This is a genomic window from Mediterraneibacter glycyrrhizinilyticus (assembly GCF_015560805.1).
Classification (GTDB): domain Bacteria; phylum Bacillota; class Clostridia; order Lachnospirales; family Lachnospiraceae; genus Schaedlerella; species Schaedlerella glycyrrhizinilytica_A.
Genome location: NZ_JADMSO010000005.1, coordinates 173,015 through 217,293, shown reverse-complemented (window position 1 = coordinate 217,293; position 44,279 = coordinate 173,015). Strand labels below are relative to the sequence as shown.

Here is a 44,279-nt window from a genome sequence, read left to right as displayed (position 1 = left end):
CCGGTAAAGTGCTTCGTTCGACTTGCATGTGTTAAGCACGCCGCCAGCGTTCATCCTGAGCCAGGATCAAACTCTCGTTAAAAGTGTTTGTCTTGGTCAAGAATCGCTGCTAGCAATTCTTTTCCTTTTTTACTGTTTGGTTTGTTTCAAACCGTTCTTAAAAATCTTCTCTTAAGAAATTTTCAAGGATCTGTTGTCTATTGTTCAGTTATCAAGGTTCTTTCTTGCTTGTCCTCTCATGTGACAGCTTAGCTATATTAGCACGTTTCACCTTCACTTGTCAAGGACTTTTTTTATTTTTTTGAAATCTTTTTGATTTCAACTTTTGTTCCATCTTTTTGCAAGACAGGACAAACGGAGAAGGAGGGATTTGAACCCTCGCGCCGCTACTAACGACCTACTCCCTTTCCAGGGGAGCCCCTTCGGCCAGCTTGGGTACTTCTCCAAAACGGTCGATATTTAATATACACGATTCTGCGAATAATGTCCAGTATTTTTTTACATTTTCTTAATTTTCTTCTTTTTTACTTTTTACGTTATTTTTTCTGACTTTTCTAACAACTTATTTATTTTACATTTTTATCTCTTGTACAAAAGCAGCGTTGCTTTGTTCCCCCACCATACCGCTTGGATGGGAAAAGGAAAAAGCAGTCCCAACAAGGAACTGCTCTTTTGGCTTCAAGCGGAGAGGGTGGGATTCGAACCCACGCGCCCTTGCGGACAAACGGTTTTCAAGACCGCCTCGTTATGACCACTTCGATACCTCTCCATATGCACTTCTGCGTTTTCTGCTCAGATCTCACTCTGCGCGTTTCAACGCAAGTGCTATATTAACATAAAACATTTGTCGCGTCAACGGTCTTTTGTAAATATTTCTCCGATTTTTAAATCTTCCGGTGTTGTGATCTTAATATTTTCGTAGGAACCCTCCACGAACTTTACCGGAATCTGCATCATCCGCTCTACGACCATCGCATCGTCCGTCACATTTGTTTTTTCTGTTTCCATCAATTTAGAATATGCCTGTTTCACGATCTCAGTCTCAAATACCTGCGGAGTCTGTACCATCCAGACACGGCTGCGATCCGGCGTTTCTTTTACAAATCCATCCTCATCTGCAATTTTGATCGTATCTTTTACCGGCATTCCGACTACACAGGCATGAAAAGCACATACTTCTTCATAGACCCGCGTGATCATTGCTTCATCCACAAACGGACGCGCGCCGTCATGGATAAATACATAACCGTTTCCATCCAATGTCTGAAGCGCATTCCAGACAGAGAGGTAGCGTTCCGCCCCACCGGCTATGATCTGATTTACTTTTGTAAACCCATAACGTTCCACGATTTCCTGCCTGCAGTATTCTTCATCCCCCGCTCCGGTCACGATACAGATCTCATCGATCAGTTCTGACTTCTGAAATGTGTCCAGCGAATAATATAATACCGGTTTCCCTGCCAGAAGAAGATACTGTTTCTGTATCTTTGTCCCCATACGCCGTCCCTGACCTGCCGCAAGAATCACTGCGGTACAAGGCTTTTTTCTCAACTCTCCCATTTGTTATTCTCCTGTTTTTCTATGGTAGCACCGCTTCTGCCGCCAGATCCCATATTCCTTTACCGTTTCTTTACCTCTCGCCCAGTTTCAGATTCGGCACCGCGTTCAAATCCCATCCATGCCGCGTTCCCGCCAGATACTCATAGTAAGCTGCCGCACCGATCATCGCCGCGTTATCTGTACAGTAAATCGGAGACGGATGATAGAACTGAATCCCTCTCTCTTCACACGCTTTTTTCATTCCCTCGCGGAGCGCACTGTTGGACGCAACGCCCCCGGCGATCGCAAATTTATACATTCCATATTCTTCCACGGCTTTCATTGCATTTTCCACAAGAACATCCACCACCGCTTTCTGGAAAGATGCGGCAATATCTGCCGGATTAAAGGTCTCGCCTTTCATATGACATCCATTGATATAATTAAGCACCGCGGATTTTACCCCGCTGAAACTAAAGTCATACGGAGAGTCTTCCATCTTAGCCCTCGGAAATACGATCGCATCCGGATTCCCCTCTTTTGCGATCCGGTCGATCTTCGGTCCGCCCGGATACCCCAGTCCGATCGCACGCGCCACCTTATCATACGCTTCCCCCGCCGCATCATCGCGGGTACGTCCGAGAATTTCATATTTCCCATAGTCTTTTACACAGACAAGATGGGTATGTCCTCCGGACACAACAAGGCACAAAAACGGCGGTTCCAAGTCCGGATGTTCGATATAATTCGCAGAAATATGTCCCTCGATATGGTGCACGCCGACCAAAGGCAGATTCCGCGCATACGCGATCGCTTTCGCTTCGGCAACTCCGACAAGCAGCGCGCCGACCAGTCCCGGACCGTAAGTCACTCCGATCGCATCAATATCATCCAGTGTCACTTCCGCTTCATTTAGCGCTTCCTCGATCACCTGATTGATCTTCTCGATATGTTTTCTCGAGGCGATCTCCGGAACGACGCCGCCATAAAGCTTGTGCAGATCGATCTGGGAAGAAATGACATTGGAACGCACTTCCCGCCCGTTATGCACGACTGCTGCCGCAGTTTCATCGCAGGAACTCTCGATCGCCAATATATTAATGTCTCTGATTTCTTTCATGAACAGCCCTCTTTCGTTTTCTTCATTCTCTCTCTATTCTTTACTCTCTGTTCTCTTTATTCAAAATTCAACTCTGCGGACATTTTATCTTTCCCCGCTTTTGCCGCCGGAAAAATCTTCCGCACATCGTCCATATATTCTTCCGCTCTTGTAAGCGACGGGCTGTAATGCGTCAGCCACATTTCTTTTACCTGCGCGTCTTTCGCAAGCTGCGCCGCCTCGTAAAATGTCATATGTTTATATTCCCGCGCTTTCGCGATCTTCTCTTTTTCTCCATACATCCCCTCACAGATGAACAGATCCGAGCCTTTCGCATTTTCGCGGATAGAATCGGTCGGGCGGGTATCTGTCGTATAAGTCAATTTGATCCCTTTCCGCGGCGGACCAAGCACCAGATCCGGTGTCAATATACGCCCCTCGTATTCTACGGTCTCGCCTTTTTGCAGATGCTTCCAATACATCTGTGGGATCTGTTCTGCCTTTGCACGCTCGGGATCAAATTTGCCGGCGCGGTCGATTTCCAGTGCGTATCCATAACAAAGCACATTATGATTGACACGAAATGCTTTCAGACGATAACCGTTCATTTCAAACGTCTGCTCCGTCCCCTCGATCTCCACACAATGAATCGGAAACGGCAGTTCCGGCGCGATCACACGAAGCGCCGTCACAACCCGCTCCAGCCCTTTTGGTCCAATCAGGGTAAGCGGTTCCCGTCGGTCCGCATTTCCCATCGTAAGGAGCAGTCCCGGCAGCCCGCTGATATGGTCTCCATGATAATGGGTAAAACAGATCACATCGATCGGCTTAAAGCTCCACCCTTTTTCTTTGATCGCGATCTGCGTCCCCTCTCCGCAGTCGATCAACAGACTGCTGCCATTATATCTGGTCATCAGTGACGTCAGCCACCGATATGGAAGCGGCATCATTCCGCCGCACCCAAGCAAACAAACATCTAACATATCATCCCTCTATTTCCGCCGGTATGCAAAATTGTTCCAGAAGACTATCGTAACAGGATTCACAAAGGTCAAACTTATGTCGTTCCCCGTCTTTCCCCGAAAAATATCCCCATTTGTAATCCACATGAAAAACTCCCTCTGTTTCACAACCGTCTGCAACCGGAATTTCTTTTCCGCAACGATTACAGATCGTTTTCCGCAATCGTTCACTCTCTTTCATGATCTTTTCGTAATTCCGCATTTTTATTCTCCTGTAAGAATCTCAGCGCTCATCAAAATCGCATCCTCCGACGGATTTTCATAGAAGTCCGGACGAATGCCGTCCTCTTTAAAACCGTATTTTTCATAAAATGCACGCGCTGCCGCATTGCTTCTGCGCACATCCAAAAGCACTTTCCCGATCTGCCGCTCTTTTGAAATCTGTTTTAACATATCTAAAAGCAGTCTGCCGCATCCTTGCTTCCGCTCTTCTTTTAGAACGGAGATCCGTGCGATCTCCGCCTCGTCAGCCGCCGTATACGCCAGCAGATTTCCGATCACTTTTCCCGACTTTTCCGCCACCAGACAGATCGTCTGCGGATTATGAAGCGTCTCCAAGATACCGCTCTCGCTCCACACATCCGAGAAAATCTGATGCTCCATCTCCGCAACCGCCGCAGCATCTTCCATCGTCATCTCGCGGATGATCACCTTTGCTTTCTTTTCCCGCTCGGCACGCTCCCGTTCCGCCTGTGACATACGCAGATAATCCGGGCGATGCTCCGCCGCACTTTCGTATTTACCTGCTTTATAATATTTAATCCCGAGCGCGCCCACAACTGCCGCACGCTGCCGGTTCATATACGCAGGCGCAAACGAATACGGAACCTTTAACCCCTGCGCCAGTTTTTGTGCATAAACAGGCACGCCGTCTCCCAAAAACACAACGGCTCGTCCATAATTATTCAGTCTCTGGATCAATTCGTCCACCGCGATCGCCATCTGCATCCGGATCACCTGAAAGACCGGATCTACTTCATTGGTCTCCTCTTTTTCTCCGGCTTTCTTTGAAAATGTATAAATTCCGGTATATACCTGATTTCTTCTCGCGTCCATGATTGGGCAGATCAGATCCTCACAGCCATATACATTGTACGCAAGTCCGTCCACCGTCGGCACATGGATCAACGGTTTTCCAAGCGCAAGTCCCAGACCTTTCGCCGTCGCAGAACCGATCCGAAGTCCGGTAAACGAACCCGGTCCTCCCGCCACTGCGATGGCGTCGATCGTGTTCAGATCCGTCTCCGTCATTTTTACCATCTCATCGATCATAGGCAGCAATGTCTGCGAATGTGTTTTTTTATAATTTACCGTGTACTCCGCAATGGTCTCTGTCTCATCAACGATCGCAACCGTCGCGGTCAGTCCTGAACTGTCAATCGCCAGTACCCTCATCTTCTACTTCCCTTCTACTTCTTCTCTGTCACAGTGATCCTACGAAAATCGAATCCCTGCTCCAGATCTTTTTCAATCAGAATCTCCGTGCGTTCTTCCGGCAGGATCTCTTCGATCAAATTCGCCCATTCGATCAGGCACACACCCTCTCCGGCAACATATTCTTCAAATCCGATCTCGTCCATTTCCTCAATATCTCCGATCCGGTATACGTCAAAATGATAGAACGGCATACGCCCGTCCTCATATTCCTGCACGATCGTAAATGTCGGACTGTTGACGTGTTCTTCCACGCCCAATCCTTTCGCAAATCCCTGCGTAAATACAGTTTTCCCAACGCCAAGATCGCCGGCCAGGGTATATACCTGACCGGCTCTTGCGCGCTCCCCCATCCGGAAGCCTGTCTCAAAAGTCTCTTCCGAACTCCTTGTTTCTATTGTCATATCATTCACCAATTCCTGTTTTTGTGGCGGTTCATTTTAGTGATGGAACAGACGGATTCCGGTAAATGCCATCGCCATATTGTACTTATTGCACACTGCGATCACATTGTCATCCCGTACAGAACCTCCCGGCTGTGCCACATATTTTACTCCGCTCTTGTGTGCGCGTTCGATATTGTCCCCAAACGGGAAGAATGCGTCCGAACCGAGTGCCACGTCTGTCAGCTTATCAAGCCATGCGCGTTTTTCTTCTCTTGTAAATACTTCCGGTTTCACGCGGAATGTATTCTCCCACACACCGTCCGCAAGAACATCCATATATTCATCACCAATATACAGATCGATCGCATTGTCGCGGTCTGCTCTTCCGATGCCCTCTTTGAACTGAAGTCCCAGAACCTGCGGCGACTGACGAAGCCACCAGTTATCCGCTTTCTGACCTGCCAGACGGGTACAGTGGATTCGTGACTGCTGACCTGCCCCGATTCCGATCGCCTGTCCGCCTTTGACATAGCAGACCGAATTGGACTGTGTATATTTCAGCGTGATCATCGAAATTGCCAGATCGATCTTGGCGGATTCCGGGATCTCTTTGTTCTCAGTTACGACATTTGCAAAGAAATCTTCGTCAATCTTTAATTCATTTCTTCCCTGCTCAAATGTAATTCCAAACACCTCTTTATGCTCGAGCGGCGCCGGCACATAAGACGGGTCGATCTGGATCACATTATAATTTCCTTTTTTCTTCTGTTTTAAAAGTTCCAGCGCTTCCGGTTCAAATCCCGGCGCGATCACACCGTCAGACACTTCACGCTTGATCAGACGTGCGGTATCTACATCGCAGACATCGGAAAGCGCGATAAAATCTCCGAAAGAAGACATTCTGTCCGCGCCCCTTGCGCGCGCATATGCACAGGCAAGCGGAGACAGCTCCCCGAGGTCATCTACCCAGTAGATCTTTGCCAGCGTCTCGTCCAACGGAAGTCCGACTGCCGCACCTGCCGGAGATACATGTTTGAAAGAAGTCGCCGCCGGAAGTCCGGTCGCTTTCTTTAACTCCGATACAAGCAGCCAGCCGTTGAACGCATCCAGGAAATTGATATATCCAGGGCGTCCGCACAACACTTCGATCGGCAGATCACTTCCGTCCTGCATATAGATCCGGGACGGTTTCTGATTTGGGTTACATCCATATTTTAACTCTAATTCTTTCATATTTACAGCCTCTTTTCTTCGATTATGCATTTTTATTTGTGATCGTCGTCTCATGTGCTCCTGTCTCTATGTCAATGTAGCGCACAAACAGAGACACTTTATTTTCTTCATTCAGGCTGTTCCAAAGCAGCTTTGTAAACTCTTCAATATCATCCGGCACAGCGATCCGTTTCGGCTCGCCCTCAAAACTCGGCAGCGGATCTCCATCGTGCATATAGGTGTGGATAAAATGTCCCTCCCCCGCTTTCGGGTTCTCGTAGGCAAATGTATACCGATTGCATCCGGACGGATCTCCGTCGCTGCTTTTTAAGATCGACATCGCATAATTATATTTTCCATTTTCCACATGCATGATACCGGAAATACGCGGCGTATAATTCGGAGCATCCGGCTCAAATTCTCTTTGACGGAGGGACTGTTCAAATGTGAGCTGCCTGTCCATCCCCTCGTAAATCGTATCCGTCTGATCTCCGTTCGTCACGATCGTCTTATTGCCGAGTACGCGTACCGGCGCGTAAATGATCAGGCTCGGATCTGTCAGCTTGGACGGATCGTAGGCTTGCGTGCGGATTCCCTCACCCTCTTCTACAAACACCCGGTTTCTGCTGTTCTCACTGCGTCCCATAATAAAATATGCGGCAACTGCCTTTTTCCCATCCGGGCTCTTTCCAAGGATAATCCCTCTTCCCGGGTAAGCATTGCTCTTCAATTCCTGCTCGATTGACAACATATTCATAGCTGACTCTCCTTTTTCGATCTTCTGTTTCTATCAGACTGTTCCGTATTTTCAGGTCATCTCTTCTCTGCTATGTTACATCATCTTCTATATAGTTGGCAAGTTCCTAATCGAAGATTTTTCATTACAAAATCTTATAGGTTTTTATTTCTGTCCGTCCCAAACCTGTGCCAGCCGCGCATAAAACTGCTCGTAAAAATCCATTTCCATATCGTAGGGCTTCCGGTAAAACACATACAAAAGCCCCATTCCAAGTTGTTTCATACTGTCCGCATCCTGTTTCCGCCGCGCTTCCTCTCCTGCTTCTTCCAGAAAATCGTGCCAGTCCAATACAAACTTTTCATACTGTTTTAAATTCAGAATCCCAAGCCATTTACTGATCTTGACTTTTGTCTTTCCTCCTTTGCTGCACTCATGGATCTGATGAAAATAACGAAACGTCCCATTTTCATAGATACGTCCGAGCGGAAACAGCCGACAGAATCCCGGGCGGATCTCATGGATCCCGCACCGTCCCTCCCCGTTCAAAAAAGAACAGCTTTCCGTTTCTCCTGTCATCTGTAAATGCGGCAGGATCAGCCCGTCTGCCAGATCCAGTCCGATCACCGGGGACTTCGCTACTTCTGTGTCCCCGACCAGCAATGCATCAAAACTGCAGCCAAGTCCTTTCATCAGTCGATAGGCATCGTATGGATCCAATAGGATCGAGCTTCCCATCCCGCGACAACAGTCGGAACAGCCGCTGCAATCGTCGCAGCCGAGCCGCACCATGTCATTTGACGTATAACGTTTACCGTCGGATACTTGTTCTATATCAATATCCCGCTTCATGATATTCTCCCTCCCGCAGGAACACGCCTGCGTTTTTTGTCAGTCCGAACCTTTTCACAAACCAGTCGCATTTGCAGAGGAACAAATAATAGACGTTCAAGCCACAGCCATACATGCTCTCAAAATTTCCCTGACCTTTCGCTAAGATCACATCCGCCTCTTTCAATAACTTTCTCGCTTCTTCAGTGATCTTCTCAAGCACAGTACCGGCAATGCCTGTTCCGTTTCCAACTACCGGAACAAGTTTCATCAGACCAACCTGCTCTGCATCCTCGATCGTCGCATCATTGAGCGCCTCTCTTCCCCGCACAAGCACTGCGATCTGCAAGGCAGGATATTGTTTTTGCATCTCCTGGATGAGCAATTTATCCAATACGATCTCCCCGCAGTTATCCGTAACATAGACAAGCGTTTTCGCCTGTTCCAGATCCTGTCTGAAACTGTGATAATTCTCTGCATCCAATGTTTCCTGCGCCGCTTTTTGAATCAATTCCTTAAGAATCCCCTCATCCACAACATCCATTGCACCGTAATCGATATAATTTCCTGTGCGTGCATAAAGAATTGCCTGTGCCAGAGGATCTTCCGCCCGCTCAATATTACTTTGAATTTCCTGTTCCGCAAACATCATCTTTTCATTATGTTCGTATTTTATCTTTGTATATTCCTGTTCTTTTCCGAAGAAAGACTCGTATACTTTCGAGATTTCTTCCACCAGTTCGGGCGCGGATGTACCGTCTTTGCTCTCACCGATCACCCGGAGCACCGCTTTCATATATTTAGCTTTTATTTGCTCATCTAAATCTGTTCTCCTTTGTATCCGCTCTTCCTGACGGTCAGCCATACAGCGGATGCATGCCGCGCTTACCTGCATGTTCTGATACTCCTTTTTCTGTAAACACTACATAAACCGTTCCATTCCATCCAGAAATTCTTCCATCGCCTGCAGCCTCTTTACTCTGCGAAGCTTGATCCCGCATACATCGCAAATCTGTTCCAGACCGGCTTCCACTAAAATATTGGACACCCTGATTTCCTTTGGTATTCCGACATTCAAAATAAATCCAACCAATTCTTCCGCCAGCGCTGCGATCACGTCTTCCTCCGGATCCTGTATTTCGCATCGCAGCATCATTCCCGACTCCGCATCTGCGATCATGCAAAATGCCGGATTTGCCGGTTTTTTATATTTCTTGTCATTGACAGAAAAACCGGAGATCGCTGTTTCCATTTCCAATATCACATCATATCGATCGGAAGTTTCCAGTTCCGCAAGTAACTCCTCATCCGTAATGATCAGATTTCCAAATTGGAAGCATGTAAAAGGCAGCGGCGCAGCACCGGATTTCCATTTCTTCTTTCCTTTTTCAAACGCAAGCAAGAACATTTCTCCACTCGCAAAGTCGACCGGTTCTTTCATGTCTTCATAGCATTGCAACGCCAGCTCCAAATTCTGACAATGCTCTGTCATCCGGAGCACTTCATCCTGATCCAAATTATACGGTCTATATCCAGGCTCAAATGAGAGAAAATAAAGCCACTGGTTCTTTCCTCTGTATTTATATCCCAATTCTTTGATCACACTTCTCTGCTTTTCTGTCAGTTCCTCTCTGTTTCCCCAATAACAGGTCAGATTCTTTTGTGAATACATCGCATATCCCGTCGGCAGATTTAATTGATCCTGCATTGTCAGCATCATGAATGTGTTAAATGCCTCATATCCTTCGTAGACGGAAATTCCGTAACACGTTCCGCCATGACCGAGAATACTGTAAAATACGGTGTCTTCCTCTTCTCCATTCTGCACTGCAATGATATCCAGATCCCAGAATGTTTCCCACGGTTTCATCGATTTCAGTCTTGTCGCAGATTCATAAAGTTCTTTCCATTGTTCGATCGTGGCTTCTTTTCGCATAATCTTTCTCCTCGTATTTTTTAATATCTTTTCTCAAATACTAATACCATCCATTCACCAAAACATTGTATCATAATCTCATAACAAAATATACTCAAAAACCTCCCAGGATTCAATCGACGACTCAATTCATCGTCAACATCCTGAGAGGTTCTTTTTCCCTCATAGTATTTTGTTGTCAATCGGTACTTGCTTATTCCTGTCTCATCACCCTACCGCACACGGTCGTACTCCGGCGTCCAGTCCAGATCGCGGTACTCTGCCGCACATTCTTCTGTCTGGATATAATGGACAAGCCGATCCATCATTTCTACCGGCCAATCGTCAATGTCAATGTCTGCCGTTGTATATACTTTCTGGCGGATCATTTCAAATCCAAACATGTCTTTTACATGTGATTTACGAGCCTGTGTAATGACTGTTTTTACCATATGGCTCGGAATGAAGATCACACCGCCGCCATATCCGAATACAACGTCCCCCGGCAGGCATACTGCTCCGCCGATCATAACCGGCGTATTGAACCCGTTCATCACAAAATCACGGATCGGCGTCGGATCAACGCCGCGGTAATAAATCTGGATTCCCTCGATTCCTTGAATCTGTTCCAAATCGCGGATACCGCCCCAGACAACTGCTCCTCCGGTCTTTGTCTGATTACGGATTGCAGTGGAAAGGTTTCCTCCGACAAAGGTACCCTCATATACTTTATCATACATATCCGCAACAACAACGTCTCCCTCAACTAGAGTATCGATCACCCACTGATTGCACGTTCCTTTTCGTCCCTCTTCTGTTCCGATTTCTTTTACCGTCTCTTCCAGATCCGGTCTGGTCGGAATAAATGCCGATGTCACTGCACGTCCTACCAGCTTGCAGTCATCATGAAGCTTATACAGATGTTCTTCAAACTGATTTTTGTATCCCGCATTAAAAAGCGGCATCCATATTTCTTCCAATGTCATTTTCCGAAGCTGTTCCAAATCCTCATCCGGTACTCTCGGACGTCCGTCCGGAAAACGTTCTCCTGTCCATTTTGATGTCAATTGGATAATATCTTCTCTCACATTAAAATGCATCGTTTACTTCCCTCCTCAATCAACTCCAGCAACGATCATGGGAATAATCCTGATTCCATTCGTCCGTCGGCAACCAGATTCCCTGATAATCCGGATGCAGATGTTCTTTGATCACTTCATCGTCCAGTTCCTCGATTCCGAATCCCGGAAGATCCGGAACTGTAATGTAACCATTGTCAACGATCGGCGCTTTCACACCTTTCTTTACAAGATCATTCCACCACGGAATATCAACTGAATGGAACTCCTGTACATAGAAGTTTTCTGTTGCTGCAGATACATGTGCCGCAGCCATCGCGGAAATCGGAGTTTCCGCCATATGGATCGCCATCGCAACTCCGTAATCCTGTGCCAGATCGCCGACTTTCTTCAATTCCAGGACGCCTCCCACTGTCAGGATATCCGGATGGATCACGGATACGCCTCCGCTTTCAAGCAGCGGTTTGAAGTTCTCTTTCAGATAAATATCCTCACCTGTACAGATCGGTACCGCCGTCGATTTTGCAAGCCGTGCATACTGGCTTGTCAACTGCCACGGAATCATATCTTCCATCCATGCAATATTATATTTCTCAATCCGTTTCGCCAGTTTGATACAGGATTCTACACCAATATGTCCAAAATGATCGATCGCCAACGGAACTTCATATCCGATCACATCACGAACATCCTTTACATACTGCTCTAAAATATCGTATCCATGCTCTGTCACCTGAATTCCTGTAAACGGATGCGGAATATTTTGAATATCATACAAATGATTTCTTCTGATCCGATCTTCCATACTCACATTTCTTGAAATCGGATTGTAATTTTCGGAAGCTTCTTTCAATTCCCGAACAAATCCAAGCGGTGCACAGAGCGCTCCCGGTTCGTCATAAAGCAGATCGATCCCCAAATCCATTTTCAAAAATGTAAAGCCTTTTTCCATACGTTTTTTCAGTGCTTCACCCATCTGTTTTCCGGTATGTTTTCCCTCAACATCGGTATCTGCATAGCATCGAACCCGATCCCGGAATTTTCCACCCAGCATCTGGTACACCGGAATTCCGTAAGCTTTTCCTGCCAGATCCCAGAGAGCCAATTCGATTGCGCATACGCCGCCGCCCTGTCTTGCATGTCCTCCAAATTGTTTCAGCCTGCGGAAGATCTTATCAATATTACATGGATTCTCCCCGATGATCCGGCTCTTCAATGCCAGCGCAAAATTTCTGGACCCTCCGTCCCTGACTTCACCGTATCCGGTAATCCCCTGGTTGGTCATAATTTTCAAAATTGTACAATGCATCGGCGCATCTACAATATCTACCACCCGCATATCTGTAATCTTCAGTTCCGATGGACGGGAATATGTATTCACATGATCTAATACCTGTTCAAAATTCTTGTCCATAACATGTCCTCCTAATATGCAATTTTCACACAGCCTGTCTTTTATTTTTTAATCTACTTCACGCTTCCATCAGCCTTTCCTGATACAAGCATGCTCTGTGCGATAATATAAATGATCGTAACCGGCAGGGATGCCACCACGCACCCGGCCATAATTCTTCCCCAATTGATAATATCTCCGTATTTCCAGCTTGAAATTGCAACCGTCGCCGTCATTTCGGCCTGACTTGTCGTCATGATCATCGCGTAAAGATATTCATTCCATGACATTGTAAATGCAAATGTTGCCACCACCGCAATTCCCGGAAGTGCGATCGGAATAATGATATAACGAAGTGTCTGCAATCTGGTACATCCGTCCATCAGCGCCGATTCTTCCAATGCATACGGGATCGAAGTAAAGTAGCTCCGGAGCATATAACAGCAATATGGAACAACAAACGTCGGATAAATGATCAGCATCGCCCATTTACTTCCACCCAATCCAAGATTGCTCACAAAAATATACATTGGGATAAACAAAACCGCTGTCGGAAGAAGATAGGAAACAATGACGGATGCACTGAAAAACTTTCTTCCCGGATAACGAAGTCTTGTCATCGCATAGGATGCAAAAATACTGATCAAAAGACCGACGACCGTCGTAATTCCCGCGATGATCAAACTGTTCTTAATATTTGTTAAAAATCCTGCATTTTGGATCAGATCAATATAATGATCAAATGTCGCAGTAAACTGAAACAGTTTTGGTTTTGCCACATACATTTCACTCGCCACCGTAAAAGAAGATTTTACCATCCAATACAGCGGAAATACCGTCCAAAGCAGCCCTAATCCTAAAATGACATAGGTGACGGTACGCTTAATGATTTTGCTTCTCTTTCTTGAACGCATACACGATCCCTCCTATTCATCTTTCTTTGCAAATCTTGAAAATACCAACATCATAATGATCAATATCGGAATGACGGACGATGCAACCGAAAGCGCCCGACCGAATGAATTTTGAATGAACGCCATATCATAAGTGTATGTTGAAATCACACTGGACGCATACAATGGTCCGCCGCCTGTTACAAGCCATACATTTTCAAAATCATTAAATGTCCAGATTGTAGACAGAAGAGTCGTCACCTTGATCACCGGCATGATCGATGGCAATGTAATATACCAGAACTGTTTAAAAACACCTGCTCCATCCACGGTTGCCGCCTCATACACCTGCCGGTCCAGTGTCTGCAATTCTCCCAATATACTGAACATGAAGAACGGAACACCTCGCCAGATATTGACGATGATCGCCGAGAACAACACGATCTTTGGATTTGACAGCCATGCGATCGGAAGATCTATGATTCCCAGGTCCATCAGAAGACTGTTGATAATACCATAAGTGCTGTCATACATCCAGCGCCATGTCATAGCTGCCACCATTCCCGGAAGTGCCCACGGAATCAGAAGTGCCGTACGGAAAAATCCTTTTCCTTTAAAATTCTGGTTCAGCAATACCGCCCATAACAAACCGATCAGAAGTTTTGCTCCAATACAAAGCACGGTGTAAATCAGTGTATTCGTAAGTGATTTCCAATAAATCTTATCTGAGAATAACTCAATATAATTATCAAGTCCGATAAAATTTGCTTCCGCACCGATCACTTTATCTGTGAAACTCCAATAAATCGCCCGGATAAAAGGCAGTCCCATGATGACAAATACGACAATGACAACAGGAATCATCAGCAACAGTCCGAGACGCCTGTCTTTTACTGCCTGCGACTCTGTTTTCTTTCTCACTCTATTTCGCATAAGATTCCTCCTGTAAGATCCGGAGGCACTGCACCTCGCAGCGCCCCGGGAACGATTACTGCCCTACTCTACTTTGCCTCATAGACTTCCTTAAATGAGGTTTCCAGACTTTCCACTGCTTCTTCCGGTGTTGCCCCATTGATCAACATTTCCTGTACCGCTTTTACACAAAGCTGGTTGCTGAAACAGGTCATCGCCCGATCGTCAACCGGCGCCGGATAATAAGTTCTTGCTGCCAGTTTTGAATTTTCAAGCCACGGTTTGTTTGCTTCATCCTGCCAGAATTCACTGTCTTCCATTCCCTCGATCACCGGCTGCCACATAGAGCCCATAACCTCGATCATCTCTTCATATTTATCCTGATGTGAGAAATAGTAACGGATAAAATCTTTTGCCACGTCAACATTTTTACCTGATTCCATCACTCCAAATACGTTGCATCCTGTCAAAACATATGCTTCTCCGGACGGTCCTGCCGGATACGGGATAATCTGTGTATTCTCGTACAATTCCGGATCATCGTTCTTCATTGCTGCCATAACAGAACCGGAGTTACAGATCAGACCTGCCGTTCCTGCCAGATATGCCTGATTATTCCAACTGTCGTCTCCTGTAACCGCATCCGGAGAGATAAGCCCCTCGTCATAGAGCGATTTGATAAACTTAAACGCTTCTACCGTCTCAGGAGAATTTACAACGACTTCGCCTTTTTCATTAACTGTCCGTCCGCCCCAGTCAAGAATGATCGTTCTAACCCAACCTTCCGCATCTCCGCCGCCGGAAGCTCCCATTGCAAATCCCAATGCATAGAAACCGTTTTCCGGGTCATTGACTTTAGCCGCCTGTTCTTTCAATTCTTCCCATGTTGTCGGCATCTCCAGACCTTTTTCTTCCCATTTATCTTTCCGGACATGCATACCAGGTGCGGTAAATCCCTGTGGCACCATATAAGAAGATTCTCCGATCATACTCATCGACTGCGCAGCTTCAGTAAATTCAAATTCACTCATCACATCACTTACGTCTGCGAGCTGATCCAGTGACGCGAACTGCCCTACAAGTGTATCATCACCAACGATCAGATCCGGCGCATTTCCCGCTTCGATCGCAGCCATCAGCTTCTGCTTCATATCCGCTGCCGCGACATTTACATAATCAACTTCGACGCCCTCTTCTTCTGCAAACTGTTCAACCAAATCTTTCATCAATGTAGCGTATTCATCAACATACTCTGCTTTGTCCCAGAATACCAGTTTCTTTCCACTTTCACCGGATCCTTCTTCAGTCTTTGTATCACCGTCCTTCGGCTCTTCACTTCCGCCTCCGCCGCATCCGGCTACCAGACCCATTGTCATAACTGCTGCCATCAGACATGCTAACATTTTCTTTTTCATTTGATTTCCTCCTTTTGTTGTCCGGGGATTCCTGTTGTAAGTCCGATTGTCAACTCCAACGGAACCAGTTCCGACTCAAACTTTGCCAAAGGGTTATAAATATTTTTCAACAATTTCTTAAATGCCGTTTCTGCGATCAGACTAGCCTTTGATTCCACTCTTGTCTGTTCTTCCTTTCCCCAGTCATTTCTGGAATAATATTCGATATTCACATACGAAATGTCCTCAGGAATACTCAGGTTTAAATCATTTGCCGCCATCAGGAAGTACTGACGGATCGAAGATGAGATCACATAAGCCGTAGGTTTTTCCCGCTGTTCCATCGCTTTCCTGCATACATCATAGATCACCTGATCCGACGCTTTCGGCGGAAAGGATATTCGCTGTATCTCTATACCATCTTTCCTGTACTTCTCTCTGATCTCTGTTATCACACTCAGTCTTGCATCCTGAACAACACCACTGTCACACATTTCAAATACCGCAATTTTCTTATGACCGAGCTGTATCAGATATTCCAATGTATTACGTGCGGCTTCCTCATGATCTGATGCAACATAATGATAATCTTCATAGCCTGAAATTTTTCCGACGCACACATATGGAATTCCTGCCGTCTCGAATTCTTTAAAAAAGCGATCCTCAGAATCCAGATCAAAGACGATGAATCCGTCAACAACCGAAGATGCCATACTTTTTAAAAACAGCATTTCTTTCTCCGGATTATTCCGCTTTCTTGAATAAATCAAAATGTTGTAGTTATCTTTTTCCGCCAGGCGCTCAATCGCGTGAAATACTTTCGGATAATACTTGGAATCGAATAACCTCGTCAGGTTTTCCGGAATCACCAGACAAACCGTTCTGCTCTTTTCCTTATTCGGAAGACGTCTCGCACTCAAATTAGGTGTATATCCCAAATCCCGGATCGTATCACCGATGATTTTTTTTGTCTCTTCCGACATCCGTTCATATTTTCCGTTCAGATAATTGGAAACTGTTGATTTTGAAACCCCTGCTTTCTTGGATACTTCTGCAATTGTTACACTTGCTTTCATTGTCTTCCCTCCTTGGTAAACATTAGGTAAACCATTCTAGTAAACCGTTTTACCAATGAGGTAAAAAAAATAAAGTTTTTTCTTTTTCCTTCTTTTGGTGAATGACTGCATATTTTGTAAATCGATTTACTAAGAAATTTCTTACTTTTATTTTTAGCACTTTTGGTGATTCTTGTCAATAATTTGTATTATATTATTTTGTTTTTGTCTATTTTATACAGTTTTTTTGATATTGTTTTGTTTATTTTTCTGTTAATTCATTTTTGTCAAGAATATTATCCTCGCCTTTCTACGCCGCCATGCGCACCCACAGCAAACGCCCCTGCAACTTTTAAGTCGCAGAGGCGTTTCTATATCTGGTGGAATGATCCACCATTACTTTCTATATTTTTTCTTTCGCTCATACACGATCACACCGGCACATCCAACACCTGAAGCTACAAGTATCGCGATCCAGACCACCAGAGCGCTGTTATCTCCGGTTTTCGGCATTCCGGGCTTATCTGTACCCGGTACTTCCGGAGCGACAGGATTGGACGGATCGATCGGCTTCGACGGATCTGTCGGGTCGGACGGATCGATCGGCTTGGATGGATCTGTCGGGTCAGACGGATCCGTCGGTTTAGATGAGCCCGGAATATCATCATTTACGATCGTCCAGTTGTTCCCGTCTTGTGAAACGGTCGATTTGAATCCTTCCGGAACGTTGATCTCGGCAACGGTCCATTCATAATCGAGGGCATCAATTGCGATCCAACTTCATTCGGACGTGAGCGTGAAGATCTGAATCTTCGCTATGGAAAAAATAAGAAAAGTTCAGAAATTAAAGCTCATCATTATATCATCCACTTCGCTCCAAAAGACCGTGATGATAACGGATTGACTTCGAAACAGGTCCAGGCTTTGGGCATGGAATTTGCCCAAAAGAACTTCCCTGGGCATCAGACTCTTGTCTGTCCCCCCCGACGGGCACAACTCAGCAGGCAATATTCACGTACACATTGTAATCAACAGTGTTCGTACATTTGATGTAACCAGACAGGATTTTATGGAGCGACCAGTGTACCATTTGCCCGATTGATGGATTGCAAAGGCTCCCTTTCCAAGGACCATTGCAGCCACCCCATAATCTTGTGACACCACAATATCACCTTTATGGCAAATACTGATTAGTTTATAATCCACTGCATCAGCTCCAGCACCAACCACAATCACCTCGCTATAATCAGAAGATAACACATGGTTTGTATCACACAGTAGCGTTACTGAAACCTTGTATTCTTTTGCGATGTTTTCAATAATACCAACTACTGGACATGCATCTGCATCAACAAATATTTGCATATTATTTTCTCCCACCTACGATTTCCATTAGATAATCCTACCTGACAAATGATCAATTTCATGCTGACAGATTTGTGCTGTCCATCCAGATAATTTCTGACGCTGTTTTTTCCAGTTGAAATCATAATATTCTTCTTTACACCGATCATATTTGCTGCCATCCCAACACAGTGCTCACGATTTTCCTGCAAGGTATCCTGCAAATCTTTTCCCACCTGAATATCGGCTTTTGTAGCTGGTGTAGATGGCTGACCTAAGAAGAAAACTTCTCTTACAATCTGTTTTACCATAGCTGTTCTCCCTGTATTTTTATTTAACTATAACTCCATATTTCATATCCTTGACGTCTTGCTGAGTCATACACTGGCTGCATATTCTTCTGCAAAATATTATAAAACTCTTCCTTGGAATTTCCTGGTCGATACAACTCCTGTCCTGCCCAAATGGAATGCAAGTTATCTCGATAGCAAGCCTCAAACCGCTTATGCAATTCCTCTTTCTCATGAATTAAACTGTACAGATCATATTGGTTTTCTGCAAAGATTGCAAAGAACGGGTCCCATTTCGGTAGTTTATTGCTTTTGGATGAATTTAAAGAAGAATCCATCGGCATCAAGTTCCACAATTCATCATTCATAACAAAGGACCATGGTATAAAATGATCCACCTCATAATTCTTTTTTAGAATCTGCTTCCCAGTGAACACATCTCTTATACCTTTTACATCCAAAATACCTTCCCATAACTTACGAACATTGTTTAGCTTGCGCATTTTCTCATCCATTGGCGCCAGTTTGTAAATCAATCCTGGAACTTCTGGATTGTTATTTTGTAACCACCTTACCTTTTCATACTGTATCCATCCGAGAATATTAACTGTATTGTCTTGAATCATATTCATCCATTCTAAATTGAAGTGGATTTCTTTTTTCAGTTTACTGCTCTCTCCAAATGTATAGGGCAAAGGAGTCACAGTACTGTCAACTCGTCGGATATATTCTGTTAACCTACGAATGCTTCCCCAAGGTACTTCTTCATTGCTATTGGCAAAAAATCCTGCCAATGCACGTCCTGGTACCATATTGGTCAGCTGCTCTTTATAGCTTTTCAATTCCTTGTCGTACTTATGAATGGCATTTTTTATTTCCACCTTGGATGCATTTGACGGTAGACTGCTAATTTCTGTCAATTTAAGAACTGCTCTCTCCAAACCATCTCTTATAAATCCATCTGCCTGCAGTCCGCTTAGATGAATATGAAATTCTCTTACGGAATACCATGCATTGCAAATCATCTCATCAATAATTTCTCCAAATGTTGTATCCTGCGTCCCTTCAGAGATAATATTGACAATCGCTTCCAGCCAGTAAAACTTATAACAGTACGAAGGATCCTTCATCATCTGAGAAAAGCCTGAAATATCCAAGGTGTTGTAATATTTACCATTAACATTTAACAAATATTCCCCTTGTAAAGAATTAAATTCAGCCACTTCTCTTCCCCCCTTCCTGGACGTACGTCAGAAGTAATCCACTGCTCCTCAACGATAAACTCCGGCATATCTTCTATAAATTTTTGAAAATCATCCTCTCTAAAATCCGTAAAATATCGACCATTACGTTCCCCTTCAAAATCCCCGTACTTAAAGGATATGTAAATGATGCCGTTATCCTTCAGTGCCTTATACATCTTCCGTAATACAGGAAGTAACTCCCTTTTCGGTAAATGTAAGATAGAAGAACATGCCCAGATTCCATCATATACGTTTATAGCATCAAGATCTTGAAATAACATTTCCTTTACATCAATACCAGTAAATGAACTGGATAATTTGCAAAGTTCTGCTGATCCATCTGTTGCCGTTACCTCATATCCTTTCTCAAGGAAATACTTTGTATCTCGACCAGAACCGCAGCCAAAATCAAGGATAGATGCACCTTCATCTAATAGTCGCAAAAAACGATTCTGCGTTATATGCATGTCTGCATTCTGAGTGTTCTCTATAAAATTTTTTGCATTAAGATTATAGTAATTAATTGTTCGGTCCATAGAAGATCTCCTTAAATTCCCCTTTTCTTTTTATAACCACTATAAATGATGATTCAATATAATTTTCTCTTCATAACCATTCAAATACCTATATAGTAATTTATTCCGATTGAAAACAGGATCCACATCATGAATAATGCTGTGATGATTTGGACATACTATAATTTGATTACTCGCATCATTATTTAAACTTTTAACAAAATAATCAATTTCCTAATCATAGTATGACTGATTGTCATCCCCGCAAACTTGAAGTTATCTATCTCTTTTCACCTAATTTTGTAAAATGCTTATGTAGAAAAAATTCTGTTAGAATAATTGTAAGCCTCATAATTCCTAATTATAAAACACTAAATAGACAGAAATCATTTCAAAGTGCTTAATTTTACTTGACAATCTACAATTTCTCCTGACACCATAGTGACTATGCCAGCTTCGTGCCCATTGGGCACAAAGTTGGTTCATCTCATCATATACTGTTGTAATATAAAAGCGATGCGATGCAATGCCACTATAATTTCAACAGATTCATTACAAGTTTTACCATCACATCTTTTTCTTCTGGTTTTGATTCTGCAATCATCAATGTAATTGCTACTAACGTTCCATCACTGAGTCTCTTCTCTCCATCCAAGAACAACGCATTGTTCTTGTCTAAAAATTCCAGGAACAGTGATGCGGCAATTCTTTTACAACCATCTGCATATGGATGATCTTTTATCATAAAATACAATAGATTCGCCGCTTTCTCTTCCAAGGATGGATACGCATCCTGTCCAAATACGCTCTGGTAAACTGCGGCAATAATTCCTTGTACCTTACCAGCCTCTTTTTCTACACCAAATACATCTGTTTCAAAAGAATCTTTCATCTGACCAACCATCTGAACACACTCTTCATAAGTAATGCGATATACTGGAGTAGTTCCCGCTGGCTTACTTAATGCCTGGTGGTCATATTGATCCAGAAGAATCAATGCATCTGTGTATTCATTCACAGCTCTGAGCACATCTTTCTCCTCTATATCAAGTGCATCTGCAAGCATCCTTGACTGAATATCAACTGTTTTCTTAAGCGCCTGAAGACGCTTTTCATTGATTGCATAGCCTTTCAAAATAAACTGTTTAAGAACATTATTTGCCCATTTTCTGAAAGCTATACCTCTTTTAGAATTAACTCGATATCCGACAGACAAAATCATATCTAAATTATAAATTTTCGGTTTTCGTCCCCCTGTACTTCTGTCGGAAAAACCGACAGAAGTCTCATCCAGTTCTCCTGAAGCAAGAATATTTGAAATATGTTCGCTTACTGTAGCGTGCTTAACATCAAACAACACTTCCATTTGTTTTTGCGTCAGCCAAACTGTCTCCTGCTCAGGATTGATTTGAACTTCTATATTAACATCACCATCTGTAAATAATACAATTTCATTCTTCATCCTTTAGTTCCCCTCCACGAATATTTCCCGATAACATTTCTAATGTAGATTTTACTGTACTTTTCAGATTCAGTTCATCTTTTAGTCCCAACCGGTAGAAAAACTCTTCTGTATCTGCTCCACTGCTGAAATTGCATTACAGTATTCCGTAATCACTTCTTCTGGCATCTCATGTGAAACTTCCAGTTTGCACATCCAATCATTTTCTTCATTCTATCACAGCATCATATTATTCCGCCATCAATTTTTCGAACCAGGTATCCATGACAATAATAAACTGGTCTGCGCCTTGCCATTCTTGCAGCATTTCATCCAGAGTTTTGTGCTTCACATATTTCTGCACATACACCCATGTAGCTATGCCACTGGTCTCAGAGATGATTCCTGTTATGATTTTACGCATGATATCCTCAAATTCTGCGATTTCCCCTTTGGGAACGATGTCAAAGAGATCAGGAATCTGGAAATCCTCTTTTCCACAGTTCTCATGTACATCAATCAACTCTGCCTTCACCCTCTTTCCGCTATAACCTTACTCATCTTTTCTTTCCTCCTCGTAACTCTTCCTGTCTCCTCCTTACCCTAAGCCAACCCTCAAGCAGCTGAATGATAGTATCCTGCATCTGCTGATGTGTATAGTTGCCTGGGATAGGGATGTTCCGGGAACTCTGTTAAGCGATTCATTGGAAGCTGAACCACCTGTTCATTCTTCATTTCCATTTCGCCTCCTTCTGAACGCACGTCTTCAGAAGTGCCTTTGACACATTCTGAGATTGTACTGCGGTCGCCAAGATTCCGAGCAAGCTCGGACTTTGGCTCGTCGCAAATACAAAAAAGCGCTCAACTTCATTGAAAAAAGTTAAACGCTCTTGTATAACTGATGATTAAAAGCATCGTTTTTGTTCAAATTGAGACAAACGAGTTATTTTGTCGACGGACATGAAAACTGCTGTATTTCGGGAAAAATTTAAGGAAACAAAACACGGTCAAATTTGTACAGGTGGGTTTAGCCGTTTTCGAAACGTTGAAAAAAATAAAGCCCCGAAAACCATGATTTTGCGGGGCTTTGTAATAATTTTCTCCGAAAAATAAGAGAGATTATCTCTTTGAGAACTGCGGTGCTCTACGAGCGGATTTGAGACCGTATTTCTTACGCTCTTTCATTCTCGGATCACGAGTCAGGTATCCTGCTTTCTTCAGGATCGGTCTGTACTCCGGATCTGCCTGCAGAAGAGCTCTTGCGATTCCGTGACGGATCGCTCCTGCCTGTCCTGTGTATCCACCACCGTGAACATTTACAAGAACATCGAACTTATCCAATGTCTCTGTTGCAACGAGCGGCTGGCGAACAACAACTTTCAGTGTCTCCAGTCCAAGATACTCGTCGATATCTCTTTTATTAATTGTGATCTTTCCGGTTCCCGGTACAAGATATACTCTTGCGATCGATTTTTTTCTTCTTCCTGTTCCGTAATACTTTGCGTTAGCCACTGTAATGTCCTCCTTTCAACTTCCCCTTAAAATGTCAGTACTTCTGGTTTCTGAGCCTGGTTAGCGTGCTCCGGTCCAGCGTATACATGGAGTTTCTGGATCATCTGTCTTCCCAGAGGTCCTTTCGGAAGCATTCCTTTAACTGCAAGTTCTACAACTTTCTCAGGCTTCTTAGCCATCATCTCTGCAAGTGTAGTCTCTCTCATTCCGCCTACGAAATCAGAGTGGTTATAGTAAACTTTCTGCTGAAGTTTCTTACCTGATACTTTGATCTTCTCTGCGTTTACAACGATTACATAATCGCCTGTATCTACATGTGGTGTAAATTCCGGTTTGTTCTTACCTCTTAATACTTTGGCAATCTCGGAAGCCATACGTCCTAATGTCTGACCTTCAGCGTCAACCACATACCATTTTCTTTCAATCTTGTCTGGGTTAGCCATATAAGTTTTCATGGGTGTTCCTCCTGTTAATTTCTACGTGATCTTCATTCATAAATTACTGTTTTTATATGAAATCAGTACACTCCGGGGCTTTGGTGTATACTGTTTCTCCTTTTGTCATGCCATGACATTATAGACCTTATAGCCTTTACTGTCAAGTTTTTTTCTGCATTTCTTCATATTTCTTTTCTCTATTTCTTCTATATTCTCAACATTTCTTTTTTTATATCCCTCTTCTATAATACATAAACAGAGCTTATCTGCCATAAGCAACAGATAAGCTCATCTTATTTTCGTATCTATACATCCAGTTCCAGGACAAATCCATCCTCACCCTTGCAAGGCTTCCACTCTGCCAGATCTGCCTCGTCACTGTTCGGTTTTCCTGTCTTGATGAAATTTGACCAATATGCGATCATTCTTTCACTTAAAGCAAAATCCGCTTCTGTCATTGGTCTCCAACACCGGGAGAGCGTACCGAACATATACCAGAGTTCTGCCGAATGAAATGCTCCCGCATCATCACCCGGCAACTGACGTTTAAAATAGTACACATATGCCGGATCTGCTCCTGCCTGCTCTAAAAATCTGCTCCAATCCACACATCCCTGATAAAGTCTGCTTTTCACACCCGCGTCTGCATCTTTCTTTTCTACAAATATGTCATTCTGATTAGAACCGATTAAATATGGAATCTTTTTAATCTTTCCCTGTTCGATCTGCCGATCATATCCTTCCGGAAGTACATATCCGTCCACATTCGGACGCATTACCAACCCTGCGCCTTGTTGCATCATTTCGCCCATAAAACGTCCAAATGCCACATACAACTCTTCTGCCGACATTTCTCGCAGTTCTTGAAGATTTTTAGCGCCCGTCTGCTTTACAAATGCTTCTCCATATGTCATCGCCTCTTCTAAGGACAGGTCATCATTCATTCCGTTATTGTATCCGCCGCCGCTTTGCATCACAGCCTTGCTCATCATGTTTTCAGTCAACGGAGAGGATACCAGCGTCTGTACACTCATCGCCCCTGCACTTTGTCCCATAACTGTAATTACTTCCGGATCGCCGCCAAATGCACGGATATTTCGGGAAACCCATTGCAGTGCGGTGATCTGGTCCATGATTCCGTAATTACCGGACACCCCTTTTTCACTTTCCGCACTGAGCCATGGATGTGCAAGGAATCCAAATAAATTCAAACGATAATTGATCGTAACAAGAATGATTCCATTTTCACAAAAACGTTCTCCGTCAAATTCCATTTCGCTTCCATAACCGCCCATAAATGCGCCGCCGTGGATCCAAACCGCAACCGGAAGTTTCTCTTCTCCTGACTTTGCCGGAGTCCAAATATTTAAATACAGACTGTCCTCACTGCATGGAACATCATAAGACTTTTCCGAATAAAACTCTTTGTCATAAAACGGCATCTCTCTGATTTCCTGCATACTTTTACACGGAAATTTTTCCGCCGAATACACGCCGTCCCATGCTCCCAACGGCTGCGGCGGCTGCCATCTCAATTCTCCGACCGGTGCTTTTGCGTAAGGTATTCCTCTAAATACGGAATACGCATCCTTTGAAACACCTTGCACTTCGCCATACTCTGTTCTTACTCGATCAACTGCCATTTTTCATCATCCTTTCACTGCACCCATTACCAAACCTTTCGCAAAATATTTCTGGAAGAACGGATACAATACTAAGATCGGCAAAATACCGATTACGGCAATCGCCATACGCGCAGTCGTTGTCGGAAGATCTGCGGTATTAAATCCACCTACATTCGTCGATGCCAGGAACGCGATATTCGTATTGATCTCATTCAGAATATTTTGTATCGTATAAAGATGTGCCGACTGGTCTTTTGTTAAATAGTATAAACCATTTTGCCAGTCATTCCAATAAGCAATTCCGGTCATCAGACCTACCGTTGCAAGAATCGGTTTTGAAAGCGGCTGCACGATCTTAAAGAAAATATAAAATTCGCCGGCTCCGTCTATTCTTGCAGATTCGTAAAGTTCTTCCGGAATACTATGTTCATAATAATTTCGGACAAGCATGATCATAAATGCACTCATCAGAAGATTCGGTAAAAGCAGTCCCCAGATTGTATTTTTCACATGAAATACTCTTGTATAGATCATGTAAGTCGGCACCAATCCACCGTTAAACAACATCGTGAAAATCACAAGGAAATTCAATATTTTCACACCCGGAAGTTTTCGTTTTGACAACATATAGGCAAGCATCGATGTGATGATGATCGATACAACCGTTCCGATTGCCGTAACAAGAATCGTCATTCCGTAAGCACGCGCATATTTTCCAATATCTTGCAGCAAATATTCATATGCCCCAAAAGACCATTTTTCAGGGAAATAAGAATATCCGTTTAGAATCGCCGTTTTGTCATCCGTAAATGACGCTATGATTAATAATAAAAACGGAAGAATCGCTGCGACAGAGCATATCATCATTATAATATTTGCCGCCAGACTCCAACGTTTCTGATCCTTTGATACCATCGTTTTCCCTCCTAAAACAGTGAACTCTTCTCATCGTATTTCTTGATGATCTGATTTGCGGTAACAATAAAGATAAATCCTACGATCGACTGTATGAAACTTGCCGCAGACGACATTGCAATATCGTTACGCTGTAATAACGCTCGGTAAACATATGTATCGATTGTCTGAGTTACATTATAAAGTGCGCCTTGATTCATCGGCACCTGATAGAACAAACCGAAGTCTGATCGGAAGATCTGACCTACGTTCATAATAAACAACATAATAATCGTCGGTTTGATCAGTGGAATCGTAATAAATCTGTGCTGTTTCCATTTTGACGCGCCATCCAACTGTGCCGCCTCGTAAAGAGATTTATCAATTCCGACGATCGTCGACAAATACAAGATCATTCCAAAACCGATATTTTTCCACTGATTTACAAATGTAAGAATAAACGGCCAATATTTTGTCTCTGCATAAAACTCAATCGGACTCTTTCCTAATGCTTCCAAGATCCCGTTCACAAGACCATTGGTCGGTGATAAGTATGCGAACACCAGATAAGCAATGACAACCATCGACATCAGATACGGCATCAAGATCACTGTCTGATAAAATTTCTTCAGTTTCGCATTATACACCTCATTAAGCAAAATTGCCGCTCCGACGCCGACAACAATCCCCAGCACAATCCATACAATGTTGTACAGCAAAGTATTGCGGATCATGATCGCAGCGTCTCCCGTTGCAAACAAAAATTCAAAGTTCTTTAATCCAACCCATGGACTTTTCCAGATTCCCAAATTATATTTGAAGTCTTTAAATGCGATCTGAAGTCCCATCAGCGGCATATAGTTATTAATGAATAAATAGATAAATCCCGGAAGTCCCATCAGGTAAAACGGAAGCCAATGCTTCCAATTTGTTTTTTTCTTTTTCTTTGCCGGTTTCATAATTTCTCCTTTTTCTAAGACAGGGAACCATTTCGGTTCCCTGCTGATGATCACTTTATCTTATTACATTTTCTGCTTACTGCTGCTCCATATATGCGTCTAACTGCTTCTGATTTTCTTCGATGATCGCTGTCATTCCTGCTTTATCCAGAGCATTTACAAACTCTTCGATCGCCGCATCAACATTTTCCACATTTCCTGACTGAAGTCTCGGCAAATGTTCTGCAATCACATTGGAAACCGCCCCTGCTTCCGCAGATACATTTGTAACGTCAAATACATATCCTAATGATTTCGATGTCGGCACATCTTTATTAAATTCCTCTACCTTCTCCAGATAGTCATCTCCATTCGGTACTGCTGTCATTGCTTTTGTCGGATCGCCATATTTTGTAAACAGAGAAGTATAACCTTCCGGTCCTACTTCCGCACCCTCTGCTGTACATACGTTTTCAGTACCTTCTACTTTTGTATAATGTTTTCCTTCAATACCATACTGTAACAGATTTGCCACATCCGCATTTGTATAAATCAGTTCCAACAGTTCCATTGCCTTTTCCGGATGTTTGCTGTTTGCCGCAATTCCCCACATTCTTTCTGCTGTTGATGCTGTTGTAATGATCGGATCGTCTAACTGTGCAATATCAATTGCAAATGACTGTCCGCTCTGCCATGTTGCAAACTGTGACATATCATAACCGGTCGGAAGACCGAATAATTTTTCCATCTTAAAATATTCCTGCGGGGTTGTCGTATCTGTCAAAGAACCCGCCGGCATATAATCGTTATCGGTCCAATTCTTAGCAGCCACACAATAATTTTTAAACAGGTCGCTTGCATAGAAGTTTTCCACTTTTGTGGAATTTACCGGATCTGCAATATATCCAAAATCTGCATTTATTCCAAATGTCTCCACATTATAGTACATATGCACATTTAAAGCTCCGCTTGTCCCCGCTGATGTCCCATATACATCCTTTGCTTTTACTGCTTCAAAATAGCGTGTAAGATCATCAAGATCTGCGCCTTTTTCTATTGTAATTCCAAGTTCATCCGCCATATCTTTGTTGTATACAAATCCCGGGCTGTTTGCTACGTATGGATTTGCCGGAAGCGCATACTGCACGCCGTTCACCTGTCCGGCTTTCAAAACATTTTCTACTGCTGCCACATAATTCGGAGCATACTCCAGATAATCATCCAGTTCCATCAAAATTCCGTCATCATAAATGTCTGCCAATTTCTGAGTCAATCCAACTGCTACAATATCCATTTTCTCATCGCTGACGATATTCATACTTGTTGTCGTCGGAAGATCGCCGATGAACAGATTCTGAATATCCACTTTGCAGTTGATTTCTTTTTCTGTGATCTTGTTGAGTTCTGCCTCAACCGCCTCTACGTCCGGCAGTTCCGGCACTACGTTTACCAACTGAATGGCGATCGTCTCTGTCTCCCCGCTGTCTGCCTGCGGTTTCTTCCCCTCATCCTTTGATCCTGATCCACACCCTGCCAGTACGGTGGTCAACATTGTCATAATAAGTAATGAGCTGACTACTTTCTTCTTCATGTTTTTCTCCTCCTTTAAACGAGCCGTTGTTTTATATTCAGATTGTATCAACTCTATGTATGTATTTATAGCACAATCCTGTTCTCCTACTGACACATTTATGACTTCTTTTTTCTTCTTTTTCTCCTTAATTTTCTTCTTAGTTTTCTTTTCGAAATTGGGCCGGTGTTTTCCCTGTTTCTCTCTTAAATATTTTACTGAAATAGGAATAGTTTCCATATCCCACCATATCTGCGATCTTATTAACATGATAATCGGTGTGAAGCAGTAATTTTTCCGCAACTTCGATCCTTTTTTTCATCATAAACTCTAAAATAGAAATATTCTCTTCTTTTTTGAATATCCGCATCAGATACTGCGGATTCAAATGCACTTCTTTCGCAAGATCTTCGATATAGATATTCTCTGACAAATGTTCGATAATGTATTGCTTTACCTTTGGGATCACTGATGCATTTTCAGAATCCCTCTCCTCCAGATCGTGTACGATCGATTCGGACACGCTTTCTACCACAGCCTTTCTGCTCAGACTTTTTACCAATTTCATTAGAATCGTATCCATTTCTTCATAATTCACCGGCTTCAGTACATAATCCACACTTCCCAGACGTAGCGCTCGTCTCGCATAATCAAAATCTTCATGTCCGGTAATAAACACGCACTCTATCTCCGGATAATGCTGCCGCATCCATTCCGCCAGATCCAATCCCGTTCCATTGGGCATCTCTATATCGCAGAGCATAAAGTCAATTTCTTCATTTTTTAATACTTGCTGCGCCTGCTGCATCGACCGTGCGGTAAACACCTGATCCACCCCGTATTTTTCCCACTGTATCCTTCGTGTCAACGCTTTTAAAGCAACAATTTCATCATCTACAACCAACGCTCTCATCTGTTACGCATCCCCCTTTTCTTTCCTTTCCAAGATCAATTCCACTCTTGTCCCATTGGGACGATCTCTTCCGATCTTCAATTCTGCTTTTCCCTCATACAACACTTCCAAACGTTCGATCGCATTTTGTATTCCAACCCCAAGTCCGTCCTGGTATTGCTTTGTCTCTCGGAATCGCTTGATTTTTTCCAATATTTCATCAGAAATTCCTTTCCCTGTATCAGCAACAAAAATCTGGATTTTTTCATCTCCCATTTTCTTCGCGATCACAAAAATATCAATACTATTTCCGATCATAAGAGAATGCTTGATCGCATTTTCCACAAAATTTTGGATCAAGAGCGGAGGGATCAAACAGTTGTCTAATTCTTCGTCCCATTCCACGATCGCAAAAAACTCTTCCGGGTAGCGAGCCCGCTGAATTTCAAAATAATTCCTGATGTGGAGCATTTCATTTTTCAGTTCCACAAAATCTGTATTTGCATTTACGATATAACGAAAATATTGAGACAAGCATAAAATCATCTTCTGGATCAGCGGATATTCATCCTGTTCGTAACTATACAAAATATTCATCGCATTTAAAATAAAATGCGGTTGGATCTGCTGACTCAAAAAACATCTTCGGATCTTCTCTTTTTCAAGCTGCTGTTCATATACGTCGATTTTCAATTCCGACATCTCGTCCAACATCCGGTTAAAGTTTTTATTGATCTGTTCAAATTCACTTCCCGCGCTTTTTTCTGTAATTCGAAATTCCGTATCTCCATGTTCGATACGCTTCATCGCAGAAGAAAGTTGGTTTAAAGGAACGATCATCCACCTTCGCAGCACATATAAGATTACCGGAATCGCGAGCAATACGAGAATCATCGACCAACTCAAAATCTGAGTCATGCCGGAAAAATTGTTTTTGATCGTACTTCTCGAAATTACTTGTATTAAAGAGAAATCCGCATATTTATTTTCCGTTCTGATCACGATATATCCCGCTTTCTTTGGATTTTTCAAGACTGTTTCCAAATCAATATTTTCCGTATTTTTCTCACTGTAAATCTGTCGATCTTCGGAAATAAACGCTTGGATCTGCGGGCTTCCGTCTTCTTTTACGATTCTCCGTAAAATCTGATTCAGATCAAACCACGCTCCGAAATAAGCATTTTGATGTTTGCCTACATATAGTGCAATGTCTGTTGTTTCAAGATCTACCACTTCCCAGTACCCTACTTTTTGAATTTCTTTTTCTTCTATAATTCGATTAATCTGTTCAAAAAGTTCCGTCTGATACGAAGAATAATTGGATTCGACTATTTTTATCTCTTTTTCCGGAAAAAACGCATACATTCCCGCCGCAAATATGTTATCATCTATCGCCTTATTCATTACTTCTTTCAGTCTTACAACCGACTGTAATTCATCATAATATTCCGTTGTAGTTGTGATTTTTTTCGAATTGATCTTTGCAAAATCCACATCATCAACTGCGATCTGCTGCGTTTTCCACGCTGCGCGCTTCATTGCATCCTCCACTTGCAGCATATACAGATCCAATGCGCCTTTTGTTTCCGACGCAAACTGTTCTTCGGCACGATTTACCGCCATTTTCCCAAGTAAGATCGTCACAACATTCACCGGGATCATCACCGCAATAACGATACACATCACACGGATCACGGAAGATGAAAACAACTGCTTCCACGTTATCTTTCTTTTCATGATCATTTTTCCTTTCCTTTACACTATTTCTATTTTACTGTTATTCCCCCTTCAAATACAATGTAATTTTTTTATATCTATCCAACAAATTTTCAGTTGCTTTATCCTTGCTTTTAGTCACTTTTTCTGTTAATTTCCCACAAATTCTTTCTTTTTTTAGCATTTTTATTGTATAATATTTCTACATGTTTGTGAAAATGAAATCTTTTTATGTTACTGTAAATTTCTTTTCACTTTGATTTTAGAAAAAGGCAGGTACAAATTTATGTGGGCTTACAATGAAACCTTTTATCAAATCTATCCGATTGGCTTTTGTGATGCACCGATCCACAATGACGGGATCTGTATTCCGCGCATTCGAAAAATTTCTGAGTGGAGCGCTTATCTGCAAGAACTTGGGATTGGTTCTATCATTCTCAATCCAATCTTTGAATCGGATAATCACGGATATGATACTCGAGATTTTCGATCAATCGACTGCCGTCTCGGCACAAATGACGATTTCCGCGCTGTCTGTAAAGACCTTCACGCACATCAGATCAACATCATCCTTGACGGTGTGTTTAATCATGTAGGACGGGGATTCTGGGCATTTCAAGATGTATTGGAAAAGAAATGGGATTCTCCGTACAAAGACTGGTTCCATATCAGTTTTGACGGAAACAGTTGCTATAATGACGGCTTCTGGTATGAAGGATGGGAAGGACATTTTGAGCTTGTTAAACTCAATCTTCAAAATCCGGCTGTCACAGACTATCTTCTTGGCTGCGTCAAATTCTGGATCGAAGAGTTTGATATTGACGGACTCCGACTGGATGTAGCTTATAGTCTGGATCACAATTTTATGCGCCGTCTCCGTACGTTCTGTGAAGAGCTAAAACCGGGATTTGCATTGATCGGAGAAGTATTATTCGGCGATTATAACTTGATCGTCAACGATGATATGCTGCATAGCTGCACCAACTATGAATGTTATAAAGGAATTTATTCCAGTTTGAATAGTATGAACCTGTTCGAGATCGCACATTCTCTGAACCGTCAGTACGGACCGGAACAATGGTGTATCTACCGTGGCAAGCATCTGATGAACTTTGTAGACAACCATGACGTCACTCGGATTGCAAGTATCTTAGCAAATAAAAATCATCTGCCGCTTGCATACGGTATTCTCTTTGGTATGCCCGGTATTCCGTGCATTTACTATGGAAGTGAATGGGGGGAACTCGGTGAAAAAGCGCCCGATAACGATTATGCACTCCGCCCGTCTTTTGAAGCGCCGATACCGAATGAACTCACGGACTTTCTGAAAAAACTGATCTCGCTTCGTAAGAACAGCGACGCTCTTTGTAACGGCGGATACAAAAATATCGTAATCACCAATCACCAGTTGATTTTTGAACGAAAGAGCGATTCCGAACGTGTCCTTGTTGCGATCAATGCTTCGGATGCAGATCTCACAGCAAATCACGGAGATTTCAACGGAACCTGTACCGATCTGCTCACAGGGAAGGCACACACGTTGTCCGGTTCGGTCGAACTGCCGAAATACAGTGTCATGTTCTTGAAAATGGATTAAATAAAACACCATGCAAAAAGCCTGCGCACCCGAAATTAGCTTTTCGGTGCACAGGCTTTTTTATTCATTATTTTTCTTTGTACATTGACGCTACTCTTTTACAAGAACTTTTTCAATCTCTGCAATATACATCATATGGTAATCCTGATCCGGATAATGTGTCGTATCATTTTCTTTGACATCGAAACATTCCCCTTTCAATTCTTGATGATATTGCTTTTTGCATACAAAGATCAGTTCCGCTTCTTCAAATGCGGTTGTTCCGTCTACATAATACGGTGTCAATCCGGCTTCTTTTTCCTTCTCGCAGTCCCGACCGGATTTGCGCCCGCAGACAGCAAGCGCCTTTCTGTACTCTTCATTGTAAAATGAAATCGTAAAGCGTTCATTCCGGTCTACAAACTCTTTTGTATAACGCTGCGGACGGACATAAACTGTGGCGACTTTTTTGCCCCACATGATTCCAAGTCCGCCCCAGCTTGCAGTCATCGTATTGTGCGACGCCTCATCTCCTGCCGTGATCAGCATCCATTCTTTCCCGATCTTATCAAATGGATTGAAACTCAATTCTTCTGCCCGGATCTCACGAAATGCCATTGTTCTTCCTCCTGATTCCTTTTATTTTACAACGACTTTACGGAAGTTTTTCTTTCCTTTTTTGATCACAACGCCGTCTCCTGCCAACGCATCTTTCTCAAACGCCGCATAAATGTCCGCAACTTTTTCACCGTCCACTGCGACTCCGCCCTGCTGTACGGCACGGCGCGCTTCGGATTTGGACGGAACAAGTCCGCTCTTTACAAGCATCGTCAAAATATCGATCTTTCCGTCTGTGAAATCTTCCTCTGTCAGCTCCGCTGTCGGCATTTCCGCCGCATTTCCCTGACTGAACAAAGCTCTTGCGCTCTCCTGCGCCCGTTTCGCTTCCTCTTCGCCGTGGACAAGACTTGTCAGCTCGTATGCGAGGATCTCTTTTGCCTGATTCAACTGGCTTCCCTCCCAGGAATCCATCTCGTCGATCTGCTCAAGCGGCAGGAATGTCAGCATACGGATACATTTCAGTACGTCTGCATCGCCGACATTTCTCCAATACTGGTAGAAATCAAACGGGGACGTTTTATTCGGATCCAGCCATACCGCTCCGGACTGTGTCTTGCCCATCTTCTTTCCCTCGGAGTTGAGAAGCAGTGTGATCGTCATCGCACTTGCGTCTTTTCCGAGTTTGCGGCGGATCAGTTCCGTTCCTGCCAGCATATTGCTCCACTGATCGTCTCCTCCGAACTGCAGATTACATCCGTAATTCTGGTACAGTGCATAGAAATCGTACGCCTGCATGATCATGTAGTTAAACTCGAGGAAGCTTAGGCCCTTTTCCATTCTCTGTTTGTAGCACTCTGCGCTCAGCATCCGGTTCACGCTGAAATGTGCGCCGACTTCCCGGAGCACTTCGATATAATTCAGATCCATCAGCCAGTCTGCATTATTGACCATCAATGCTTTTCCCTCTGAGAAATCGATAAATTTACTCATCTGCTCTTTGAAGCAGTCGCAGTTGTGCTGGATCGTCTCCGGCGTCATCATCTGACGCATATCGGTTCTTCCTGACGGATCGCCGATCATTCCGGTTCCGCCTCCGATCAAAGCGATCGGCTTATTTCCTGCCATCTGCAGACGTTTCATCAGGCAGAGCGCCATGAAATGTCCCACATGCAGACTGTCCGCCGTCGGGTCGAATCCGATATAAAACGTCGCCTTTCCGTTGTTGATCAGATCTGCGATCAATTCCTCATCTGTCACCTGCGCGATCAGTCCGCGCGCTTTCAGTTCGTCGTAAATTTTCATCTTCTTTCTTCTCCTCTCAAGCTCTTCGTTTCTGTGAGGACGCGGAGCGCTTTTATTCCATCGGATGCAATTTCCTGTCCAATAAAAACAAACAAAAAAACCCGCCCTCACTGTTATCGTAAGGACGAGTTGATCACCCGTGGTACCACCTTCATTCACGCCAGACTCACGTCTGCCGCCTCATCAGCAACACCGGAAACAAATGCACTTCTTATATACTGACGGTATCTGTCTCTTCATTGCCCGGCATGTTAACGTCTGCCAGTCCGTCGCAGCCTACTTGCTTCTTACCGCCTGCATCCATCCATCAGGTATCTCTCCTCCGGATGCTCGATACGCAGTTATGTGTTCGGTGCGCAGCTCCGAGATGTATTCGCCATATGCGGGATCATGCGCCTCTCATCAGCCGGCAGCTTTCTGTTTTCCCCGGATATCACTACTTGTTCTCTTCCAAGCCTTTTTTCTGTATCTGTTGCCTATACTACTCCATCACCCTCGCTTTTGTCAAGGTCTTTTTCGTATTCGATCCGCATCAGCATCAATCCATGCGGCGGCGCCGTCACGCCTGCGGATTCCCGGTCTTTCGTCTCAAGAATACCGCGCACGTCTTCCGGCGTATAAAATCCCCGCCCGACCTGCAGAAGCGTTCCCGCAATGATCCGCACCATATTGTAAAGAAATCCATTTCCCCGAACCCGGATCGTCAGGTCTTCTCCGCTTTTCTCCACGGTCAGCTCATAGATCGTGCGTACCGTATCTTCCACATCGGTATGGATATTGCAGAAACTTGCAAAATCATGTTCTCCGACAAGGTATCCTGCCGCTTTCCGCATCTGCTCCAGATCCAAATGATACGACACAAAATACGTCGTATAACGTCTGGTCGGATCCGGCATCTTAGCGTTCAAAATATGATATTCATACGTCTTTACGCTGTTCTGATACCGCGGATGCCAGTCTTTCGGAACTTCTTCCGATTTTACGACCACGATATCATCCGGCAGCTTTTGGTTCACCGCATAGGAGATCCGGTCCGGAGGAATCGGGGAATCCGTATCAAATACTGCCACGTTTCCTCTGGCATGCACACCGGAATCGGTTCGGCTCGCCCCGATCACATTCACCTTTGTCCCGGTCAGCGCAGAAAGCGCACGGTTCAATACTTCTTCCACGGTAATGCCGTTTGGCTGCACCTGCCATCCGCAGTAATTCGTTCCGTCATAAGCGACCGTCAGTTTAATGCGCCTCATATCCTGTCCTCTCCCTGAAATATCCTGTCTTCTTTCTTAAAAAATCCATATCTGAAACGGCACAAACCTGCCCACCAGAACGATCACGACCATATACAGGATCGTGATCCCGTACGCCGCGCGGTCCCGTTTCCGGTACACGAGCGGCTTCATCTTCGTCCGTCCCTCGCCGCCGTTGTAACACCTTGCTTCCATCGCCATTGCCAGATCATTTGCACGGCGGAAAGCAGACACAAAAAGCGGTACGAGGATCGGCACCATCGCTTTCGTCCGCTGAATGATATTGCCGCTCTCCAGATCCGCGCCGCGCGCGATCTGCGCCTTCATGATCTTGTCCGTCTCTTCAAGGAGGATCGGGATAAAACGGAGCGCGATCGACATCATCATTGCAACTTCATGCACCGGGACATGCAGTTTGTTCAGCGGATGCAGCAGTTTCTCGATTCCGTCCGTCAACGCGTTCGGCGTTGTCGTAAAGGTCATCAGCGACGATCCCATGATCAGATAGATCAGGCGGACCGCCATAAACACGGACGTCCGCAGCCCTTTTTCATAAATATGCAGAAAGCCGATATGCACCAGTTCTTTCCCGCCTGTCGTCAAAAACAAGTTCATCACCACAGTAAACATCAGGATGATCACGATCGCTTTGAGCCCTCGTAAAATAAATTTCAGCGGAACCTTACTTGCATGGATCACCCAAAACAAAAATACCGTTGCGATCGCATAGCCAAGCAGGCTGTTCTGTACAAACAGGGAAATCAAAAACAGCAGCGTGCACACGATCTTCACGCGCGGATCCAGCCGGTGTATGACACTGTCTGCCGGATAATATTGTCCGATTGTAATATCTCTAATCATGGAAACTCCTCATTATCTCTTCTGCCGCCTCTTCGATCGTCGTCGCATCCGTGCGTACCGGAAGTCCGCACTCCTTTAGATCATGCATGATATACGTCACCTGCGGCGCTGCAAGTCCAACCTGTTCCAGTTCCCGGTAATGGGAAAAGACTTCTTTAGGCGTACCGTCCAGCATCTTCTCCCCGCGGTTCATCACGATGATCCGCTCTACATATTTTGCAATGTCTTCCATACTGTGTGATACGAGCACGACCGCCATGTCCGTCTGCTCATGCAGATGGCGGATCTGCTCCAAAATCTCATCCCGGCCTTTCGGATCCAATCCCGCCGTCGGTTCATCCAACACGAGTACTTTCGGGCGCATTGCCAGTACGCCTGCGATCGCCGCACGCCGTTTCTGTCCGCCGGAAAGCTCGAACGGCGACTGATGATAATATTTCTCCGGAAATCCGACCAGTTCCAACGCTTCTTTCGCCCGGATCTCACATTCTTCTTTCGAAAGTCCCAGATTCTTCGGTCCGAAACAAACATCGGTAAACACGTCCGCCTCAAACAGCTGATATTCCGGATACTGGAATACCAGTCCGACTTGCGAACGGAGCGCTGTCAGATTGAACCCCTCATCGTAAATATTTTCACCATTGTAATACAATTTACCGGAAGTTGCCTTGATCAGCCCGTTCAAATGCTGGATCAGCGTCGATTTTCCCGAACCGGTATGCCCGATGATCCCGAGAAACTGACCGTCCGGAATTTCCAGATCGATGTCTTTCAACGCATGTTTTTCATATGCTGTTCCGGGGCTGTATATATAATTGATTTTTTCAAGCCGAATCGCCATTGTCTACTCCTATCTCTTTTTCAGTGCCATGATGTGTTCCACCAGTTCTTCACTGTGCAGGATCCCCCGCGGCAGATCCAACCCACGTTTCCGAAGCTCCTCCGCCAGCATAGTCGCCTGCGGCACATCCATTCCATACTGCTTCAGCTCTTCCACCCGCGAAAAGATTTCCCGCGGTGTTCCGTCCATCACAACACGTCCATGATCCATGACATACACCCGGTCGGCGTCGATCACCTCTTCCATATAATGCGTGATCAGGATCACCGTCACCTGTTTCTTTTTCCGCAGTTCCTGCACCGTGCGGATCACATCTTTCCGTCCGTTCGGATCGAGCATCGCCGTCGGCTCGTCCAACACGATACATTTCGGTTCCATCGCGATCACACCTGCGATCGCCACCCGCTGTTTCTGTCCACCGGACAGTTTATTCGGGGAATGGGAGCGGTATTCGATCATCCCGACTGCCTTTAAGCTTTCTTCCACCCGTGTCCAGATTTCGTCGGTCGGCACGCCCAAATTTTCCGGGCCGAACCCCACATCTTCTTCCACGACAGTCCCGATGATCTGGTTGTCCGGATTCTGAAACACCATGCCGGCGCTCTGCCGTACATTCCATAATTCATCCGGATCTCTTGTGTCTCTTCCGTCCACCCACATCGTACCTCCGCTTGGCACGAGAATCGCATTGATCTGCTTGGCAAGGGTCGATTTCCCGGAACCGTTATGTCCGAGGATCGCCACGAACTGCCCCGGCAAAACGTCCAGATCTACTCCGTCGATGGCGCGGCTCATTCCGATCACATTGCCCTCTTCATCCCGTTTTTCATATTCATAAATCAGTTCTTTTGCCTGCACCATTTCCATCCGCATCCGTCCTCCTGATCCTTTACGCCTGTCTGTCCTTGTTTCTTTAAAACTTATGTTCCTTATTTTAGGATATTGCTCCGGCTTTTTCAACCCTCTTTTACAACGTCATCGATTCCGGCTCGAAACATCATCCCGGTTTTGTTTCCCGGCGTCGTTCCGGTTTACGAGGATCACTCCGCCGCTGACAAACAGAAGCGCCGCCAGATATTTCACGGAGAAGATCGTCTCGCCCAGCAGGATTCCCGACAGGAGCACGCCAAAGATCGGGATCGTAAATCCGTAGACCGCCACTTTTCCCACCGGATTATATTTTAATAACAGTGTCCACAGACTGAACGCCACCGTCGAAAGCAGCGCCATATAGAACAAAAGCGCCGCGGATTTCCATGTGAACACACCTACATCGCCGTGAAGCAGCCATCCGATCACGATCAGCAGCGCGCTTCCGATCAACGTCTGATATGCCGTGATCGTCATCGGACTTTCCCGGTCGGAGATCATTTTCAGCAACACCGTGCTGACGCCGTATGCAATCGTGCAAAGCAGCACCATTCCCTCCCCGAGGAAACGGAAGCCGCCTCCAAATCCGCCCGGTTCCAGATTGACAAGTACCACGCCCGCCAGTCCCAATATACATCCGAGACCTTTTTTCCATGTCATCCGTTCGGAACGGATCATATAATGTGCCGCCACGATCGAGACAAACGCATTGGACGCATTGATGATCGAGCCTTTCGCCCCGGTCGTATGTGCCAGTCCGATATAAAAGCAGACATACTGGATCGTCGTCTGAAGTACGCCTTGACGGAAGATCACACCGAAATTCTCCCGCTTCATCCGCAAAATCCGCCTTTCCAGCAGACATCCCAACGCAAAAGTCAGAACGCCTGACAGGAAAAACCTGTACCCGGCAAACAAAATCTGGCTCCCGATTCCCTCGATTTCCATCCATTCATATCCGATCTTGATACATGGAAAGGCACTGCCCCACAACGCGCAGCAGAGCAGTGCCAAAACACAGATCACGATCGGATTCTGTAATTTCTTTTCCATTTTGTTATGTTCCTTTTATTTATTCGGGAGACTTTCTTCGCTCCCTTTGATTTTCTCTGACTTTCTCAGGCTTTTTCCGGCTCCTCATAGGTCTCGCCGAATGTTTCTACCGTCACTTTTTTCATAACCTGCGCCTCCAGCGGTCTGTCGCTGTAATCGGTCGCCGTCTCTGCGATCTTGTTGACGATATCCATGCCCTCTGTGATCTTTCCGAATGCGGCGTAAGCTCCGTCCAGATGCGGAGATTTCTCATGCATGATAAAGAACTGGGAACCTGCGGAATCCGGATGCATTGCACGCGCCATGGAAAGCACGCCCGGATCATGTGCAAGGTCATTCTTAAAACCATTCTGTGAAAATTCCCCTTTGATGTTGTATCCCGGGCCGCCCGTTCCGGTTCCGTTCGGACATCCGCCCTGGATCATAAATCCGCGGATCACACGGTGAAAGATCAGTCCGTCATAATATCCTTTGTTTACAAGAGATACAAAGTTGCGTACTGTATTCGGCGCGATTTCCGGATACAGCTCCGCTTTCATGATATCTCCGTTTTCCATCTCAAATGTTACAATTGGATTTGCCATGTTTCTTTTCCTCTTTTCATTTTTATTCTTTCTGATCGCGGCGTTCAAACAGGATCAGCCCGCCTTTTTCTTCACAGCCTGTATTCCACAAGTCTGCCAGATCCAGCACTGCCGATTCCCCGTAAGTTGCCACATCGATCCGAAATGAGTGTTCTGTCTCCTCATAACCATAACACAAAAACCAGTGCCAGACAAAGTCTTTATATTCCGGATTTTGGTGTCGGAGCATCAGATACGGCACCGGCAGCCCCCGATCGATCTGCATTTTGATCACCGCCGCGGCTTTCTCCGCACTTTCGCTGCCGTCAAATCCACGCATCGCAAGGCACTTTTCCCCGCGATCCGCAAGATACCGTGAAAAACCCTCGATAAACATGGAAAGCTTTTTCACACCGCCGACTCTCGGACGGATGTAAGGCTTCATCTTCATTCCAAATTGAATATAATCCTCTTTTGTAAGATTTTGGATGTCATAAGGATAAAGGTGTTCCTCCCCCTGCCGTGCAAAATAAATACAGCAGTCGCAGGCGGTCGCCGCCGCACAGCCCCCCATATACATTACCACATTGCGGAACCATTCCTGATTGCCGCCCACTGCCTCGTCAATTGTAAAATACTCAAGCTGTCTTTTCATTGTTCTGTCCTGATTCCCTATTCTTAACGCTCCTCGCGGAAGTAATTCGTTCCGCAGCTCTTCGGCTGTGCATGTTCTTTACTCTCGCGCATACTCGTGATGACAAGTACAAGGATCGTCGCCACATATGGAAGCATATCATAAATCTGTGCCGGAAGTCCCGGGATATTGACATACATACGCATGATCGTAAGTCCTCCGAATACGAGCGCAACCAGCATGCCGCGAAGCGGACTCCATGTTGCAAAGATAACAAGCGCAACCGCCAGCCAGCCATAACCGCTGACGCATCCGTGTACCCATACGCCGGAAGTCGTTACCATACTCATGTACATTCCGCCGATGCCACAGATGCCGCCACCGATGACCGTTGCAAAATATTTATATTTTGTCGTATCGATTCCGGCTGCATCCGCAGTTGCCGGACTCTCTCCGACCGCCCGGAGGTTCAGTCCCACGCGGGATCTGTTGAAAAACCACGCCATCGCGATCGCAAGGATGATCGCAAAATATACAAGCCAGTTATACTGGAACAAAAGTTTTCCGAGCACCGGAATATCGGAAAGCACCGGGATCTGTATTTTGGAAAACGCCGCTTTTGTCACGTCGCTGACCGCCACATATCCTCCCGCTTTCTGACCGATATATTCTCCGAAGAAGTTACCGAATCCGGTTCCGAAGATCGTCAGCGTCAATCCGGTTACATTCTGGTTCGCACGGAGCGTGATCGTCAAAAAGCTGTAAATCAACGCACCGAACGATCCTGCAAGGAAAGAACACAAAAGCGCGATCAGTGCGGAAAGCACGCCGCTCACACTTCCTCCGGCTTTGATGACCGCCTGCTCATAATAATAGGAACCCGCAAGTCCGGTGATCGCACCCATGAACATCATACCTTCCACACCAAGGTTTAAGTTTCCTGATTTTTCTGTCAGGATCTCCCCGAGCGCCCCGAGCAGAAGCGGTGTTCCGGCAAGTACTGCCGCGATAAATAAACTATTTAATGTACTAAACATCTTCTTCCTCCTTTCCACGCAAGATCAGTCTGTATGAAATAAAGAACTCGCATCCGAGCATGAAAAACAGGATGATTCCGATCAGCAGATCCGCTGCCGACGCCGGGATCTTAAACTGCGTCTGAATCGTATTGGCGCCGCGTTCCAGCATCGCGATAAATACCGAAACGACCAGCATACCGTATGGATTCATTTTTGCCAGCCATGCCACCGTGATCGCCGTAAATCCGACACCTCCTGCGATTCCCTCTGTGATCGTATAATCCGCGCCTGCAAACTGCAGCATACCGACCAGACCGCAGAGCGCACCGGAAATAAACATCGTCCGGATGAACACTTTGCTCACATTGATCCCGGCATAGCGGGCTGTATTATTGCTTTCTCCAACAACCGCGATCTCATATCCCTGTTTTGTTTTCGACAGGTAGATCGAAGAGATCACAACGATCACGAGCGCAAGGATCCATCCCCAATGTACGCCGAGCACTTTCGTAAGACGCGCTCCCGGCGCCAGCATCGCGATCTTCGGAAAGCTGCTGCCCGGCGCTTTCCACGGTCCGTTCATCAGATATTTGACAAAGGCAAGCGCGATATAGTTGAGCATCAAAGTAAACAACGTCTCGTTCGTTCCCCATTTTGCTTTGCACACTGCCGGAAGCAGTCCGTAAAGACCGCCTGCCAGAATACCTGCCAGCATCATCAGGATCACAAGCGGTACTTTCGGCAAAATGTGTGCGGTAAACAATCCGAAATATCCTGCTGCCACCGCACCGACGATGATCTGTCCCTCGCCTCCGATATTCCAGAACTTCATCTTAAATGCAAAGGAAATACCGATAGCAGTGATCAGAAGCGGTACGGCGATCTTGATCGTCTCACGGATGACCGTGGAAGATCCCCACGCACCGACTACCATGGAAGTATAAACCGAAAACGGATTATGCCCCAACGCAAGGATCACAAGCCCTCCCGTGATCAGCGATAACAAAAGCGCTACTCCGCGAATGCACCATGCTTTCTGATTGGAGAGTGTATCGCGCTTCGCCATACGGATCAACGGTTCTTTTCCCTTTCCTTTTTCTGCGCTCATGATCTCACCTCCCCGTCTGTCTCATTCCTATTTTCTTCTTCGTCCCCTGCGGCTGCTCCCTGATCCTCCGGTTTGTGATCTACATGGATCATCATCAGTCCGATTTCCTCTTTCGTCACCGTCTTCGGATCTACGATACCGCTGACTTTTCCACCGCAGAGAACCATCAGTCTGTCCGACAATTCCATCAGAACGTCCAGATCTTCTCCGATAAAGATCACGGCAACGCCCTTTCTCTTCTGCTCATTCAAAAGATCATAGATCCGGTAGGAGGAATTAATATCCAATCCGCGCACCGGATATGCCACGATCAACACCGACGGACTGCACGCGATCTCACGTCCCAGCAATACTTTCTGGACATTTCCGCCGGAAAGACGTCCGACCGGGGTCTCCACACCCGGCGTTACGATCTCCAGTTCCTCGATCAACTTTTCAGACAGTTCTCTTGGCTTTTTGCGATCCACAAAAATCCCTTTATTGTCCTTATAACTTCTAAGCATGACATTATCCGTCATATCCATACCGGCAACCAGTCCCATACCAAGGCGGTCTTCCGGCACATACGCCATCGCGATCCCCTTTTTTGAGATCTCATCCGGTTTCAGCCCCAGAATCCTTTCTTTCACAACAGTTCCGGTTCCCTCATGCTCCACCGAATACAATACCGATCCGCCGATCGACGGATACAGACCTGCGATCGCCTCACACAACTCTTTCTGACCGCTTCCCGCAATCCCGGCGACTCCCAGTATCTCTCCGCCGTATGCGGTAAACGATACGTCATCCAGCGCTTTCACACCGTCCCCGTTCAGACAGGTCAGCCCGATCACCTGAAGCCGTTCCACTTTTTCTTCCACTTCCGGACGATCGATCTTCAGACTGATCGGTCTGCCGACCATCATTTCCGTCAGCTGTGCCTGATTCGTTTCTGCTGTATTGACTACACCGATGTACTCGCCTTTTCGCAGGATCGCCACACGATCGGAGATCGCCATAACCTCGTTCAATTTATGTGTGATGATAATGATCGACTTTCCGTCTTTCTTCATATTACGGAGCACGGCAAAAAGTTTCTCTGTCTCCTGCGGCGTCAGAACCGCGGTCGGCTCGTCCAGGATCAAAATATCCGCTCCACGGTAGAGCACTTTCAAAATCTCCACTGTCTGCTTTTCCGACACTGCCATATTGTAGACTTTCTTCGACGGATCCAGATCAAATCCGTAGCGTTTTGCCAGTTCTTCCACTTTTCGGTTGATCTCTTTCCGGTTGACGGTCAGACCGCCGTCCAGTCCCAACACAATATTCTCCGCTGCCGTCAGC

45 protein-coding genes, 2 tRNA genes, 1 rRNA gene and 2 pseudogenes (1 of these 50 cut by a window edge) are annotated in these 44,279 nt (G+C 45.0%); 3 read left to right on the top strand and 47 right to left on the bottom strand.

Annotation, left to right across the window (positions count from 1 at the left end; all coding sequences use genetic code 11):
- From I2H87_RS07305 to I2H87_RS07210, 20 genes are all read right to left on the bottom strand, one after another.
- A 16S ribosomal RNA gene (locus I2H87_RS07305) occupies window positions 1–82 on the bottom strand; the annotation flags it as partial.
- Between the two features lie 273 nt (window positions 83–355).
- Window positions 356–445: transfer RNA gene (locus tag I2H87_RS07300), tRNA-Ser, on the bottom strand.
- A gap of 238 nt (window positions 446–683) precedes the next feature.
- Window positions 684–769 (bottom strand) — tRNA-Ser (locus I2H87_RS07295).
- 83 nt (window positions 770–852) lie between these two features.
- Window positions 853–1,560 (bottom strand): 2-C-methyl-D-erythritol 4-phosphate cytidylyltransferase, encoded by a 708-nt coding sequence (gene ispD, locus I2H87_RS07290; RefSeq protein WP_117549635.1) that lies wholly within the window; start codon window positions 1,558–1,560, stop codon window positions 853–855.
- A gap of 70 nt (window positions 1,561–1,630) precedes the next feature.
- Window positions 1,631–2,659 carry a tRNA (adenosine(37)-N6)-threonylcarbamoyltransferase complex transferase subunit TsaD gene (gene tsaD, locus I2H87_RS07285; protein ID WP_009269078.1) on the bottom strand — a complete coding sequence of 343 codons (1,029 nt, stop codon included), beginning with the start codon at window positions 2,657–2,659 and terminating at the stop codon, window positions 1,631–1,633.
- A gap of 56 nt (window positions 2,660–2,715) precedes the next feature.
- Window positions 2,716–3,621 (bottom strand): ribonuclease Z, encoded by a 906-nt coding sequence (locus I2H87_RS07280; protein ID WP_022152223.1) that lies wholly within the window; start codon window positions 3,619–3,621, stop codon window positions 2,716–2,718.
- A gap of 1 nt (window position 3,622) precedes the next feature.
- Window positions 3,623–3,862, bottom strand: coding sequence for a hypothetical protein (locus tag I2H87_RS07275; protein ID WP_054705040.1), 240 nt, complete (start codon window positions 3,860–3,862; stop codon window positions 3,623–3,625).
- A gap of 2 nt (window positions 3,863–3,864) precedes the next feature.
- Window positions 3,865–5,055: a tRNA (adenosine(37)-N6)-threonylcarbamoyltransferase complex dimerization subunit type 1 TsaB gene (gene tsaB / locus I2H87_RS07270; RefSeq protein WP_195609614.1), complete on the bottom strand. Its 1,191-nt coding sequence runs from the start codon at window positions 5,053–5,055 to the stop codon at window positions 3,865–3,867.
- A gap of 14 nt (window positions 5,056–5,069) precedes the next feature.
- Window positions 5,070–5,498 (bottom strand): tRNA (adenosine(37)-N6)-threonylcarbamoyltransferase complex ATPase subunit type 1 TsaE, encoded by a 429-nt coding sequence (gene tsaE / locus I2H87_RS07265; protein WP_195609613.1) that lies wholly within the window; start codon window positions 5,496–5,498, stop codon window positions 5,070–5,072.
- 36 nt (window positions 5,499–5,534) lie between these two features.
- Window positions 5,535–6,743, bottom strand: a complete 1,209-nt coding sequence (locus tag I2H87_RS07260) for a phosphoribosylaminoimidazolecarboxamide formyltransferase (protein ID WP_279306358.1) — start codon at window positions 6,741–6,743, stop codon at window positions 5,535–5,537.
- The gene (locus I2H87_RS07255; RefSeq protein ID WP_009269072.1) at window positions 6,736–7,449 is read right to left on the bottom strand and encodes an IMP cyclohydrolase; all 714 of its coding nucleotides are present in this window, start codon (window positions 7,447–7,449) and stop codon (window positions 6,736–6,738) included. Before I2H87_RS07255 ends, I2H87_RS07260 begins: the two co-directional genes overlap by 8 nt.
- Window positions 7,450–7,593: 144 nt before the next feature.
- A complete protein-coding gene (locus I2H87_RS07250; protein ID WP_009269071.1) occupies window positions 7,594–8,280 on the bottom strand; it encodes a YkgJ family cysteine cluster protein in 687 nt (228 codons plus the stop codon).
- Window positions 8,264–9,154 (bottom strand): damage-control phosphatase ARMT1 family protein, encoded by an 891-nt coding sequence (locus I2H87_RS07245; protein ID WP_009269070.1) that lies wholly within the window; start codon window positions 9,152–9,154, stop codon window positions 8,264–8,266. The genes I2H87_RS07250 and I2H87_RS07245 overlap by 17 nt, the downstream gene beginning before the upstream one ends.
- Before the next feature lie 27 nt (window positions 9,155–9,181).
- Window positions 9,182–10,195 carry a DUF7309 domain-containing protein gene (locus I2H87_RS07240; protein WP_009269069.1) on the bottom strand — a complete coding sequence of 338 codons (1,014 nt, stop codon included), beginning with the start codon at window positions 10,193–10,195 and terminating at the stop codon, window positions 9,182–9,184.
- Between the two features lie 212 nt (window positions 10,196–10,407).
- Window positions 10,408–11,274 (bottom strand): RraA family protein, encoded by an 867-nt coding sequence (locus I2H87_RS07235; RefSeq protein WP_195609612.1) that lies wholly within the window; start codon window positions 11,272–11,274, stop codon window positions 10,408–10,410.
- Window positions 11,275–11,293: 19 nt separating this feature from the next.
- On the bottom strand, window positions 11,294–12,667 hold the full coding sequence (locus I2H87_RS07230) for a mandelate racemase/muconate lactonizing enzyme family protein (protein WP_195609611.1): 1,374 nt from the start codon (window positions 12,665–12,667) through the stop codon (window positions 11,294–11,296).
- 53 nt (window positions 12,668–12,720) lie between these two features.
- Window positions 12,721–13,560: a carbohydrate ABC transporter permease gene (locus I2H87_RS07225; protein ID WP_022152214.1), complete on the bottom strand. Its 840-nt coding sequence runs from the start codon at window positions 13,558–13,560 to the stop codon at window positions 12,721–12,723.
- Between the two features lie 12 nt (window positions 13,561–13,572).
- Complete coding sequence (locus I2H87_RS07220; protein WP_054705017.1) at window positions 13,573–14,472, bottom strand: carbohydrate ABC transporter permease; 900 nt, start codon at window positions 14,470–14,472, stop codon at window positions 13,573–13,575.
- Between the two features lie 68 nt (window positions 14,473–14,540).
- Window positions 14,541–15,866 carry an ABC transporter substrate-binding protein gene (locus I2H87_RS07215; RefSeq protein ID WP_054705014.1) on the bottom strand — a complete coding sequence of 442 codons (1,326 nt, stop codon included), beginning with the start codon at window positions 15,864–15,866 and terminating at the stop codon, window positions 14,541–14,543.
- Complete coding sequence (locus I2H87_RS07210; protein ID WP_054705011.1) at window positions 15,863–16,921, bottom strand: LacI family DNA-binding transcriptional regulator; 1,059 nt, start codon at window positions 16,919–16,921, stop codon at window positions 15,863–15,865. Before I2H87_RS07210 ends, I2H87_RS07215 begins: the two co-directional genes overlap by 4 nt.
- A gap of 532 nt (window positions 16,922–17,453) precedes the next feature.
- Here I2H87_RS07210 and I2H87_RS13900 point away from each other — a divergent pair.
- Together I2H87_RS13900 and I2H87_RS14165 are read left to right on the top strand one after the other, a co-directional pair.
- A complete protein-coding gene (locus I2H87_RS13900) occupies window positions 17,454–17,654 on the top strand; it encodes a hypothetical protein (protein WP_195609610.1) in 201 nt (66 codons plus the stop codon).
- The gene (locus I2H87_RS14165) at window positions 17,651–17,950 is read left to right on the top strand and encodes a relaxase/mobilization nuclease domain-containing protein (protein ID WP_408631512.1); all 300 of its coding nucleotides are present in this window, start codon (window positions 17,651–17,653) and stop codon (window positions 17,948–17,950) included. Before I2H87_RS13900 ends, I2H87_RS14165 begins: the two co-directional genes overlap by 4 nt.
- A gap of 3 nt (window positions 17,951–17,953) precedes the next feature.
- Here I2H87_RS14165 and I2H87_RS07200 read toward each other — a convergent pair.
- The 15 genes and pseudogenes from I2H87_RS07200 to I2H87_RS07135 all read right to left on the bottom strand — a co-directional run.
- Window positions 17,954–18,265, bottom strand: a pseudogene (locus I2H87_RS07200) (DUF188 domain-containing protein); the annotation flags it as partial.
- 27 nt (window positions 18,266–18,292) lie between these two features.
- Window positions 18,293–18,555: pseudogene (locus I2H87_RS14090) on the bottom strand (peptide deformylase).
- Window positions 18,556–18,578: 23 nt separating this feature from the next.
- Complete coding sequence (locus I2H87_RS07190) at window positions 18,579–19,757, bottom strand: HNH endonuclease domain-containing protein (protein WP_195609608.1); 1,179 nt, start codon at window positions 19,755–19,757, stop codon at window positions 18,579–18,581.
- The gene (locus I2H87_RS07185; protein ID WP_195609607.1) at window positions 19,718–20,314 is read right to left on the bottom strand and encodes a class I SAM-dependent methyltransferase; all 597 of its coding nucleotides are present in this window, start codon (window positions 20,312–20,314) and stop codon (window positions 19,718–19,720) included. Before I2H87_RS07185 ends, I2H87_RS07190 begins: the two co-directional genes overlap by 40 nt.
- A 511-nt stretch (window positions 20,315–20,825) precedes the next feature.
- Window positions 20,826–21,755 (bottom strand): RhuM family protein, encoded by a 930-nt coding sequence (rhuM, locus tag I2H87_RS07180; RefSeq protein WP_195609606.1) that lies wholly within the window; start codon window positions 21,753–21,755, stop codon window positions 20,826–20,828.
- Between the two features lie 229 nt (window positions 21,756–21,984).
- A complete protein-coding gene (locus I2H87_RS07175; RefSeq protein WP_207746051.1) occupies window positions 21,985–22,257 on the bottom strand; it encodes a hypothetical protein in 273 nt (90 codons plus the stop codon).
- A gap of 92 nt (window positions 22,258–22,349) precedes the next feature.
- On the bottom strand, window positions 22,350–22,475 hold the full coding sequence (locus tag I2H87_RS13895) for a hypothetical protein (protein ID WP_279306357.1): 126 nt from the start codon (window positions 22,473–22,475) through the stop codon (window positions 22,350–22,352).
- Between the two features lie 378 nt (window positions 22,476–22,853).
- Window positions 22,854–23,246 carry a 30S ribosomal protein S9 gene (rpsI, locus tag I2H87_RS07170; protein WP_009266602.1) on the bottom strand — a complete coding sequence of 131 codons (393 nt, stop codon included), beginning with the start codon at window positions 23,244–23,246 and terminating at the stop codon, window positions 22,854–22,856.
- 26 nt (window positions 23,247–23,272) lie between these two features.
- Window positions 23,273–23,701: a 50S ribosomal protein L13 gene (gene rplM, locus I2H87_RS07165; RefSeq protein WP_009266603.1), complete on the bottom strand. Its 429-nt coding sequence runs from the start codon at window positions 23,699–23,701 to the stop codon at window positions 23,273–23,275.
- 287 nt (window positions 23,702–23,988) lie between these two features.
- The gene (locus I2H87_RS07160) at window positions 23,989–25,326 is read right to left on the bottom strand and encodes a carboxylesterase/lipase family protein (RefSeq protein WP_195609604.1); all 1,338 of its coding nucleotides are present in this window, start codon (window positions 25,324–25,326) and stop codon (window positions 23,989–23,991) included.
- A gap of 6 nt (window positions 25,327–25,332) precedes the next feature.
- Entirely contained in the window at window positions 25,333–26,223 is an 891-nt protein-coding gene (locus I2H87_RS07155; protein WP_009266606.1) for a carbohydrate ABC transporter permease, read from the bottom strand.
- 11 nt (window positions 26,224–26,234) lie between these two features.
- On the bottom strand, window positions 26,235–27,161 hold the full coding sequence (locus tag I2H87_RS07150; protein ID WP_009266607.1) for an ABC transporter permease: 927 nt from the start codon (window positions 27,159–27,161) through the stop codon (window positions 26,235–26,237).
- Window positions 27,162–27,237: 76 nt separating this feature from the next.
- The gene (locus I2H87_RS07145; RefSeq protein ID WP_195609603.1) at window positions 27,238–28,731 is read right to left on the bottom strand and encodes an ABC transporter substrate-binding protein; all 1,494 of its coding nucleotides are present in this window, start codon (window positions 28,729–28,731) and stop codon (window positions 27,238–27,240) included.
- A gap of 139 nt (window positions 28,732–28,870) precedes the next feature.
- Window positions 28,871–29,623 carry a response regulator transcription factor gene (locus I2H87_RS07140; RefSeq protein ID WP_009266609.1) on the bottom strand — a complete coding sequence of 251 codons (753 nt, stop codon included), beginning with the start codon at window positions 29,621–29,623 and terminating at the stop codon, window positions 28,871–28,873.
- 3 nt (window positions 29,624–29,626) lie between these two features.
- Window positions 29,627–31,339, bottom strand: a complete 1,713-nt coding sequence (locus I2H87_RS07135; protein ID WP_195609602.1) for a sensor histidine kinase — start codon at window positions 31,337–31,339, stop codon at window positions 29,627–29,629.
- Between the two features lie 265 nt (window positions 31,340–31,604).
- Between I2H87_RS07135 and I2H87_RS07130 the strand changes: the two genes are divergently transcribed.
- Window positions 31,605–32,915: an alpha-amylase family glycosyl hydrolase gene (locus tag I2H87_RS07130; RefSeq protein ID WP_195609601.1), complete on the top strand. Its 1,311-nt coding sequence runs from the start codon at window positions 31,605–31,607 to the stop codon at window positions 32,913–32,915.
- Between the two features lie 90 nt (window positions 32,916–33,005).
- Here I2H87_RS07130 and I2H87_RS07125 read toward each other — a convergent pair whose 3' ends face one another.
- The 12 genes from I2H87_RS07125 to I2H87_RS07070 all read right to left on the bottom strand — a co-directional run.
- The gene (locus I2H87_RS07125) at window positions 33,006–33,512 is read right to left on the bottom strand and encodes a flavin reductase family protein (RefSeq protein WP_195609600.1); all 507 of its coding nucleotides are present in this window, start codon (window positions 33,510–33,512) and stop codon (window positions 33,006–33,008) included.
- Window positions 33,513–33,533: 21 nt separating this feature from the next.
- Window positions 33,534–34,757 carry a tyrosine--tRNA ligase gene (gene tyrS / locus I2H87_RS07120; protein WP_195609599.1) on the bottom strand — a complete coding sequence of 408 codons (1,224 nt, stop codon included), beginning with the start codon at window positions 34,755–34,757 and terminating at the stop codon, window positions 33,534–33,536.
- A gap of 476 nt (window positions 34,758–35,233) precedes the next feature.
- Window positions 35,234–36,007, bottom strand: coding sequence for a tRNA pseudouridine(38-40) synthase TruA (gene truA / locus I2H87_RS07115; RefSeq protein WP_022152203.1), 774 nt, complete (start codon window positions 36,005–36,007; stop codon window positions 35,234–35,236).
- 36 nt (window positions 36,008–36,043) lie between these two features.
- Window positions 36,044–36,868: an energy-coupling factor transporter transmembrane component T family protein gene (locus I2H87_RS07110; protein ID WP_022152202.1), complete on the bottom strand. Its 825-nt coding sequence runs from the start codon at window positions 36,866–36,868 to the stop codon at window positions 36,044–36,046.
- Complete coding sequence (locus I2H87_RS07105) at window positions 36,861–37,709, bottom strand: energy-coupling factor transporter ATPase (RefSeq protein WP_009266617.1); 849 nt, start codon at window positions 37,707–37,709, stop codon at window positions 36,861–36,863. Before I2H87_RS07105 ends, I2H87_RS07110 begins: the two co-directional genes overlap by 8 nt.
- Window positions 37,710–37,718: 9 nt before the next feature.
- Window positions 37,719–38,576: an energy-coupling factor transporter ATPase gene (locus I2H87_RS07100; protein ID WP_009266618.1), complete on the bottom strand. Its 858-nt coding sequence runs from the start codon at window positions 38,574–38,576 to the stop codon at window positions 37,719–37,721.
- A gap of 108 nt (window positions 38,577–38,684) precedes the next feature.
- Window positions 38,685–39,632 carry a DMT family transporter gene (locus I2H87_RS07095; protein WP_009266619.1) on the bottom strand — a complete coding sequence of 316 codons (948 nt, stop codon included), beginning with the start codon at window positions 39,630–39,632 and terminating at the stop codon, window positions 38,685–38,687.
- A gap of 65 nt (window positions 39,633–39,697) precedes the next feature.
- Window positions 39,698–40,216, bottom strand: a complete 519-nt coding sequence (locus I2H87_RS07090; RefSeq protein WP_009266620.1) for a peptidylprolyl isomerase — start codon at window positions 40,214–40,216, stop codon at window positions 39,698–39,700.
- Between the two features lie 22 nt (window positions 40,217–40,238).
- Entirely contained in the window at window positions 40,239–40,850 is a 612-nt protein-coding gene (locus I2H87_RS07085; RefSeq protein WP_195609598.1) for a hypothetical protein, read from the bottom strand.
- A 23-nt stretch (window positions 40,851–40,873) separates the two neighbouring features.
- Entirely contained in the window at window positions 40,874–41,866 is a 993-nt protein-coding gene (locus tag I2H87_RS07080; RefSeq protein ID WP_009266622.1) for an ABC transporter permease, read from the bottom strand.
- The gene (locus tag I2H87_RS07075; protein WP_022152195.1) at window positions 41,859–42,956 is read right to left on the bottom strand and encodes an ABC transporter permease; all 1,098 of its coding nucleotides are present in this window, start codon (window positions 42,954–42,956) and stop codon (window positions 41,859–41,861) included. Before I2H87_RS07075 ends, I2H87_RS07080 begins: the two co-directional genes overlap by 8 nt.
- Window positions 42,953–44,279 carry the 3' portion of an ABC transporter ATP-binding protein gene (locus I2H87_RS07070; RefSeq protein WP_009266624.1) on the bottom strand. It continues 311 nt past the right edge of the window, so 1,327 of the gene's 1,638 nt are visible here — the last part of the coding sequence; its start codon lies off the right edge, out of view — the gene reads right to left on this strand; it ends in the stop codon at window positions 42,953–42,955. The genes I2H87_RS07075 and I2H87_RS07070 overlap by 4 nt, the downstream gene beginning before the upstream one ends.

Bases quoted from the DNA above. Each gene is read 5' to 3' on its own strand.
- ispD (WP_117549635.1), bottom strand. From the start codon at position 1,560: ATGGGAGAGTTGAGAAAAAAGCCTTGTACCGCAGTGATTCTTGCGGCA.
- I2H87_RS07110 (WP_022152202.1), bottom strand. From the start codon at position 36,868: ATGATTAGAGATATTACAATCGGACAATATTATCCGGCAGACAGTGTC.
- I2H87_RS07255 (WP_009269072.1), bottom strand. From the start codon at position 7,449: ATGAATATGTTGTCAATCGAGCAGGAATTGAAGAGCAATGCTTACCCG.
- I2H87_RS07155 (WP_009266606.1), bottom strand. From the start codon at position 26,223: ATGGTATCAAAGGATCAGAAACGTTGGAGTCTGGCGGCAAATATTATA.
- I2H87_RS07220 (WP_054705017.1), bottom strand. From the start codon at position 14,472: ATGCGAAATAGAGTGAGAAAGAAAACAGAGTCGCAGGCAGTAAAAGAC.
- I2H87_RS07185 (WP_195609607.1), bottom strand. From the start codon at position 20,314: ATGGACCGAACAATTAATTACTATAATCTTAATGCAAAAAATTTTATA.
- tsaE (WP_195609613.1), bottom strand. From the start codon at position 5,498: ATGACAATAGAAACAAGGAGTTCGGAAGAGACTTTTGAGACAGGCTTC.
- truA (WP_022152203.1), bottom strand. From the start codon at position 36,007: ATGAGGCGCATTAAACTGACGGTCGCTTATGACGGAACGAATTACTGC.
- I2H87_RS07250 (WP_009269071.1), bottom strand. From the start codon at position 8,280: ATGAAGCGGGATATTGATATAGAACAAGTATCCGACGGTAAACGTTAT.
- I2H87_RS07275 (WP_054705040.1), bottom strand. From the start codon at position 3,862: ATGCGGAATTACGAAAAGATCATGAAAGAGAGTGAACGATTGCGGAAA.
- I2H87_RS07235 (WP_195609612.1), bottom strand. From the start codon at position 11,274: ATGCATTTTAATGTGAGAGAAGATATTATCCAATTGACATCAAAATGG.
- tsaD (WP_009269078.1), bottom strand. From the start codon at position 2,659: ATGAAAGAAATCAGAGACATTAATATATTGGCGATCGAGAGTTCCTGC.
- I2H87_RS07225 (WP_022152214.1), bottom strand. From the start codon at position 13,560: ATGCGTTCAAGAAAGAGAAGCAAAATCATTAAGCGTACCGTCACCTAT.
- rplM (WP_009266603.1), bottom strand. From the start codon at position 23,701: ATGAAAACTTATATGGCTAACCCAGACAAGATTGAAAGAAAATGGTAT.
- I2H87_RS07210 (WP_054705011.1), bottom strand. From the start codon at position 16,921: ATGAAAGCAAGTGTAACAATTGCAGAAGTATCCAAGAAAGCAGGGGTT.
- I2H87_RS07080 (WP_009266622.1), bottom strand. From the start codon at position 41,866: ATGTTTAGTACATTAAATAGTTTATTTATCGCGGCAGTACTTGCCGGA.
- I2H87_RS07100 (WP_009266618.1), bottom strand. From the start codon at position 38,576: ATGGAAATGGTGCAGGCAAAAGAACTGATTTATGAATATGAAAAACGG.
- rhuM (WP_195609606.1), bottom strand. From the start codon at position 21,755: ATGAAGAATGAAATTGTATTATTTACAGATGGTGATGTTAATATAGAA.
- I2H87_RS07145 (WP_195609603.1), bottom strand. From the start codon at position 28,731: ATGAAGAAGAAAGTAGTCAGCTCATTACTTATTATGACAATGTTGACC.
- I2H87_RS07075 (WP_022152195.1), bottom strand. From the start codon at position 42,956: ATGAGCGCAGAAAAAGGAAAGGGAAAAGAACCGTTGATCCGTATGGCG.
- I2H87_RS07125 (WP_195609600.1), bottom strand. From the start codon at position 33,512: ATGGCATTTCGTGAGATCCGGGCAGAAGAATTGAGTTTCAATCCATTT.
- tyrS (WP_195609599.1), bottom strand. From the start codon at position 34,757: ATGAAAATTTACGACGAACTGAAAGCGCGCGGACTGATCGCGCAGGTG.
- I2H87_RS07095 (WP_009266619.1), bottom strand. From the start codon at position 39,632: ATGGAAAAGAAATTACAGAATCCGATCGTGATCTGTGTTTTGGCACTG.
- I2H87_RS07090 (WP_009266620.1), bottom strand. From the start codon at position 40,216: ATGGCAAATCCAATTGTAACATTTGAGATGGAAAACGGAGATATCATG.
- I2H87_RS07085 (WP_195609598.1), bottom strand. From the start codon at position 40,850: ATGAAAAGACAGCTTGAGTATTTTACAATTGACGAGGCAGTGGGCGGC.
- I2H87_RS07245 (WP_009269070.1), bottom strand. From the start codon at position 9,154: ATGCAGGTAAGCGCGGCATGCATCCGCTGTATGGCTGACCGTCAGGAA.
- I2H87_RS07280 (WP_022152223.1), bottom strand. From the start codon at position 3,621: ATGTTAGATGTTTGTTTGCTTGGGTGCGGCGGAATGATGCCGCTTCCA.
- I2H87_RS07130 (WP_195609601.1), top strand. From the start codon at position 31,605: ATGTGGGCTTACAATGAAACCTTTTATCAAATCTATCCGATTGGCTTT.
- tsaB (WP_195609614.1), bottom strand. From the start codon at position 5,055: ATGAGGGTACTGGCGATTGACAGTTCAGGACTGACCGCGACGGTTGCG.
- I2H87_RS07150 (WP_009266607.1), bottom strand. From the start codon at position 27,161: ATGAAACCGGCAAAGAAAAAGAAAAAAACAAATTGGAAGCATTGGCTT.
- I2H87_RS07230 (WP_195609611.1), bottom strand. From the start codon at position 12,667: ATGGACAAGAATTTTGAACAGGTATTAGATCATGTGAATACATATTCC.
- I2H87_RS07260 (WP_279306358.1), bottom strand. From the start codon at position 6,743: ATGCATAATCGAAGAAAAGAGGCTGTAAATATGAAAGAATTAGAGTTA.
- I2H87_RS07160 (WP_195609604.1), bottom strand. From the start codon at position 25,326: ATGGCAGTTGATCGAGTAAGAACAGAGTATGGCGAAGTGCAAGGTGTT.
- I2H87_RS07135 (WP_195609602.1), bottom strand. From the start codon at position 31,339: ATGAAAAGAAAGATAACGTGGAAGCAGTTGTTTTCATCTTCCGTGATC.
- I2H87_RS07240 (WP_009269069.1), bottom strand. From the start codon at position 10,195: ATGCGAAAAGAAGCCACGATCGAACAATGGAAAGAACTTTATGAATCT.
- I2H87_RS07215 (WP_054705014.1), bottom strand. From the start codon at position 15,866: ATGAAAAAGAAAATGTTAGCATGTCTGATGGCAGCAGTTATGACAATG.
- I2H87_RS13895 (WP_279306357.1), bottom strand. From the start codon at position 22,475: ATGGAAATGAAGAATGAACAGGTGGTTCAGCTTCCAATGAATCGCTTA.
- I2H87_RS07105 (WP_009266617.1), bottom strand. From the start codon at position 37,709: ATGGCGATTCGGCTTGAAAAAATCAATTATATATACAGCCCCGGAACA.
- I2H87_RS07140 (WP_009266609.1), bottom strand. From the start codon at position 29,623: ATGAGAGCGTTGGTTGTAGATGATGAAATTGTTGCTTTAAAAGCGTTG.